Origin of the sequence: Sphingorhabdus sp. (genome assembly GCF_029865925.1) — a bacterium.
Taxonomy (GTDB): Bacteria; Pseudomonadota; Alphaproteobacteria; order Sphingomonadales; family Sphingomonadaceae; genus Sphingorhabdus_B.
The window spans coordinates 1-57,671 of sequence record NZ_JARXAI010000027.1 but is presented as its reverse complement, the minus strand read 5'-3'; the positions used below and the strand labels follow the sequence as shown (position 1 = coordinate 57,671).

General features: G+C 53.9%; 54 protein-coding genes, 1 tRNA gene, 1 other RNA gene and 1 pseudogene (1 of these 57 running past the window's edge). 16 read left to right on the top strand and 41 right to left on the bottom strand.

From position 1 onward, the window contains the following. Positions 1-1,490, bottom strand: partial view of an MFS transporter gene (locus tag QE270_RS02855; RefSeq protein ID WP_300034864.1) — the 5' portion only. 67 nt of this gene lie to the left of the window's left edge; 1,490 of the gene's 1,557 nt are visible here — the first part of the coding sequence; the start codon lies at positions 1,488-1,490; the stop codon falls past the left edge of the window. Positions 1,491-1,581: 91 nt separating this feature from the next. Between QE270_RS02855 and QE270_RS02850 the strand changes: the two genes are divergently transcribed. The 7 genes and pseudogenes from QE270_RS02850 (at position 1,582) to cysK (ending at position 9,871) form a co-directional block, all read left to right on the top strand. Next, positions 1,582-2,427 carry a pseudouridine synthase gene (locus tag QE270_RS02850; RefSeq protein ID WP_300034862.1) on the top strand — a complete coding sequence of 282 codons (846 nt, stop codon included), beginning with the start codon at positions 1,582-1,584 and terminating at the stop codon, positions 2,425-2,427. Continuing rightward, on the top strand, positions 2,427-2,975 hold the full coding sequence (gene rsmD, locus QE270_RS02845) for a 16S rRNA (guanine(966)-N(2))-methyltransferase RsmD (RefSeq protein WP_300034860.1): 549 nt from the start codon (positions 2,427-2,429) through the stop codon (positions 2,973-2,975). The genes QE270_RS02850 and rsmD overlap by 1 nt, the downstream gene beginning before the upstream one ends. 90 nt (positions 2,976-3,065) lie before the next feature. Continuing rightward, positions 3,066-5,369: pseudogene (locus QE270_RS02840) on the top strand (UvrD-helicase domain-containing protein). Positions 5,370-5,429: 60 nt separating this feature from the next. Continuing rightward, positions 5,430-6,320: an alpha/beta hydrolase gene (locus tag QE270_RS02835; RefSeq protein WP_300034858.1), complete on the top strand. Its 891-nt coding sequence runs from the start codon at positions 5,430-5,432 to the stop codon at positions 6,318-6,320. 73 nt (positions 6,321-6,393) lie between these two features. Further along, positions 6,394-7,539 carry an aspartyl/asparaginyl beta-hydroxylase domain-containing protein gene (locus QE270_RS02830; RefSeq protein WP_300034856.1) on the top strand — a complete coding sequence of 382 codons (1,146 nt, stop codon included), beginning with the start codon at positions 6,394-6,396 and terminating at the stop codon, positions 7,537-7,539. An 86-nt stretch (positions 7,540-7,625) separates the two neighbouring features. Next, positions 7,626-8,954, top strand: coding sequence for an MFS transporter (locus tag QE270_RS02825; RefSeq protein WP_300034853.1), 1,329 nt, complete (start codon positions 7,626-7,628; stop codon positions 8,952-8,954). After that, positions 8,951-9,871: a cysteine synthase A gene (cysK, locus tag QE270_RS02820; RefSeq protein ID WP_300034850.1), complete on the top strand. Its 921-nt coding sequence runs from the start codon at positions 8,951-8,953 to the stop codon at positions 9,869-9,871. Before QE270_RS02825 ends, cysK begins: the two co-directional genes overlap by 4 nt. Positions 9,872-9,929: 58 nt before the next feature. Here cysK and QE270_RS02815 read toward each other — a convergent pair whose 3' ends face one another. The 3 genes from QE270_RS02815 to QE270_RS02805 all read right to left on the bottom strand — a co-directional run bounded on the left by QE270_RS02815 (position 9,930) and on the right by QE270_RS02805 (position 13,126). Then, complete coding sequence (locus tag QE270_RS02815) at positions 9,930-11,729, bottom strand: acyl-CoA dehydrogenase C-terminal domain-containing protein (protein WP_300034847.1); 1,800 nt, start codon at positions 11,727-11,729, stop codon at positions 9,930-9,932. A 34-nt stretch (positions 11,730-11,763) separates the two neighbouring features. Continuing rightward, complete coding sequence (locus QE270_RS02810; RefSeq protein WP_300034844.1) at positions 11,764-12,216, bottom strand: MerR family DNA-binding transcriptional regulator; 453 nt, start codon at positions 12,214-12,216, stop codon at positions 11,764-11,766. 94 nt (positions 12,217-12,310) lie between these two features. After that, positions 12,311-13,126, bottom strand: coding sequence for a L,D-transpeptidase family protein (locus tag QE270_RS02805; RefSeq protein ID WP_300034842.1), 816 nt, complete (start codon positions 13,124-13,126; stop codon positions 12,311-12,313). 246 nt (positions 13,127-13,372) lie between these two features. Here QE270_RS02805 and QE270_RS02800 point away from each other — a divergent pair, with 246 nt between their 5' ends. Beyond that, the gene (locus QE270_RS02800) at positions 13,373-13,960 is read left to right on the top strand and encodes a murein L,D-transpeptidase catalytic domain family protein (RefSeq protein ID WP_300034839.1); all 588 of its coding nucleotides are present in this window, start codon (positions 13,373-13,375) and stop codon (positions 13,958-13,960) included. 2 nt (positions 13,961-13,962) lie between these two features. On the opposite strand, the gene QE270_RS02795 is transcribed toward QE270_RS02800, so the two are convergent. Both QE270_RS02795 and serB read right to left on the bottom strand, forming a co-directional pair. Then, complete coding sequence (locus tag QE270_RS02795; protein WP_300034836.1) at positions 13,963-14,502, bottom strand: superoxide dismutase family protein; 540 nt, start codon at positions 14,500-14,502, stop codon at positions 13,963-13,965. Between the two features lie 73 nt (positions 14,503-14,575). Then, positions 14,576-15,466, bottom strand: coding sequence for a phosphoserine phosphatase SerB (gene serB, locus QE270_RS02790; protein ID WP_300034833.1), 891 nt, complete (start codon positions 15,464-15,466; stop codon positions 14,576-14,578). On the opposite strand from serB, the gene miaA reads away from it, so the two are divergent. The 5 genes from miaA (at position 15,459) to QE270_RS02765 (ending at position 20,499) form a co-directional block, all read left to right on the top strand. Then, positions 15,459-16,385, top strand: a complete 927-nt coding sequence (gene miaA / locus QE270_RS02785; protein ID WP_300034830.1) for a tRNA (adenosine(37)-N6)-dimethylallyltransferase MiaA — start codon at positions 15,459-15,461, stop codon at positions 16,383-16,385. The two genes, serB and miaA, sit on opposite strands and share 8 nt — an antisense overlap. A 101-nt stretch (positions 16,386-16,486) precedes the next feature. Further along, positions 16,487-18,229 carry an acetolactate synthase 3 large subunit gene (locus QE270_RS02780; protein ID WP_300034827.1) on the top strand — a complete coding sequence of 581 codons (1,743 nt, stop codon included), beginning with the start codon at positions 16,487-16,489 and terminating at the stop codon, positions 18,227-18,229. After that, positions 18,229-18,744 (top strand): acetolactate synthase small subunit, encoded by a 516-nt coding sequence (gene ilvN / locus QE270_RS02775; protein WP_300034824.1) that lies wholly within the window; start codon positions 18,229-18,231, stop codon positions 18,742-18,744. The genes QE270_RS02780 and ilvN overlap by 1 nt, the downstream gene beginning before the upstream one ends. A 27-nt stretch (positions 18,745-18,771) precedes the next feature. Then, positions 18,772-19,791: a ketol-acid reductoisomerase gene (ilvC, locus tag QE270_RS02770; RefSeq protein ID WP_300034821.1), complete on the top strand. Its 1,020-nt coding sequence runs from the start codon at positions 18,772-18,774 to the stop codon at positions 19,789-19,791. Positions 19,792-19,869: 78 nt separating this feature from the next. Continuing rightward, the gene (locus QE270_RS02765) at positions 19,870-20,499 is read left to right on the top strand and encodes a YceI family protein (RefSeq protein ID WP_300034818.1); all 630 of its coding nucleotides are present in this window, start codon (positions 19,870-19,872) and stop codon (positions 20,497-20,499) included. Between the two features lie 135 nt (positions 20,500-20,634). On the opposite strand, the gene QE270_RS02760 is transcribed toward QE270_RS02765, so the two are convergent. The 24 genes from QE270_RS02760 to rpsB all read right to left on the bottom strand — a co-directional run bounded on the left by QE270_RS02760 (position 20,635) and on the right by rpsB (position 43,473). Next, positions 20,635-21,606 carry a nitronate monooxygenase family protein gene (locus tag QE270_RS02760; RefSeq protein ID WP_300034815.1) on the bottom strand — a complete coding sequence of 324 codons (972 nt, stop codon included), beginning with the start codon at positions 21,604-21,606 and terminating at the stop codon, positions 20,635-20,637. Positions 21,607-21,867: 261 nt separating this feature from the next. After that, the gene (leuA, locus tag QE270_RS02755) at positions 21,868-23,538 is read right to left on the bottom strand and encodes a 2-isopropylmalate synthase (RefSeq protein WP_300034812.1); all 1,671 of its coding nucleotides are present in this window, start codon (positions 23,536-23,538) and stop codon (positions 21,868-21,870) included. 263 nt (positions 23,539-23,801) lie between these two features. After that, positions 23,802-25,739, bottom strand: a complete 1,938-nt coding sequence (locus QE270_RS02750; protein ID WP_300034809.1) for a potassium transporter Kup — start codon at positions 25,737-25,739, stop codon at positions 23,802-23,804. A gap of 128 nt (positions 25,740-25,867) precedes the next feature. Then, positions 25,868-26,524, bottom strand: a complete 657-nt coding sequence (locus tag QE270_RS02745) for a hypothetical protein (protein ID WP_300034806.1) — start codon at positions 26,522-26,524, stop codon at positions 25,868-25,870. Then, complete coding sequence (locus QE270_RS02740) at positions 26,521-26,922, bottom strand: cytochrome c-type biogenesis protein (protein WP_300034803.1); 402 nt, start codon at positions 26,920-26,922, stop codon at positions 26,521-26,523. Before QE270_RS02740 ends, QE270_RS02745 begins: the two co-directional genes overlap by 4 nt. Continuing rightward, a complete protein-coding gene (locus QE270_RS02735) occupies positions 26,919-27,449 on the bottom strand; it encodes a redoxin domain-containing protein (protein ID WP_300034800.1) in 531 nt (176 codons plus the stop codon). Before QE270_RS02735 ends, QE270_RS02740 begins: the two co-directional genes overlap by 4 nt. Beyond that, positions 27,446-29,377, bottom strand: coding sequence for a heme lyase CcmF/NrfE family subunit (locus QE270_RS02730; RefSeq protein WP_300034797.1), 1,932 nt, complete (start codon positions 29,375-29,377; stop codon positions 27,446-27,448). The genes QE270_RS02735 and QE270_RS02730 overlap by 4 nt, the downstream gene beginning before the upstream one ends. A gap of 27 nt (positions 29,378-29,404) precedes the next feature. Then, entirely contained in the window at positions 29,405-29,854 is a 450-nt protein-coding gene (gene ccmE, locus QE270_RS02725) for a cytochrome c maturation protein CcmE (RefSeq protein ID WP_300034794.1), read from the bottom strand. Then, a complete protein-coding gene (gene ccmD / locus QE270_RS02720) occupies positions 29,851-29,982 on the bottom strand; it encodes a heme exporter protein CcmD (protein ID WP_300034791.1) in 132 nt (43 codons plus the stop codon). Before ccmD ends, ccmE begins: the two co-directional genes overlap by 4 nt. Beyond that, positions 29,982-30,698 carry a heme ABC transporter permease CcmC gene (gene ccmC / locus QE270_RS02715; RefSeq protein WP_300034788.1) on the bottom strand — a complete coding sequence of 239 codons (717 nt, stop codon included), beginning with the start codon at positions 30,696-30,698 and terminating at the stop codon, positions 29,982-29,984. The genes ccmD and ccmC overlap by 1 nt, the downstream gene beginning before the upstream one ends. A gap of 52 nt (positions 30,699-30,750) precedes the next feature. Beyond that, a complete protein-coding gene (locus QE270_RS02710; protein ID WP_300034882.1) occupies positions 30,751-31,782 on the bottom strand; it encodes an amino acid dehydrogenase in 1,032 nt (343 codons plus the stop codon). Positions 31,783-31,893: 111 nt separating this feature from the next. Beyond that, positions 31,894-31,970 (bottom strand) — tRNA-His (locus tag QE270_RS02705). A gap of 85 nt (positions 31,971-32,055) precedes the next feature. Then, positions 32,056-32,283 (bottom strand): 50S ribosomal protein L31, encoded by a 228-nt coding sequence (rpmE, locus tag QE270_RS02700; protein WP_125230382.1) that lies wholly within the window; start codon positions 32,281-32,283, stop codon positions 32,056-32,058. A gap of 154 nt (positions 32,284-32,437) precedes the next feature. After that, positions 32,438-32,899, bottom strand: a complete 462-nt coding sequence (gene fabZ / locus QE270_RS02695) for a 3-hydroxyacyl-ACP dehydratase FabZ (RefSeq protein ID WP_300034782.1) — start codon at positions 32,897-32,899, stop codon at positions 32,438-32,440. Positions 32,900-32,904: 5 nt separating this feature from the next. Next, positions 32,905-33,597, bottom strand: a complete 693-nt coding sequence (locus tag QE270_RS02690) for an OmpH family outer membrane protein (RefSeq protein ID WP_300034779.1) — start codon at positions 33,595-33,597, stop codon at positions 32,905-32,907. Continuing rightward, positions 33,597-36,194 (bottom strand): outer membrane protein assembly factor BamA, encoded by a 2,598-nt coding sequence (gene bamA, locus QE270_RS02685; RefSeq protein ID WP_300034879.1) that lies wholly within the window; start codon positions 36,192-36,194, stop codon positions 33,597-33,599. The genes QE270_RS02690 and bamA overlap by 1 nt, the downstream gene beginning before the upstream one ends. Before the next feature lie 155 nt (positions 36,195-36,349). Further along, on the bottom strand, positions 36,350-37,471 hold the full coding sequence (rseP, locus tag QE270_RS02680; RefSeq protein WP_300034776.1) for an RIP metalloprotease RseP: 1,122 nt from the start codon (positions 37,469-37,471) through the stop codon (positions 36,350-36,352). Then, a complete protein-coding gene (locus QE270_RS02675; RefSeq protein ID WP_300034773.1) occupies positions 37,461-38,627 on the bottom strand; it encodes a 1-deoxy-D-xylulose-5-phosphate reductoisomerase in 1,167 nt (388 codons plus the stop codon). The genes rseP and QE270_RS02675 overlap by 11 nt, the downstream gene beginning before the upstream one ends. 3 nt (positions 38,628-38,630) lie before the next feature. After that, positions 38,631-39,368, bottom strand: a complete 738-nt coding sequence (locus tag QE270_RS02670; protein WP_300034770.1) for a phosphatidate cytidylyltransferase — start codon at positions 39,366-39,368, stop codon at positions 38,631-38,633. Next, positions 39,365-40,084, bottom strand: a complete 720-nt coding sequence (gene uppS, locus QE270_RS02665) for a polyprenyl diphosphate synthase (protein ID WP_300034767.1) — start codon at positions 40,082-40,084, stop codon at positions 39,365-39,367. The genes QE270_RS02670 and uppS overlap by 4 nt, the downstream gene beginning before the upstream one ends. Before the next feature lie 51 nt (positions 40,085-40,135). Beyond that, positions 40,136-40,693: a ribosome recycling factor gene (gene frr, locus QE270_RS02660; RefSeq protein WP_300034765.1), complete on the bottom strand. Its 558-nt coding sequence runs from the start codon at positions 40,691-40,693 to the stop codon at positions 40,136-40,138. A 3-nt stretch (positions 40,694-40,696) separates the two neighbouring features. Continuing rightward, the gene (gene pyrH, locus QE270_RS02655; protein WP_300034762.1) at positions 40,697-41,422 is read right to left on the bottom strand and encodes a UMP kinase; all 726 of its coding nucleotides are present in this window, start codon (positions 41,420-41,422) and stop codon (positions 40,697-40,699) included. A 102-nt stretch (positions 41,423-41,524) separates the two neighbouring features. Continuing rightward, entirely contained in the window at positions 41,525-42,451 is a 927-nt protein-coding gene (gene tsf / locus QE270_RS02650; RefSeq protein ID WP_300034759.1) for a translation elongation factor Ts, read from the bottom strand. A gap of 149 nt (positions 42,452-42,600) precedes the next feature. Then, positions 42,601-43,473 carry a 30S ribosomal protein S2 gene (rpsB, locus tag QE270_RS02645; RefSeq protein ID WP_295499373.1) on the bottom strand — a complete coding sequence of 291 codons (873 nt, stop codon included), beginning with the start codon at positions 43,471-43,473 and terminating at the stop codon, positions 42,601-42,603. 233 nt (positions 43,474-43,706) lie between these two features. On the opposite strand from rpsB, the gene QE270_RS02640 reads away from it, so the two are divergent. Together QE270_RS02640 and QE270_RS02635 are read left to right on the top strand one after the other, a co-directional pair. Further along, positions 43,707-44,123: a hypothetical protein gene (locus tag QE270_RS02640; protein WP_300034756.1), complete on the top strand. Its 417-nt coding sequence runs from the start codon at positions 43,707-43,709 to the stop codon at positions 44,121-44,123. Between the two features lie 193 nt (positions 44,124-44,316). Next, the gene (locus QE270_RS02635; protein ID WP_300034753.1) at positions 44,317-44,556 is read left to right on the top strand and encodes a hypothetical protein; all 240 of its coding nucleotides are present in this window, start codon (positions 44,317-44,319) and stop codon (positions 44,554-44,556) included. Between the two features lie 187 nt (positions 44,557-44,743). Here the strand turns inward: QE270_RS02635 and QE270_RS02630 are convergent, their stop codons facing one another. The 5 genes from QE270_RS02630 to ffs form a co-directional block, all read right to left on the bottom strand. Beyond that, positions 44,744-45,016 carry an HU family DNA-binding protein gene (locus QE270_RS02630; protein ID WP_295499364.1) on the bottom strand — a complete coding sequence of 91 codons (273 nt, stop codon included), beginning with the start codon at positions 45,014-45,016 and terminating at the stop codon, positions 44,744-44,746. 189 nt (positions 45,017-45,205) lie between these two features. Beyond that, entirely contained in the window at positions 45,206-47,605 is a 2,400-nt protein-coding gene (gene lon / locus QE270_RS02625; RefSeq protein ID WP_300034750.1) for an endopeptidase La, read from the bottom strand. Between the two features lie 155 nt (positions 47,606-47,760). Beyond that, entirely contained in the window at positions 47,761-48,096 is a 336-nt protein-coding gene (locus QE270_RS02620) for a YbaB/EbfC family nucleoid-associated protein (RefSeq protein ID WP_300034747.1), read from the bottom strand. Further along, the gene (locus QE270_RS02615; RefSeq protein WP_300034743.1) at positions 48,093-49,826 is read right to left on the bottom strand and encodes a DNA polymerase III subunit gamma/tau; all 1,734 of its coding nucleotides are present in this window, start codon (positions 49,824-49,826) and stop codon (positions 48,093-48,095) included. The genes QE270_RS02620 and QE270_RS02615 overlap by 4 nt, the downstream gene beginning before the upstream one ends. A gap of 61 nt (positions 49,827-49,887) precedes the next feature. Further along, positions 49,888-49,982: signal recognition particle sRNA small type (ffs, locus tag QE270_RS02610), an RNA gene on the bottom strand. Positions 49,983-50,132: 150 nt separating this feature from the next. On the opposite strand from ffs, the gene QE270_RS02605 reads away from it, so the two are divergent. Further along, positions 50,133-50,459, top strand: a complete 327-nt coding sequence (locus tag QE270_RS02605; RefSeq protein ID WP_300034740.1) for a PilZ domain-containing protein — start codon at positions 50,133-50,135, stop codon at positions 50,457-50,459. Between the two features lie 26 nt (positions 50,460-50,485). On the opposite strand, the gene QE270_RS02600 is transcribed toward QE270_RS02605, so the two are convergent. The 6 genes from QE270_RS02600 to QE270_RS02575 all read right to left on the bottom strand — a co-directional run bounded on the left by QE270_RS02600 (position 50,486) and on the right by QE270_RS02575 (position 57,524). Next, on the bottom strand, positions 50,486-51,889 hold the full coding sequence (locus tag QE270_RS02600; RefSeq protein WP_300034737.1) for a glutamine synthetase family protein: 1,404 nt from the start codon (positions 51,887-51,889) through the stop codon (positions 50,486-50,488). Between the two features lie 28 nt (positions 51,890-51,917). Next, positions 51,918-53,261, bottom strand: a complete 1,344-nt coding sequence (locus tag QE270_RS02595; protein ID WP_300034735.1) for an aspartate aminotransferase family protein — start codon at positions 53,259-53,261, stop codon at positions 51,918-51,920. Then, a complete protein-coding gene (locus QE270_RS02590) occupies positions 53,258-54,463 on the bottom strand; it encodes an FAD-binding oxidoreductase (protein WP_300034733.1) in 1,206 nt (401 codons plus the stop codon). Before QE270_RS02590 ends, QE270_RS02595 begins: the two co-directional genes overlap by 4 nt. Positions 54,464-54,531: 68 nt before the next feature. After that, complete coding sequence (locus tag QE270_RS02585; RefSeq protein ID WP_300034730.1) at positions 54,532-55,878, bottom strand: glutamine synthetase family protein; 1,347 nt, start codon at positions 55,876-55,878, stop codon at positions 54,532-54,534. A gap of 121 nt (positions 55,879-55,999) precedes the next feature. After that, entirely contained in the window at positions 56,000-56,713 is a 714-nt protein-coding gene (locus QE270_RS02580) for a TorF family putative porin (protein ID WP_300034727.1), read from the bottom strand. 340 nt (positions 56,714-57,053) lie between these two features. Then, positions 57,054-57,524 (bottom strand): Lrp/AsnC family transcriptional regulator, encoded by a 471-nt coding sequence (locus tag QE270_RS02575; protein WP_300034724.1) that lies wholly within the window; start codon positions 57,522-57,524, stop codon positions 57,054-57,056. Positions 57,525-57,671: the final 147 nt, after the last annotated feature.

Here is a 57,671-nt window from a genome sequence, read left to right as displayed (position 1 = left end):
GCCAATGTGAGATTGGTTGCAAACTCAAGCGGTTGCGAGAGTAATAGCCCGATAAGTCCCGCCACAATCAACAAAAAGCCAAGAATACGTAAGGGGCCGACAGGTTCCTTCAGCGCCTTTTCGTTGATGGCTTCAACTTGGTGGATGCCTTGGACGACATAGCCTTTACTCCACAGCATCCAGAGCAATACCATGCCCGGGATTGCTGCCGCGACGGTGAAGCCCCAAAAGCCAACCCATCCCACATTTTCCGCTACGATGCCTGCTGGCCCCGCCATGAACGTGCGGCCAACGCCAGCGAACGATGAAAGCAGTGCGAATTGCGTCGCCGTGTACGCAATACTTGAGAGCCCAGACAAATAGGTAGCAAACACTGTCAGACCAACGCCGCTGGTCAAATTCTCGGTACAAATAGCGGCGACCATCATCCAGTAACTGTTGCCTGTGGCAGCCAAGATCATGAACATGACGTTGGAGAACATCATTAACAATCCGGAGATCAGCAATGCACGCCCCATACCGAGCCACAGGATGAAAGGAGCGCCTAAGGCAGAGCCAATAATTAACGCGCCAAAGCCCCATAATTTGTTCGCCGAAATATAGTCCAGATCGGAAAAGCCTAGGTCGACGATCATCGGGCTTAACATCGCCTGCCCCATGGCATCGCCAACCTTGTAGACAAGTACGAAGCCAAGGATTAGGAAAGCGCCATGTCGTGTCAAAAATTCCCGGAATGGGTTGACCACTGCCTCAGTCAGCCACTGCTTTGGTTTCATGCCCTCTACATGTGCGAAGCGATCAGCAAACTTGCCCGGGCCAGCCCATAACGCGCCAATAATCGCAGGAATGATGCAGAATGCGGTCAGGCCATAGGCCGTTGACCAGCCAAGCCCTAGCCCCTCTTGCGAGGCGAAATAGATTGTCCCTGCACCCGCGATCAGATTACCTGTGCGATAGCCAAATTGGTTTGTCGCGGTGCCGTGGGCGAATTCTTCATCTTCCAATATTTCAATGCGATAGGCATCAATGACAATGTCTTGCGTCGCCGACAGAAACGCGGTGATGAGCGCCCATATAGCGAACTCTCCCATGTCACCAGGCTGCGGATTGCTCGCGCCCAATTGCCAGATCGAGACGAAGAGCAAGGCCTGCACACAGAACAACCAGCTGCGCCGTTGGCCCAACAGCTTGGTGAGAAAAGGCAGATGCAACTTGTCGACCAACGGGGCCCAGAGAAACTTAATGGTATATGGAATACCCAATGCGACCGCAAAACCGATCGTGGCAGTGTCGATACCAACTTTAGCCAGCCAGAATGTCATGGTTGCTACCAGCAACGTCAGGGGAAAGCCGCTGGAAATTCCGAGCAGGAAGGTTATAACGGGGTTTTTGCGCAGATAGGGCCGGAATGTAGGGATGGTTAGGGCAATCAATGGCAGGGCAAGCAAGATGCCCGCAAAAATGATAAAACGCATTAAATCGACTGACATGCGGCCCCCTCCGAATACATTGCGACGATGACTAACGGCATTTTCCTGAATGGCCAGTGACTTTTGAAGCAATATGCGTCAAAGGCGCGACATGGTTAAACCTCCGTCAAAAGCACCTGCCCGTCCTACCAAGCCACCGCGTCTGCGTTGGGACAGCAAACCGTCGCGTAAACCCAACCCAAATGCCGGCCCGAGCAAGGGCGCATTAGAACGCAAGGACGGTGAAGAACGCATCGCAAAACTGCTGGCCCGCGCTGGTGTGGCTTCGCGTAGAGAAATCGAGCGTATGATTGCCGATGGCCGAGTAACGCTGAACAATGAAAAGGTGGAAACGCCCGCAACTTTGCTGAAATCGCTGAACGGGGTCGCTGTGGATGGCAAGGCCGTGGGTCAGCCCGCGCCAACCCAGCTTTACATGTTCCACAAACCTGAAGGCTGCCTAACCGCTGAGCGCGATTTTAGTGGGCGCAAGACCATCTATGATGTTTTGCCCAAGGACTTGCCGCGCCTGATGCCCATCGGTCGGCTCGATTTAAACACCGAAGGCTTGTTATTGCTAACCAATGATGGCGAATTCAAACGCCAGATGGAATTGCCATCGACCGGCGTTGAACGCACCTACCGCGCGCGCTGCTTTGGTGATGTCAGTCAGGAACAGCTAGAAGAACTCATTCACGGCATCGAGATTGAGGGCGTCAAATATGGCAAAATCGATGCCAATCTGGAACGCCGCACTGGCCGCAATGGCTGGGTCGAAATGACGCTGACCGAAGGCAAGAACCGCGAAGTCCGCCGCGTTCTTGAACATTTGGGGCTTGAGGTCAGCCGCCTTATCCGCACGCGTTATGGCCCATTCGTGCTGGGCGAGCTTGCACCCGGCACGGTTGGCGAAGTGCGCCGTGTGGACCTGATAGAATTTCGAAAGACGCTGAAATAATGCGTATCATTTCCGGCCAGTGGCGCTCGCGGCCGTTGATCGCGCCAAAAGGCGACACGACCCGTCCAACCGCAGACCGCACGCGCGAGACATTGTTTTCGATGCTGACGAGCCGGCTAGGGTCTTTTGAAGATTTGCGGGTTCTTGACCTTTTTGCAGGATCTGGCGCGCTTGGGCTTGAGGCATTGTCGCGTGGTTCCGGGCATTGCACCTTTGTCGAGCAGGACGCGCTTGCGCTAGATGCACTTCAAACAAACATCTCGAAATTAGGTGCTAAGGATCAAAGCGACGTGCGCAAATCATCCGTGTTGTCACTGGGCACCGCCATCAAGCCTGCCGACATTGTTCTAATGGACCCGCCTTATTTAAGCGGCGCAGGCTCCGTGGCGCTCGACAAGCTTGTCCGCTTTGGCTGGTTTGCGCCATCCGCATGGATCAGCGTCGAAACCAGCATCAAGGAAGATGTTGAGGTGAAAGGTTTCACAGTCGACACCGTCCGTAATGTTGGCAAGGCGCGGCTAACACTTTTACGTCCCGAAGGAATTTAGCCGCGCGCCTGCTTTGCGGCATGTAATAGTTCCGCCAACACGCCGAACAGCGCTTGCGGTTCATCGCGCCGTTCCCTAACTGTTCGCCTTATGTCAGATATTCAGGTCCAAAACGATCCGTCCGAAACGGAACCGCCATGGCTGCGCGGGTTGAACGCGCCCCAACGTGAAGCCGTGCTTACCACAGAGGGGCCGGTTCTGCTGCTAGCAGGCGCAGGCACTGGAAAAACTGCCGCGCTAACGGCACGGATGGCGCAGATTTTATACACGCGCAAAGCATGGCCATCGGAAATCCTCGCGGTCACCTTCACCAACAAAGCCGCACGCGAGATGCGCGAACGTATTGGTGCAATGGTCGGATCAGCCGTTGAAGGGATGCCTTGGCTCGGCACGTTCCATAGCATTGGTGCAAAGCTGCTTCGCCGCCATGCTGAAGTCATTGGATTACAGAGTAATTTTACGATCATCGATACTGACGACCAGATTAGGCTTTTAAAACAGCTTATCCAATCCGAGGATCTAGACGAAAAACGCTTTCCCGCGCGCGGGTTGGCGGGTCTGCTCGACAAATGGAAAAACGCGGGCAAATAGCCTGCAGATTTAGACGCCGCAGATAATGAAGCCTTTGCCAATGGCAAGGGAAAGCATATGTACGCGCTGTATCAGGCACGCCTGCTTGCATTGAACGCCTGCGACTTTGGCGATTTGTTGTTGCATGGCCTAAACCTGCTTAAAAACAACCGCGACATCCTCGAAAAATATCAGGCGCAGTTCAAATATATCCTTGTTGACGAATATCAGGATACGAACGCGGTCCAATATCTGTGGCTGCGGTTGCTGGCGCAGAAGCGCAAAAACATATGCTGCGTTGGCGATGATGACCAAAGCATTTATTCATGGCGCGGGGCGGAGGTTGCAAACATCCTTCGCTTTGAAAAGGATTTCCCGGGCGCAAAGACGATTAAGCTTGAGCAGAATTATCGCAGTACGCCGCATATTCTTGCCGCAGCATCAGGGCTGATTGATGCCAACAGCGCACGGTTGGGCAAGACATTGTGGACCGAGTTGGATGACGGTGAAAAAGTCCGGATCATCGGCGTTTGGGATGGTCCCGAAGAGGCTCGCCGGGTCGGTGAGGAAATCGAGGCCGTGCAGTATAAGGGCGAAACGCTTGACAGTATCGCTATCCTCGTCCGCGCGCAGCATCAGACGCGTGAATTTGAAGACCGCTTCATACAAATCGGCGTTAACTACCGGATAGTTGGTGGCTTTCGCTTTTATGAGCGCGCCGAAATTCGCGACGCCATCGCTTATTTGCGTATCGTCAATCAGCCCGCCGACGACCTCGCGTTCGAACGGATCGTAAACGTGCCCAAGCGCGGCGTTGGCGATAAAGCGGTGGAGAAAATACACATTATCGCACGTGCAGAACGTGCGCCATTGTCGGTAGCTGCGGCGCGTCTTGTTGGGACGGATGAACTTACCGGCAAGGCACGCAAGTCGTTGGCCGATCTGGTGGTCGACATTGCCCGCTGGCGTGATGAGGCCGCAACGATGTCGCCTGCCAATCTGACACGCCTGATATTGGATGAAAGCGGCTACACCGCCGTCTTGCAAGCTGAACGCAGCGTTGAGGCATCTGGCCGCCTTGAAAACCTAAGCGAACTTGCCCGCGCGATGGAAGAATATGAAACTTTGGGCGAGTTTTTGGAGCATGTCAGCCTCGTCATGGACAATGACCGCGGCGACACTGGGGCAAGCGTCACGATCATGACCATTCACGCCGCCAAGGGCCTCGAATATGACAATGTTTTCCTAGTCGGGTGGGAGGAAGGCATTTTCCCGTCGCAGCGCGCATTGGATGAAGGCGGCCTTGCCTCGTTGGAGGAAGAGCGCCGCCTCGCTTATGTCGCAATAACCCGCGCCAAACGTAAATGCACTATCATCCATGCCGCCAACCGCCGGATTTATGGCCAATGGACAAGCAGCATTCCGAGCCGATTCATTGAGGAACTGCCGCTTGACCATATTGAAGCAGAACAGAGCATGACAGGCGGCGCATCATTATGGCGTGCAAACTGGAGCGAGCAATCGGACCCGTTCGCGCATTTGGCAGCCGCCAACCAAGGCCGGAGCAACGCGCGTGGCCCCGGTTGGCAAAGGGCTGCAACGTCGGGCGGTTTCAACCCCCGCCCCCAGCGCATTGCCGAAAACACCCGCAGCGCCGTCAGCCTGGGCAACAAGGGTCGAAGTGACCTCAGCATTGGTCTTCGCGTGTTCCATGAAAAATTCGGCTATGGCGCGATTGCATTGATAGAGGGCAACAAGCTGGAGATCGACTTTGAGCAAGCTGGGCGTAAGCGCGTCATGGATAGCTTTGTAAGCCTAAGCTGACGGAACGTTCGCGCTTTGGAATTGTTTCCTGTGTAGATTTCATACCATAGGAGACTACACATGCCCATGATCGAAACCCGCGACGGCACGTGGCTTTATGTAAAGGATTGGGGCAAGGGCAATCCGGTTATCCTGATCCACGGCTGGCCGCTTTCCTCCGATAGCTGGGACCCAATAGCCGAGGCGCTCGCCAATGCCGGGCACCGCGTGATTTCCTATGACAGGCGCGGCTTTGGCAGGTCGGAACAGGCATGGGACGGCTATGATTATGACAGCCTTACGGATGACCTTGCTGACGTCATGAAAGCAACTGGTGCTGCCGAAAATGTGACCTTAATTGGATTTTCCATGGGTGGCGGTGAAGTGGCGCGATACATGTCACGTTATGATGGCGCAGGCATTGTCCGCGCGATATTAGTATCCTCTGTGGTCCCTTATCTGTTGCAGGCAGAAGACAATCCCGAAGGCGTGCCGCAAGAGACATTCGAACAGATGACTCAGGATATGATCGCTGACCGGCCGGCATTCATGCGGACATTTCTACACGACTTTTTCGGTATCAGTTGGCTGACAAGGCCAGTCAGCAGCGCCACTATGGATTGGGCATGGAATATGACCATGCAAGCAGGGCTTCGTCCTACGCTAAAAACGGCAGAGGCATTCTCATCGACGGATTTCCGCAAGGACCTGCCCGCGTTTAAGGTGCCGACTTTGATTATCCACGGCACCGCAGATTCGACCGTGCCCATCGATCCCACCGCACGCATGGCGGCCGCGCTGATTAAAGACGTCCGCCTGGTTGGATATACGGGCTCTCCGCATGGCATATTCGAAACCGACCGCGATCGGCTAATCTCAGACATGATGGCGTTTCTTAATGGTGAGGAACCACGGTCGCAGGACCCGGAAAACTTCGTCATCAATCCCGCATTACCGATGGGTGGATACTAAATGACAGCTGCCAACATCAGGCAAGCAAAAGGATAGTCTGGTAAAGTGTCACGCTTTCGGCTTATGATTAAGCATGGATGCGGCGGCTGCAAATATCATCAATAATGCCAGAGTGGCGCTTCAGCGACGTGAAGGTGGACATGCAAGACGCTTGTTAGCAGAGCTTGCCGACAGCGATACGCCATGGTTGCTGCTGGCCCAAGCATGCAACCTAGATGGTGATGTTGCAGCAGAAGAGATAGCACTCAACCGCCAACTTGAGCTCGAGCCGCGTAATTTACCAGCTCTAATCCTATCCGGCGAGTTAAAGGCGCGTGCGGGCGATGACCGCGCAGCTAATGCATTTTTTCAAGCAGCTCTCAATCAAGCCGCAGCAACACCAAACTTGTCCGCGGCTTTGCACGCCATGCTCGATCGCGCCCGCCAATTTGTAGACCAAGTGCGGGTCAAGTTTGAGCAACATTTGTTGGAAGGGTTAAATCAGGCTGGTCTTACCCGTGACGGCAGGGTTGGTTCTGCAGTAGATATGCTCCTCGGCCGGAAACAGCTATATCTGCAGCAGCCTTCTAGCTTTTACTTTCCCGGTTTGCCGCAGCGCCAATTTTACGAACGAGATGAATTTTCTTGGCTGGCCGAAGTCGAACAGGCTGTGCCTGAAATGCAGGTTGAGCTTCGCACGATATTGGCGGAAGGCCAAGATTTTGCGCCTTATGTAGAATCTTCAAGCGAACGGCCAAGGGCGGCCAACCCGCTCATCAATGATCCAAGCTGGGGCGCGTATTACTTCTGGCGCAATGGCAAAATCGTGCCGGAAAATGCAACGCGCTGTCCCGTGACGATAAAAGCTTTGGAGCATGCGCCAATGCCGCTGATCGATGAACGGTCACCAGTTGCCTTATGGTCGCTGCTAAAGCCGGGCACACATATCCAGCCCCATCATGGCATGTTGAATACGCGGTTGATTTGCCACATCCCACTTATTGTCCCTAAAGATTGCGCCATTCGCGTCGGCAATGAAACACGTGCGTGGCGTGAGGGCGAAGCGCTCATTTTCGATGATAGCTTTGAGCATGAGGCATGGAACAAAAGCGGCGATACGCGAGTCATTTTGCTATTCGAAATATGGCGTCCAGAGATATCGCTGGAGGAACGCGCGGCACTGACTAAGATATTCGAAACGATCAACGATTATCAGGGCGTTCCAGAAGATGCAGGTTAGTCATCACAGACAATAACAGTTATCTTAGTATGCGAATGCACGTCCCTGCATTGCACTTGAGTGCGCAAGCCGATAGGCCTTAGGCCATGTCCGACAGTAAACCAGAAATACATCCGCTTAAAATCGCCGACTTCCGCTTTTATTGGATGGCGCGTTTTATGGCGGTGCTTGCGACCATGGGAATGGTCGTCGTCATTGGCTATCAGGCCTATGACATTGCACGCAGCGATTATGGCATGTCTATTCGGGAGGCATCGCTGCAGCTTGGTCTGCTTGGCTTTGTTCAGTTCGTGCCATTAGCGCTGCTAACGCCTGTTGCCGGATGGGCGGCAGACCGTTGGGAACGGCGCACCGTTGCGCGGCTTGCCAACAGCATCGACATGCTGGTTGCGCTGTCTTTAGGCTGGTTCACCTATATCGACGGCCTCACTTTGCCTTTGCTGTTTTTCTTCGGCGCATTGCATGGCGTGGCGCGTGTATTTGTCGGGCCATCCATGTCGGCCATTGGTCCAAATATCGTGCCGGCGGCATCCCTGCCCCGCGCGATTGCTCTAAGCTCCATCGCTTGGCAGATAGGGTCGGTCATTGGCCCTGCGGCGGGCGGCTTGATGTTCGCGGCAAGCCCGTCGCTACCTTATTGGGCGTCGGCTGTGCTTATGCTTATGGCGACCATTAGCCTCAGCTTTGTGCGGCCAGTATATCCGCCGCCAATGGAAAAAAAGATCCACCCGATCCGCCAAATGGTTGACGGCATGCGCTACACATGGTCGGAACGCTTTTTGCTGGGCGCGATCACGCTTGACCTGTTTGCAGTATTGCTCGCAGGGGCAACCGCAATGCTCCCTGTCTATGCGCGCGACATATTGATGGTTGGGCCTGATGGCCTTGGACAGTTGCGGGCCGCACCAGCGGTTGGCGCTTCGATCGTCGCTTTGATGCTTACCTTCCGGCCACTCCGCCACAATGTTGGAGCCAAGATGCTCTGGGCAGTTGTGGTGTTCGGCCTTGCTACAATAGGCTTCGGCCTTAGCCACGAAATCGGCAACCATGTGTTTGGCGATGCGCGCATTGGTTTCCTTAACATGGGCGCTGGCATGGCTGTGGCTTTGGTAATGCTGATAGTGCTTGGCGCGTCGGACATGCTGTCGGTCTATGTCCGCTCGTCCTTAGTGCAGCTGAATACCCCCGACGACATGCGCGGACGGGTCAGTTCGGTATCCGGCCTCGCCATTTCCGCCTCCAACGAATTGGGTGAATTGCAATCAGGATTGGCAGCAGCAGTGCTTGGTCCTGTCGGGGCGGTTGTATTTGGCGGCTTCGGTGCCATATTTGTTACAGCCATTTGGGCGGGGCTGTTCCCCGAGCTCAAAAACGCGCGTACATTCGAACCGCAATATAGAGGAAAAAGTCCATGAAAGCCCAATCGATCCTCGAAACCATCGGCAACAGCCCGCATATCCGCATGGCACGTATGTTTCCGCATGCTGAGGTATGGATTAAATCGGAACGATCAAACCCCGGCGGGTCGATTAAAGACCGTATTGGCCTTGCTATGATTGAAGCGGCCGAAAAAGACGGCACACTAAAGCCTGGCGGTACGATCATTGAACCCACATCTGGGAACACAGGCGTTGGCCTTGCTATGGTTGCAGCAGTTAAAGGCTATAAGCTTATCCTTGTCATGCCAGAATCCATGTCGTTGGAACGTCGCCGCTTGATGCTAGCATATGGGGCTTCTTTTGACCTTACACCGCGTGAAAAGGGCATGAAGGGCGCGATTGAACGTGCGCTTGAATTGGTGTCCCAGACTGCGAACTCTTGGATGCCGCAACAGTTTGAAAATCCCGCCAATATCGACATCCATACCCGCACGACTGCGTTGGAGATATTAGAGGATTTTGCAGATTCTCCCATCGACGCCATGATCACAGGAGTTGGGACAGGTGGCCACATTACAGGTTGTGCGGAGGTCCTGAAGAAGGCGTGGCCCAACTTGAAAGTGTTTGCGGTTGAACCAACGCTGTCCCCCGTGATCAGCGGTGGCCAGCCTGGCCCACATGCAATTCAAGGAATTGGCGCTGGTTTCATTCCGGCCAACTTGCACACTTCGTTACTCGACGGTGTCATTCAAGTTGATCCAGATGTTGCCAAGGAAACCGCGCGCCGTGCCGCACGCGAAGAAGGTATGTTGGTTGGTATTTCATCCGGCGCGACGCTTGCCGCGATTGCGCAGAAGCTTCCAGATCTGCCCGCGGGAAGCCGCGTGCTTGGTTTCAATTATGATACTGGCGAACGCTATCTTTCGGTTCCGGACTTTCTGCCGGTCGAATAAACAAAAATGCCGGGACCCATCATCCCGGCATTTTGTCACCTAGCAAGGTTTGCCGTGGTTAGGCGGCCGCAAACATTTCCGGTGTTAGCGCCATGATAGCCTCGCTTCCCGCTTCAATCTTGCGGCGCAGCGAACCGCAATCCGGCAGGTAGCGCTCGGCGAAGTAGCGCGCGGTCACAAGCTTCGTTTCATAGAATGCCGCGTTGCCCGCCCCTGCATCCAATGCTTTTTGTGCACTTTGCGCCATACGCAGCCATTGCAAGCTAAGCGCAACTATGCCCATGATATGCATATAATGATGCGCGCCAGCGCCAATGTTATTCGGGTTTGCCATGCCATTTTGCATGAACCACATGGTTGACGCCTTCAAATCGCTACCGGCTTTTTCAAGACGGGTGGCCAGATCGGCAAGTGGGCCGGATTTCGCCGTGGCGCATTCTTCATCCACAATCTTGAAAAGCGCCTGAATAGCACGGCCACCATTTTGCGCGAGTTTCCGGCCGACCAAGTCCATCGCCTGCACGCCATTGGTGCCTTCGTAGATCATCGCGATGCGGGCATCGCGGACATATTGTTCCATGCCCCATTCGGCAATATAGCCGTGGCCGCCATATACCTGCTGTGCATTGGTTGCGACTTCATAACCCTTGTCGGTGCCATAGCCCTTAATGACCGGCGTCAGGAGGGACAGCAGATCGTCGGCCATCTGGCGTTCTTCTTCAGTTTGCGCGTGGTGCAGCAAATCAGCCTGTAACGCACCCCATAAGCACAAGGCGCGCATACCCTCGGTAAATGCCTTTGCATCCATCAACATGCGGCGCACGTCGGGGTGAACGAAAAGCGTGTCGGCCTTTTGCTCAAGGTCTTGCGGGCCAGTCAGCGCGCGCCCCTGACGGCGGTCTTGCGCATAATGCACTGCGTTCTGGTAAGCGACCTCAGCAACGCCAAGGCCTTGCTGCCCCACGCCAAGCCGCGCGATGTTCATCATGATAAACATGGCGGCGAGGCCCTTATTTTCGTCACCAACAAGAAAGCCGGTAGCATCGTCATAATTCATGACGCAGGTCGCGTTTCCGTGAATCCCCATCTTATGTTCAATGGAACCACAAGACAGCGTGTTGCGCGCACCGAGCGAACCATCATCATTCACCAGGAATTTGGGCACGATGAACAGCGATATGCCTTTCACACTATCCGGTGCGCCAGGGGTTTTGGCCAACACGAGATGAACGATGTTTTCGGTCAAGTCATGCTCGCCAGAAGAGATAAAGATTTTGGTGCCCGAAATCGCATAGCTGCCATTGGCATTCGGCACGGCCTTAGTGCGGATAAGGCCAAGATCGGTTCCACAATGCGGCTCGGTCAGGTTCATTGTTCCGCCCCATTTGCCCGAAATCATATTCGGCGCATATTTGGCCTTCTGTTCGTCGCTGCCCTTCACCAAAATTGCGGACACTGCACCTTGAGTTAAGCCAGGATACATCGCGAACGCCATGTTGGAGCTTGCCATCAACTCCTCAAACGCCATGGAGACGATGTGCGGCATGCCCTGCCCGCCGAACTCTATCGGCCCCGACAATGTGCCCCAGCCACCTTCACAAAAGAGCTTATAGGCTTCTTTGAACCCATCTGGCGTGGTGACGCTACCGTCTTCATGCCGGGTGCAGCCCTGCAAGTCGCCAACTTGGTTTAACGGAAAAAGCACCCCCTGTACGAACTTCGCGCCTTCGGTCAGGATTGCGTCGACCATATCGGCGCTTGCGTTTTCAAAACCTGGCAGATTGGCAAAGCGCTCTACACCCAATACTTCGTTGAGAATGAACTGCATATCGCGAACTGGGGCGGTGTAGGTTGGCATTTTCGATCCTTCAGGTTTGCAGTGCGTTTTTCGGTTAGGCTGCTGCAGATTTTTCCGCGGCCTCGACCTTTTCCACAGTTGAAACAAATTCAGTGAGCTCTTTGATCGCGCTTTCAATATCGTCGCGCTGCGCCTTCAAAAGATTAATCCGGTCCCGGCATTTTTCAATGGTCACCCGGCGCTGCATATTGCGGCCGTCATTCAGGTCGTACAGATCGATCATCTCGCGAATTTCTGCAAGGCTGAAACCAACACGCTTTGCCCGCAATATCCACGCTAACCGGGCCCGATCACGCGTCGAGTATATTCGGGCCAAACCCATACGTTCGGGGGAAATCAGCCCCTGATCTTCGTAAAAACGCAACGCTCGCGCCGTTACCTCAAATTCGAGGGATAGGTCGGATATCGTGAACGAATCCCGATTGAATGCATCCGGCGTATCGATCGTCGCATCAGCCCGTCTTTCGTCATGCGTAAAAGATTCCATGGCGCCTTCCCTCTTCATTGCACTAACGTCACTAGTTTACGTTAGCGTAAACGTCAATCGTGGAAGTGACGGCTTTTTGCGCGTTAACGAAGCATCAGGCGGATGGTGCCGGTGGGTAATTGTCGATAGCCTTCGACACCGGGGCTTCTTGCGTACTCGTGGTCTCCACGGGCGGCACAGTTGGTGCCAATGTTGGATCAACGACAGGCTTTGGCTCTGGCCTTTTTACGGGCGTTGAAGTGTCTTGGAGAACGAATACTTCTTGGTTTATTCGCGTCACGCCAAATAAGGCCTTCGCAAATGGGAGCGGCAATCGGATGCATCCATGCGACGCAGGATAGCCCGGCAAATATCCGCCGTGCATTGCAATGCCATCCCATGTCAGTCGCTGCATGAAGGGCATTGGTGCATCGCTGTAGAGATTAGATTTATGATCGACGTTTTTCTGCAGTATATTGAAAAAACCGGTCGGCGTTTCCTTGCCCTTCTTGCCTGAAGAAATGGTACTGAAACCAATTAACTTGTCGTTCTGGAAAACATAAATGCGTTGAATATCAAGGACAATGACAATTTTCATCGGCCCCTCGTAAACAGCCTGCGTCACCCAAACAAACTGTCCGGGTTTCAGCGCATCCACTGCCCCCTTCTTTCGCGGCTTTGGCGTTGGCTTGGTTGGAGCGGGCTTGGATGGAGGGGGCGTGGATGACACTTGCTCTGGCGGTGATGTTTGCGAGGCTGGAACCGAATCAAGCGGACTGGCGGCAACCGTGTCTCTGTTTTGCTCTGGTTGGGTTCGCGAGGGCTCGACCTGTACCGTCTGTTGCGTCGCTAAAACAGCTGCGGGCGCTAAAAGAACTAGGGCAAGCGCAAAAATACTGCGTAATGAGCGAATGTCCGCGCCAAACTTCATGAAACTACCCCTGGACCATCAAATATTTACAACTTACGCAGCGGCACTGGATATACCAGTAGCAAAACTCATTTAAACATTCGATGCCAAAATCGCCGCTGTGGACGAAATAATTCGCGTGTTGTAATGCGGTTAACTGTCCTTGTTTTGCGTCCAAATGCTACTGTCGCCCTTTTTATGTAAATTTTTGTGCCCTATCTGATTGGAATGGAAATCAGACGTAGGCAATTTATTCATTCCGCAATAATGGGAGCAAGTTTGCTCGCTGTCCCGTCCAGGGCCTCAGATATTCTGTTCGTACCGGGCACCGGTCACGCTATCGCAGGCCCCTCGCCGCTGCTGCTTAACAAGGCAAAGACGGCATTGGCAACGCACGCGTCTCATATTCGCAACCATGACCTTTTGGCGATTGCCGACTTTTCAAAACCCTCGCGCGATCCGCGCTTTTATGTGGTTGATCTCCGCAATGGCCAATCGACACCCTATCTGGTTGCCCATGGTAAAGGTTCAGACGCAAATCACAGCGGTTGGGTGCAAAATTTTTCGAACGTAAATGGCTCAGAAGCAACTTCTGCTGGCAGCTACCTTGTCGGCGAAACCTATTTTGGCCAGCATGGTGAGTCCCGTCGTTTAGTTGGGCTGGACCCCGAAAATGACCAAGCAGAGGCGCGTGCGATTGTGATTCATCCGGCATGGTATGTGAACCAGTCGCTTATCCAAGACCAAGGTAAAATCGGGCGTAGTCAGGGGTGCTTTGCTTTTGCCAAAGAAGATATTAGTGCCGTCTTGGAGCGTGTGCCGGCCGGTTGCCTTTTATACGCCGACAAGGTGTAGCGTCAGCCCCGGTTGCCAGATTTAAACACTCCGCAGAGTATGCGCTTGCCGCTATTGCCGCTTGGGTCGGTTTTATAATCATCGGCTTTTTCATGAATAACCAACGCCCCACCATCTGCGTACAATAAACCAGAGGGTCCTGAAAGCATGAAATCCGCAAGTTTATACTCAAGCGTGACCTTGCGGTCGGCAGCAGCTTCAACATTTGGCAGATCACCATCATGCGCGCCCATCGGGTTATCGCGCCCATGCTGCTTCATATTGGGGTTCCAATGCGGACCAGCGCTTGTGAAGTCAGGTGCTTCGCATTTTCCTACCGCATGAAGGTGCATGCCATACGTCCCAGCCGCTGGCACCTCTGCAGTCAGGCTTAGGAAGGCGCCGTCGCTGCGTTGCGAAATCGTAGCCACGCCTGCCCAACTCCCGTCGGCGCGCGCAAGATCGGCCGATATAACTTCCGAGACCTCAACCGATTTTGCAGATTGTATGGTCGTGCAACTGGCAAGAACAGGAATGATAAAGATCGGCAAATAATCGCGCATGATGAACTCCGTTTATTGGACGAGATGCCTCAACATAACATCAACGGGGTAACACTCAATTTGTTTCATGGGGTCAGAGAAGCCATTCATTGGGAGCAACCCCTTGCGCAAACAGCAATGCTGTCAGATCATTGTGCCGTACCGAAAAATTCGCAGCTTTCGCGAGTTGAGGCCGTGGATGATATCCTATGCCAAGTCCATCGCCCGCCACAGCGGCGGCAATCATTGGCAGGTCATTCGCACCGTCACCCACTGCAATCGTAGCCTCCAGGGGTATTCCTTGACTGACTGCAGCCGAATGCAAGACTGCCTTTTTAACGGCAGCATCGACGATATCACCCTTTAGCCCCCCGGTGAGGCGCCCTTCCTTAATTTCAAGCACATTGGCATGCACCTCGGTAAAACCAAGCAACTCCGCGACTGGCCCTGTAAAGCTGGTAAAGCCACCGGAAACCAAAACCGCATGCGCGCCCCAACCCGTCATCGTTCGCACAAGAATTTCGGCGCCAGGCATAGGCCGAACGCGTTCACGCAGGCATTGCGCGATCATATTCTCGTCCAGCCCCGCCAGTAAGGCGACCCGCGCTTTCAATGCCTCAGCAAAATCGAGCTCTCCCGCCATAGCGCGCTCGGTAATCGCAGCAATCTGCGGCTTAATGCCTGCGAAGTCTGCAAGTTCATCGATGCATTCGACGGTAATCATGGTGCTGTCCATATCCGACACCAAAAGCATTTTGCGCCGGTTGTGCTCCCCCTGAACGACTATGTCACAGCGGTCCTCCAATACACACACGGCCTCACGGGCGCTGGCGATATTGCCGTCAAAAGCTATATCGACAGCCTTCCCGTCCGACAGCCAGCTTACAGCGCCCGGCACGCAACCAACGGCAGCCAAACGATCATTGACCTCGGAAATTATTCCGCCTTCTAATGTATCTGCTGCTATTAGGGTACAAATGGACATTTCGAATCCTCAGAATAAGGTCGCGCTTATTGCGGGTCCAACGGCGAGCGGCAAGACGGCATTAGCGCTGCATTTGGCCAAATCGGGCAATTTCATAGTTATCAACGCCGATAGTGCGCAAGTTTATTCCGACTTACCGATCTTGAGCGCGCAACCAACGGTGGAAGAGCAACGCAGCGTGCCGCATCACTTATTTGGTTATCTTGACGGCGTCACGCCTTGCTCAGCTGCACGCTGGGCAGCAGATGCCAAGGGCGTCATCGCCCACGCCCATGCGACAGGCAAAACGCCGATATTGGTTGGCGGCAGCGGGCTGTATATCCGAACCTTACTTGACGGCATTGCCCCCATTCCAGAAGTCACCCTCGAATTGCGCACACAGATACGCGCGATGCCAGTCGAACAAGCCTATGCTGCGCTTCAACATTATGATGCGCCCATCGCAGCAAGCCTAGCGCCAAGCGATATCAGCCGCATCACGCGCGCGCTTGAGGTCGTGCAGAGCACCGGACGCAGCATCTCCGAGTGGCGCCAGGCCAAGACCGGGGGAATAGGTGATAGCATCACCCTGCGCCCCGTGCTTCTCCTTCCGCCGCGTGACTGGCTGTACAAGCGCTGCGATACGCGTTTTGAGATGATGATGGAGCGCGGCGCGGTGGCCGAGGTCGAAGCACTGCTTTTGCGCAATCTACCGCAAGACGCGCCCGTCATGCGCGCAATCGGCGTACCCGAGATTTCAGCGTATCTCAATGGCACCTTGCACCACGACGAAGCCATTGCGCGTGGAAAAATTGCGACGCGGCAATATGCCAAGCGGCAGTTCACATGGTTTCGAAACCAAGCGCCGATCGCATGGCCGCGGATAGAATTAGAGATAAATGACTCAAATGCTGGTAATTTTGAAATAATATTTCAATGAATGTATTTGACAAGCCATTTTCTAATCACTAGCTAGCCCGCTCTTGCTTACCCTATTGCAGTGCAGCATAGGCGGGCGGCTTTATAAATAAGGATTCACCAGTGCCCGAAAAATCCGGTGCAGAAATATTGATCGACACCCTGATAGAACAGGGCGTCGACACCGTGTTCGGTTACCCCGGTGGCGCAGTGCTGCCCATTTACGACGCGTTGTTTCAGCAAACAAAAATTCGGCACGTTCTCGTCAGGCATGAGGCTGGTGCTGCACACGCAGCCGAGGGCTATGCGCGATCCACTGGAAAACCAGGTGTCGTTCTGGTCACATCCGGTCCCGGCGCGACCAATGCCGTGACGGGCATTGCCGATGCGTTTATGGATTCCATCCCGCTTATCGTCCTAACAGGTCAGGTTGCGACGAACCTAATCGGCTCGGATGCGTTTCAAGAAGCCGATACAATTGGCATAACGCGCCATTGTTCAAAGCATAACTATCTTGTGAAAGACCCCGCCGAGCTTGCGACCGTCGTACGTGAGGCTTTTACGATCGCGACAAAAGGTCGTCCGGGACCAGTCGTCATTGACATCCCAAAGAATGTTCAAGTTGCAACCGCTGCAACCGACGTAAAGCGCTTGGCTCGAACACGTTTCACCTTTGCTGGTGAGGCCGACTACACCGAAATCAACCGCGCGGTGGAGTTGATCGCCAACGCAAAAGCGCCGATATTGTACACAGGCGGCGGCATCATCAATTCCGGTCCTGCCGCAAGTGAAGCGCTGCGTGAACTGGCCGAACTCACCGGAGCGCCCGTCACATCGACGCTCATGGGGCTTGGCGCTTATCCCGCTTCAGGTGAGGCATGGCTTGGCATGCTGGGTATGCACGGCACTTACGAGGCCAATATGGCGATGAACCAATGCGACGTCATGGTCTGCCTCGGCGCACGCTTTGACGACCGCGTTACTGGCCGCTTAGATGCATTCTCGCCCGACAGTATCAAAATCCACGTCGATATCGACCGAAGTTCAATGAACAAGACGGTCCGCGTCGACCTACCTATTGTCGCAGACGTTGGTACGGCTATGCGTCAGATGATTGATGTATGGAAAGGCCGCAAATATAAAAAGCACCCTCTTGATCAGTGGTGGTCACGGATTGCAGGCTGGAGAGCAGTCGACTGCCTAAGCTACCCCGGCAGCACACAGGAAATCATGCCGCAATACGCGATTGAGCGCCTGTTTGAGGCAACGAAGGACAAGGCACCGATCATCACGACCGAGGTTGGTCAGCATCAAATGTGGGCTGCGCAGCATTTCCATTTTGACGCACCAAATAAGTGGCTGACAAGCGGTGGACTTGGCACCATGGGCTATGGTTTACCCGCTGCCATCGGCGCGCAAATGGGGGATCCGAATGCCCTGGTGATCGATATTGCCGGTGAAGCATCGATCCAGATGAACATTCAGGAAATGGCGACGGCGACTCAGTATCGCTTGCCTGTGAAGGTCTTCATTCTGAACAACGAATGGATGGGAATGGTCCGCCAGTGGCAAGAACTGACGTATGAAAGCCGCTATTCCGAAAGCTATTCCGACAGCCTACCCGATTTCGTGGCACTCGCCGAAGCTTATGGCTGGAAAGGCATTCGTTGCGATGACCCGGCAAAGCTTGATGACGCCATCGCCGAAATGCTTGCCTATGATGGACCGGTGATGTTCGACTGCCGCGTGCACAAAACTTCAAACTGTTTCCCGATGATCCCGTCAGGCGCTGCGCACACCGATATGATCCTAAGCGCGGATCAGGTATCGGGCACCATGGACGACGAAGCAAAGGCGCTCGTATAATGCATATTAAGCAGGAACTCACCGAGCGGCATGTACTGACGCTGACTGTGGACAACGAAGCGGGCACGCTCGCGCGTATCGCCGGCATGTTTACGTCGCGTGGTTACAATATCGACAGTCTCACCGTGGCCGATATCAGCGAAGACCATACCACTAGTCGGATCACAATTGTGACTAAAGGCCCGCCGCCGGTGATTGACCAGATTATCGCGCAATGCGAACGGCTCATTCCGGTACACAAGGTTACCGATTTGACCGAAGCGGGCCCACATGTTGAGCGCGAACTCGCATTGGTCAAGGTCAGCAGCGTTGGTGACCAAAGGGTGGAGGCCATGCGCCTTGCCGATATTTACCGCGCACGTGTTATCGATGCGACCATCAATAGCTTCATTTTTGAAATTACCGGCGGACCGGAAAAGATCGACACTTTTGTAGCGCTCATGCGCGAAGTCGGCCTTGTCGAAGTAGGCCGGACCGGAATTGTCGGCCTCATGCGCGGGGCCGACGCGAGTTAAGACATTCATCGAAAAAGGGACGAACGAATGAAAGTATATTATGACGCAGATTGCGACTTGGGCCTTATCAAAGACAAAAAGGTCGCAATTGTAGGCTATGGTAGCCAAGGCCACGCCCATGCGCAAAACTTGCGCGACAGCGGCGTAGCAGACGTTGCTATCGCACTGCGTGCAGGTTCAGCCACCGCCAAAAAGGCGGAAGCTGCCGGTTTCAAGGTATTGGCAAATGCCGACGCTGCGGCGTGGGCAGATATCCTCATGGTGCTGGCACCTGATGAGCATCAAGCCGCCATTTATGCGGATGATCTGCACGCAAATATGAAACCTGGCGCGGCGCTCGCTTTCGCCCATGGCCTGAACATTCATTTCGGCCTAATTGAGCCGCGCACCGACATTGACGTGATCATGATTGCGCCAAAAGGCCCCGGCCACACTGTACGCAGCGAGTATCAAAAGGGTGGCGGCGTGCCGTGCCTGATCGCAGTTGCGCAAGATTCAAGCGGCAATGCCCATGACATCGCACTTGCTTACGCCAGCGGCGTTGGCGGCGGTCGCAGTGGCATCATCGAAACCAATTTCCGCGAAGAGTGCGAAACCGACCTTTTCGGCGAACAGGCCGTGTTGTGCGGTGGCATCACCCACCTCATCCAAGCTGGCTTCGAAACACTGACCGAGGCAGGCTATGCGCCGGAAATGGCGTATTTCGAATGTTTGCATGAAACCAAGCTAATCGTCGACCTTCTGTATGAAGGCGGCATCGCCAATATGCGCTATTCGATCTCTAACACCGCAGAATATGGTGACATCACGACTGGTCCCCGGATCATCACCGACGAAACGAAAGCCGAAATGAAGCGCGTGCTCGCTGACATCCAGTCAGGCCGTTTCGTGAAGAATTTCGTGCTAGATAACCGCGCAGGCCAGCCAGAATTAAAGGCAGCCCGCAAGGCAGCGGCGGCGCATCCCATTGAAGCAACCGGCGCGCAATTGCGCGCAATGATGCCTTGGATCGCAAAAAACAAGTTGGTGGATCAGGCGAAGAACTGAACCCTTTTTCCCGACTTGACAGTTTTAGGGGAGGCATCGACATTGATGCCTCCCTTTTTTCATGTCTGGAGCAGACCCATGCGTAAGCTTTTATGTGCCCTCCCCCTCTTATTTTCTGTGCCTTTGATCGCGCAAAGCGCCCCGCAAATGCCCGGAACGATGGACGTTGCCCGCGTTACCGCTGGAACCTACAACACCGACCCCAGCCATACGCTTATTGGTTGGCGGGTAAGCCATTTTGGCTTCAACGATTATTTCGGTATTTTCGGCGGCGCCACAGGAACTCTGATACTTGATCCAGCCAAGCTGAACGAAGCTAAAGTCGACATCACTATTCCAGTTAGTAAGGTTACCACCGCAAGCGCAGGGCTAACGGGCCATCTGCTGCGCGCTGGCAAGGACGGTGGCAAAGCCGACTTTTTTGGCCCTGCCCCAACCGATGCGAAGTTCGTATCAACGAGCGTCGTCGCCAATGGCATAACCGCCAAAATCAACGGCAATCTGACACTGAACGGCGTCACCAAGCCAGTGGTGCTAGACACCAAATTTTCTGGTGCTGGCAACAACCCATTTAACCGGAAGGCTACTGTCGGCTTTCACGCAACGTCCGTCATCAAGCGCAGCGAATTTGGCATCGGCTATGCCGTTCCAATGATTTCGGATGACGTCACATTAGACATCAGCGTAGCGTTTGAAAAGGCCAGCTAAGCCGTAAAATAATCTCACGCAAAGGCGCGAATACAAGAAGATAAAAAACTTCTCAGCTCCTTTGTGCCTTTGCGGCTTTGCGGCTTTGCGTGATAAAATGTTATATATCGCTAAATGGCGCGTGACGCCCTTGGACTACCCCAAAAAACGCGCATCAAGGCTGGCCTTCGCCGCGCGATATTCTGCCTCAAGCTGGTCAACAAATTCGGCAACGGTTTTTACAGCTTTGACTGCGCCAATGCCTTGGCCCGAACCCCAAATATCCTTCCATGCCTTTGCTTCGCTGTTACCGCCTGAGCCAAAGTCCATCGTCGAAATGTCGCCCTTGGGCAAATTATTGGGGTCCATCCCTGCCCGCTCAATCGACTGGCGCAGATAATTACCGCTGACGCCAGTGAAGAGATCAGAGTAAACGATGTCTGCCGCCTTCGCCTCGACGATGTTTTCCTTGTAACCGTCGACTGCATTGGCTTCTTTGGTCGCGATGAACGCGCTGCCGATATAGCCGAAGTCGGCGCCCATGGCCTGCGCCGCGAGTACAGATGCACCGTGCGCGATTGAGCCTGACAGAGCCACAGGACCATCAAACCACTCGCGAATTTCGCGCATCAACGCAAATGGGGAGGTCACGCCCGCATGGCCTCCGGCGCCAGCCGCAACTGGGATCAGGCCATCGGCACCCTTTTCAATCGCCTTATGGGCGAAACGGTCGTTGATCACGTCATGCAGGACGATCCCGCCCCACGAATGGACGGCATCGTTCAATTCCACCTGAGCGCCCAGTGACGTGATCGTAAGCGGCACCTGCCATTTCGCACAGGTTGCGATGTCTTCTTGCAGGCGGTTATTCGATTTATGTACAATCTGGTTGACCGCATATGGCGCTGCCGGACGATCTGGATTGTCGCGGTTATGTGCTGCCAGTTCTTCGGTAATCTGATGCAGCCATTCGTCCAACTGGCTTGCAGGGCGCGCATTGAGCGCCGGAAACGACCCGACGACACCCGCCTTACATTGCGCGATAACCAGTTCTGGCCCAGACACGATGAACAGCGGTGATCCGATCACTGGAAGCCGAAGATTATCAAAAATTGCCGGAAGTGCCATGCGTCGAATCCCTTGTTAATTCATGTGTTACCGATGGATTAGCCACAGCATGTCGCGGCTGTCAAACCCACCTTTTTCAACGGGCTATTCCGTAAGGTAAGGCGCTCCAAACCGCGCGATTCTTCCCGCCCAATCCGCTGCATAACTTCAGATGAAAGGCCTTTGGCGGTTCACAGCTACGGTCAGGGACATTCCATGGCCTGAAGGCAAAGGCCGCTGGAGCGTCCCCAGCGCACCTGCCAGCCTCCGGCCGCGAGTGCCCTAAGCCCCGTTAGCAGCGCTTAGAATGGCTCTGACGGACGCGGTGGCCACGTCCTGACTGATGCCGACGCCAAATAATATCGGACCGTCTCCAACGCGGCATTCGACATAAGCGGCCGCGCGGGCATCGGTACCATGGCCAATGGCGTGCTCGTTATAGTCGATGATGTTTAGCGGACCGCCCAGCGCGTGTTCCAATGCGTTGGCAAGGCTGGAAATTAGACCGTTGCCACGGCCGCTGACGCTTTGTTCAACGCCATCTATGCGGATGGTACCTGCAAATATGCGCTCGTCCTTTTGCCGCTGGCTTTGGGTTTCGTGGAAATCGATTAATCGGAACCGGCCATCACCCTTTAGATAATAGCGCTTTTCAAACGCCTGCCAAATGTCACTGCTGGTCAGTTCACGCCCGTTTGTGTCGGACAATGTCTGCACGGTGGTCGAAAAATTCGCCTGCATACGTTTGGGCAGCTTTAAACCTTGGTCCTGCTCAATCACCCAAGCCACGCCGCCCTTGCCGCTTTGCGAATTCACGCGGATCACGGCTTCATAACTGCGGCCCAAATCGGCAGGATCAATGGGGAGATAGGGCACGCGCCAAATTTCGTCATTCTGCCGTTCCTGCGCCGCGAAACCTTTTTTAATCGCGTCCTGATGCGATCCTGAAAAGGCGGTGAATACCAATTCGCCAGCGTAGGGATGCCGCGGGTGAACGGGCAACTGGTTGCAATATTCAACCGTCTGAATGACCTCATCAATGTCGCTAAAATCAAGGCCGGGGTGCAGCCCTTGGGTATACATGTTCAGCGCCAGCGTCACCAAATCGACATTGCCGGTGCGCTCGCCATTGCCGAACAGGCAACCTTCGATGCGGTCCGCGCCTGCCAGCAAGCCCAATTCGGCAGCTGCTATACCGCTACCCCGGTCATTGTGGGGATGCAGGCTGATGACAACATGATCCCGCGCGCTGATATTGCGGCACATCCATTCAATTTGATCGGCGTAGACATTGGGCATGGCGGCCTCAATCGTCGCTGGCAGATTCAGGATCAGTGGCTTTGCCGCCGTGGGTTGCAGCACGTCCATCACCGCTTCGCACACCTCAAGGCTGAATTCGAGCTCCGCGGTCGAGAATGTTTCGGGGCTATATTCAAAATGCCAGTCGGTTTGCGGATATTTCGCGGCTTGCTCTTTAAGGATATTTGCGCCTTCAATGGCGATTGCCTTCACGCCCGCTTTGTCGAGGTTGAAGACAATATCGCGCCACGCCGGGCTGACAGCATTGTAGAGATGGACGATTGCCCGCGGCGCGCCGGCCATGCTCTCAAACGTTTTTTCAATCAGGTCACGCCGGGACTGCGTCAGGCTTTGAATCGTAACGTCATCGGGAATGCGTCCGCTGTCGACGAGCCCGCGAATAAAATCAAAATCTGTGGCGCCCGAACTTGGGAAACCAACCTCAATCTCTTTTACACCGACCTTCAGCAACAGGTCAAAAAAGCGTTTCTTCTTCTCTGCGCCCATGGGGTCAATGAGCGCTTGGTTTCCATCACGCAGGTCAGTGGAAAGCCAGCGCGGCGCGCGGTCGATGGTCCGCGTCGGCCATATGCGGTCGGGCAGATCAATTTGGGGGAAGGGTCGGTATTTACGCGATGGATCGGAAAGCATCATGATGTTTGGCAACTTCGCTGAAACGCCCAGCTTGAGGGCTAAATTTTGCGGTGGTAAAGCCCTTAGGCGGGTTGCCGAACATGGTCAGCAAAACAGGCACGCCTAAGGGCGTGTAAGTCGTAGTAGGAGAGGCGAAAGAGGGTTGCGCGTTTTCATGTCAGGTTGGCGATAGCCATATCGAGCAACATTCGTCCAGTCTTAAAATGCGTTAGGGTTATTTTGTTACGAAAATGGCAGGCACGCAAACCATGAACTAAGGCAGGTCAGATTTCAACCTGGCTGCCAAGTTCAACCACGCGATTGCTTGGCAATTTGAAAAATTCCATCGCATTAGCGGCATTCCGCAGCATCCATGCAAACACCTTTTCCCGCCAAATCGCCATGCCAGGGATTTTGGACGCAATCAGCGTTTGGCGCGACAAGAAGAAACTGGTGTTCATCATATCAAATTTAGGTCCGCACAAATCGACCAAGTCAAGCGTCGCCGGAACGTTTGTTTCTTCCAGAAAGCCAAAGCGCATTTTCACGCGGTAAAAGCCCTCACCCAAATCTTTACAGACGATGCGCTCGCCCGAACGAACAAAGGGCACGTCTTCAATTTGCACGGTCAGAACAATCACGCGCTCATGCAGGATACGGTTGTGCTTGATATTATGAAGTAGCGCCGATGGTACACCACTTGCGGCCGAAGCCATAAAAATCGCCGTGCCGGGAACACGTGTCGCGCTGTTGGCGGCAGATTTGATGAAAATTTCCATCGGCATGGAGCTTTCCGCCATACGTTCACGCATCAATGCACGACCGCGCGACCATGTCGTCAGCAGTGTGAAGATTACTAAACCAATCAGCAAGGGAACCCACCCGCCAGACGGGACCTTCAATAAATTCGCCCCGAAATAGCCAAAGTCCACAATGAAGAAGAGCCCCAGGATAGGAAGCGCCTTCCACTTTGGCCACTTCCACAATGACAGCAGGACAACAGCGATCAAGCAGGTGTCAATGAACATAGCGCCCGTAACCGCGATACCGTAAGCCGCTGCGAGGTTTGATGATGACTGGAAGAATAGCACCAGCAACAATACCATGATGGCAAGGCCCCAGTTGATGGCCGGAATATAGATTTGCCCTGCGGCTTTTTCGCTTGTGTGCTGAATACTCAGACGCGGCATGAAGCCGAGTTGTATTGCCTGCTGCGTCAAAGAGAAAGCGCCAGAGATAACAGCTTGGCTGGCGATGACCGCTGCCATAATCGTAAGAATGATGACCGGCGTGCTGATCATGTCGGGCACCATTAGAAAAAACGGATCGCGGATGGCCAACTGCGCTTCTTGTGGCGTCATGGACAAAATCATCGCCCCTTGCCCCATGTAATTCAACATCAAGGCTGGCAACACGAAGAACAGCCAGCTGAACTTGATCGGCCGACGGCCAAAGTGTCCCATATCGGCATAAAGCGCCTCCGCGCCTGTCACAGCAAGGACGACGGTACCCATCGCGACAAATGCGCGAAAGCCGTCATTGTAGAAGAAATAAAATGTATTCAGCGGGTTCAAAACATCCAGAATTATCATCGGCATTTTGGTAAGATGCATGACACCCAACCCCGCAAGCGTGGCAAAATACACAAGCATGATTGGCCCAAACCAAGCCCCGACCTTGGCCGTGCCGCGCGACTGGAACGCAAATAACGCGCCAATAATCACGACCGATATAGGTAATATCCAAGGGCTAAAGCCCAAGCTTACATATTTGAGACCTTCGGCTGCAGAGAGGATGGACATGGCAGGCGTAATCATGGAGTCGCCATAAAATAGCGCGGTTGCAAACACCCCAAGCATTACAAAAGGCGCGGTCCATTTTGCCCCAGCGGTCTGACGATTGATCAGCGCAAGCAAAGCAAGGCTTCCGCCCTCCCCCTTGTTGTCCGCCTTCATGATTGTGAAAACATATTTTAAGGTCACAACAATCATCATCGACCAGAAAACGAGACTTAGAACACCTTTGATATGCATCGGGTCAGGCGCAATAGGATGATGACCGGCAAACGTCTCGCGGAAGGCGTAGATCGGGCTAGTACCGATGTCACCAAATACGACGCCAACCGTGCCCGCACATAACGCCAGCAGCGAACCTTTGGGGGCATGGCTATCGTTATGATTTTGTTCGCTGTCACCAAAATCGTCTGCTTGCGGTCCAACCATCTTGTTTCCCCGGCTTCAACCCCAACTGCCACATTAAAAGTGGACGGGCCGCGCGCATTAGCATGCCGCCTTACCCTTCACAACAAAGCAATATTGAACAAATTTTTTGGAGAGAATAATATTTTCAGTTACTTAGAAGGTATATCTACTTTTACCTGTGCTGTTTGCGCTTGCAGCGCCTTGGCGGCCTGCAATTGCGACTCAAGGACGCCTTTCCATTTCGCATTTGGTGTCGCGAGTGAAAGAGTTTTTTCCCACAGGAGGATCGCACCATCAAGGTCACCGCTAAGCATGCGGGCAAGACCCACAAAATAATATGGTGCGGGGTAATTCGGCCGAATGGAGCGCGCTTTATCGAAGGCCAATTCCGCCGGTGCTGACAACTGCCCATCGCTCGCCAGCATCAATTGCAGCCCAAGGGCAGACCAAAGATCCGCATTTTTTGGGTCACTACGCAGGCCGGACTGAATATAGGAAGCCGCTAAAGCATACTCCCCTTGCTTGGCAAAGGAATCAGCGGTGATTAGCCAGCGTTTCGCCCCACCGAAGTTTTGGTCCATGTCGGCGCGTATATCGACAAGCTGAGTAGCAGCAACTGCATTCCCCTCTAGCGGCTTGGCCGGTGAAGATGGCGCTGATGGACGGCCTTGCAGGGCGTAACCAGTCATGCCCAATAAGACCGCAGCTGCGCCAATTTGCCACAGCCCCTTTGACGCACGTAAAAACCAAGCAAGCGCCAACAGGCTGAAAACCGACAATAGGCCAAGTGCCACCCAACCGTTCATGTACGCCTCCAAAACAGCCCACGCGCTACCCAAAGCGATGCAAGCAGCAAGATAATTGGTGTAAGCCAGAGAAGAAGCCCTGCGCCCTTGAAATCGGGTTCGAAGCTAACCCATTCGCCATAACGTTGTATCATCCAGTTCCGAACTGCCTCGGACTTTTGTCCAGCGGCAATTTGCTGACGCACTTCGGCACGCATGGTTCCTGCCATGCTCGCGTCGCTATCGGCAATGGATTGACCTTGGCATTGAATACAGCGCAAACTGTGCATCAGGCGGGTTGCCTCAGCTTCTTTCGCTGGATCGGAAAGCTGACGGTTTGCCAAGGCGGGCGTTGGCCCGCTTCCTTGGGCAAAAACGGGCGCAGCTAACATCAGTAAAATAGGAACGAATACTCTCATTTCGTCGCCTTCAGTTTTTCGATGAGCATCGGCACATGTTCTACCCGGATATCGCCGATATGCTGGAACAATATTGTGCCATCGGCACCGATTACATAAGTTTCAGGCACACCAGACGACCCGAGTTTAAGCTGAACCGCCATTTCGCTGTCCGATCCAATGCGGCGATACGGATTGCCAAATTCGTCCAGAAAAGCAGCAACATCTTCTGGACGATCGCGAATAGCGATCCCGTCAATCTCGACGCCAGCTGCTTTCAATTCCTCAAGCTGCGGCGCTTCGGCTTTGCAAGGGATGCACCAGCTAGCAAAAATGTTAAGCAGCCGGGGGCTCCCATCACCCATATCTTTGTTTGATAATGGGAAAACACCCTGTGTTGCCGGAGGCAATGCAAATTCAGGAAGCTTTTGTCCGATCATAGCCGAATGGACTTGCTCGTCTTTCGGCACGGCCAGGCCATAAATGGCAAGCCCGCCAATGCATGCGGTGGCAACAAGCGGCGCCCATAAAAGCCAAGGGCGGTTCATTCGGTTTGCCATTTGTTTATAGCTGAATTCTTGGTGCGACGGACCATGCGGCCCAAAAGCGCGATTGCCCCGCCGAGAGCAATCAATATTGCGCCACCCCAGATAAATGTAACAAAGGGCTTCCACCATAAGCGCACTTGCCAACGGCCATCCCCCTCTTGGTCGGGCTGCGCAATGACGACATATAATTGACCATTCCACCGCGTCAGCAACGCCGCTTCGCTTGTCTGCATTGGAGGCTTAAAGAATTGCCGTGATTGAGGATGAAGCGGGAATTCATTGCCATTTTTGGCGGCTATCATTTCACCTTCAACAGCAACCCAATTGTCCCCTACGACGGGATTGACATCGTTAAGCTTAACCTCCCAGCCAGCGACCTTGGCGCTTTCGCCAGGTGCAAGCGCGGTAAGAGTTTCAGATGAAAAGCCTGATTCCGCCGCCATGCCAAAGACACTAACGGCTAAACCAAAATGCGCGATGACCATGCCGAATACCGGGATAGGCGTGCGGAGCAGCTTGCGCCCCCTAAGTGGCATCCATGCTGCCACTGCAAGGGCCAAGGACAATGCGATACCCAAAAGCGGAAATATCCCTATTTGTGGCGCAAATTTCCATATCGCAAGGCAACTCAACAACAAAATCGCCGCTGCACCGATAAGCCAATATTTTAGACGGCCGAGATCATCGCGGCGCCAACGCAACAGGGGCCCCACCAACAAAGCGAGCATCAAAAGAACCGCAATTGGAACCGTCGCTTTGTTAAAATATGGAGGCCCAACCGATATCTTGTCACCCAATGCCTCTGCCGCAATCGGGTAAAGCGTGCCAATCAAAATGACTGCCAGAATGACGCTTAGGAATATATTATTTGCAACAATCCCGCCTTCTCGGCTGAGCAGTTGGAACGGCTCACCTTGCTTGACTGTCCCAATACGTAAAGCAAAAATGACGAAGGCAAGGCCTGTGTACATAAGCATTAACGCGAGAATGAACGAACCACGTTCCGGGTCGACAGCAAAGGCATGAACGCTCGTCAATATCCCTGAACGCACAAGGAACGTGCCCGCCATCGACATGGCAAAGGCCACCAGCGCAAGCATGATGGTCCAAGCACGTAACGCATTGCGCGTAGCAAGAACGCTGACCGAATGCAGTAGAGCAGTCGCTGCAAGCCATGGCATGAGCGACGCGTTTTCAACGGGATCCCAAAACCACCAGCCACCCCAGCCCAATTCATAATATGCCCAGTAACTGCCTGCAGCTATACCGATTGTCAGGAAAATCCAAGCGCCCAACACCCACGGCCGCATAGCGCGGGCGAAGGCTGGCCCGACCTGATTGGTGAGCAATGCGCCAACGGCGAAAGAGAATGCGATCGAAAGGCCAACATAACCAAAGTATAAAGTCGGCGGGTGGAACGCGAGGCCAACGTCCTGAAGTAATGGGTTGAGGCCAGCACCCTCGATAGGCGCAGGAACCATTCGCTCAAACGGGTTTGAAGAAAACAGCAAAAATGCGAAAAAGCCGAGCGCGAGAAAACCTTGCACCGCCAACGTGGCAGACAGTGTCTTTACCTCAATACGCTTTTCCAGAAATGCAATCGCAGCGCCTGAAACAGACAATATCGTTACCCATAAAAGCATCGAGCCTTCATGGTTACCCCAAGTGCCAGCGAGTTTGAAAATGAGTGGCTTATCAATATGGCTGTTGTTTGCGACCAAAAGCACTGACAGATCACTGATATAAAACAGCCACATGAGCGCAAAGAACGCAAAGGTACACAAGGCACCCTGCATATACGCAGCAGGTTTTATGAGCGGCACCAGTTGCCCAGCCCCATCGCGTAACAACGTTAACCCCGCAATGAACTGAAGAAGCGCCATCGACGCCGCCAGCCAAATAGCCGCTAATCCGGCTTCTGCAATCATGTGAAAGCCCTCATTTCGTCAATATCCTCATGGTACAAGTGTGTCCTTCGTTTTTGCGGCCGCACTCATATCTATGTCAGCCAATTCTCTCGGCACGTAGTTTTCATCATGCTTGGCAAGCAAGCTATCGGCGACAAAGACGCGGTCAGGTCCAAGTCGACCGTCTGCAACGACGCCAGACCCTTCACCAAACAGGTCAGGCGTAATCCCGCGATAAGCGACCTTCTGACTGCGTCTCTGGTCCCGAACCGTGAACGTTATAGATACGCCATCCCCGCCACGCACGATGGATCCTTTTTGTACCATGCCGCCTAACCTGATGGCTTTTCCGGGTTCGACATTGGCTGCCACCAACGTTGTAGGGGTATAAAAATAGGATGCCTCTTCGCGTAAGGCAGATGCGGCGATCAGGCCAGCGCCAACCAGAGCAGCAACAGCAATAATTGCCAACAGCAACCGCTGATGCTTTGGCTTCATGGCCGATCCTTTAACTCGGCAGCCGACGCCTCTGCGCGGCGCATCGATATGTAGCTGGAGATAACAAGCCAGGTCAGACCGACCCCGGCGATGACGTAGGATGCGATGATGAATGGAGCGTGGGGCATCAGCTCTCCGCCATCCTGCGCATCCGCGCCTCAATCCGCATTTCCGCAAGAGCAGCGCGCATCCGCATCAACACCAGTGCGCCGAACAATAGACTGAAACCGGCAACGGCTACAAACAAGGGCACCAAATAGGCCGAGTCAATCGATGATCCACCCAAGGTGATACTTGCCTTTTGGTGCTGGCTTTCCCACCAGATGACCGAGCGGTTGATGATGGGGATGTTGATTGCGCCAATGATACCGAAAACTGCGGCAACGCGACTGGTATCGCCTTTGTTGCTCGACGCATTGGATAACGCAATATACCCGAGATATAAAAAGAAGAGCACAAGCATTGATGTCAGCCGGCCATCCCAAACCCACCAAGTTCCCCAAGTGGGTCGCCCCCATATCGACCCCGTAATGAGGCAAATCGCCGCAAAGGTCGCTCCGGGAACCGCGATTGCACGCGCAGACACGCCCGCCAGCGGGTGACGCCATACCAATTGCACAATGCTCGCAATGGCAATGCCAGTCCATCCCCCCATACCGAGCCAAGCGGCAGGGACATGAACAAAGATGATCTTGACTGTGTCGCCCATCAACCGTTCAGTCGGCGTGAAGAATAGCCCCCAAATACAGGCAGCAAGCGTCAGGATAAGCCCGAGCCAGAACAAAGCCGGGGTAAGTGGCCTTGCGATGCGCAAAAAACGGGCAGGATTGGCGAAACGGTGCATATCTGGAGTGGGTCTCTAGCACTGCAAAAACGTTAGGCCAACGAATTTAGCATCACCTACCGATAAGTTTTTGCGCCATATCGTCTGCCACTTCAGCTGGTGTTTTACCGCCCGAAGCGCTTTCAGCCCAGATAGCCGCCAACCGCTCAGGAATGGTGTTAATGCGGCGGTTGATTTCTGCATCGTCGGCATTTTCAATGTGACGCAAAACGTTGATAATGCCGCCAGCGTTGACGACATAATCAGGGGCATACAATATACTTCGATCGGCCAGCATGCGTCCCTCACGCCCCGTCGCAAGCTGATTATTTGCGCCACCGGCAACCGCACGCACTCTTAACGCAGACACGCTCGCTTCAGTCAGTATCGCACCCAAAGCGCAAGGGCTGAAGATATCCGCTTCGACATTCATGATGTCAGTTGCAGCTACGCTGTTTCCGCCCAGCTCAACCGCAAGGTCAGCGGCACGCTTTGCATCTACGTCAGCCAGCGTAAGCTTAGCTCCATGATCTGCAAGATAACGGGCAAGACCGCCACCAACACTGCCCACGCCCTGGATAGCGACGTGAACGCCCAACATGTCATCCGTGCCAAGCACATGTTTGGCTGCGGCCTGAACCCCTAAAAACACGCCACGTGCTGTGTAAGGACCGGGATCACCGCCTTGCCCAGGCAAGCCAGCGACGTGCGAGGTGACCTTTGAAAGTGAGACCATATCCTCTTCAGACATGCCGACATCCTGAGCAGTGATGTATTTGCCGCCCAGTGAATCCACCGCGTGGGCAAATGCATCAAGCATATCTTGTGGCTTGGTCCGCGCAGGGTTGGCAAGAATGACCGCCTTGCCGCCGCCTGCAGATAGCCCCGCCATCGCATTTTTGTAGCTCATTCCGCGCGATAGGCGCAGCGCATCAGTGACCGCAGCTTGCGGCTCGGCATAATGCCAAAAGCGCGTTCCACCTGCTGCAGGCCCCAAATGGGTCGAATGCACAGCGATTATTGCCTTAAGACCGGTGGCGCGGTCATCGAACACATGAACGGCTTCGTGCGAGTCAAAATCAAGCAAGTCCCAGATAGCGGGCATCATGCATTCCCCTGTGCGAAAATGCCGCATTGCGGCTTCGAAATCAAATTACGAGAACGTGTAATAATATTACGCGCCTGAAATGTCATCCAGAATATGGAGGGAGATAAATGGGGCGACCGAGGGGTCTTGAACCCCCGACCTCTGGTACCACAAACCAGCGCTCTAACCAACTGAGCTACGATCGCCATAGCGTCACTGAGGCAGACGCGCTCCTATTCTTTAGGCTTAGAATTACCCTATGCCGGGCGTCAACCCGGCACATGAATATTCTTACTTTTTGAGGCTGAGGCCGCCAAAACGCTTGTTAAACTGGGCAACGCGGCCACCAGTGTCAAGCATACGGCCTGATCCACCGGTCCATGCTGGATGCGAGGTTGGATCGATATCCAATGCCAACGTGTCGCCTTCCTTGCCCCACGTGGAGCGCGTTTCGAAGACAGTTCCGTCGGTCATCTGCACCTTGATCATGTGATAATCGGGGTGAATGTCGGCTTTCATACATAATTCCTTTGCTCAGCCAACGGTTTCCGACCGGGGGCCCTAAATTCGGAAGCGACGCGCATAGCGGGCACGCTTAAAGAAGGCAAGAACTGACTGTTAAAAATAACCGCAGCCCTCAGGCCAAGTTACGCTTTGGGCTAGGCCCTGCCGTTTAAGCAGGCGGCTCAGCAATCATCGCCATAAACTCGGCTTCAGCAGCGACTTGGTCGCCAACCATAGCACGCCCGGCAAATTTGCAGACGCGCGCGCGCTTTTGGACAAACGTGACATGAAGATGTAAAAGACAGCCAGGTTCGACGGGCGCACGGAACTTGGCATTGTCAATCGACATGAAATACACAAGCTTGCCTGAACCTATAAGACCAAGGCTTTCCATCGCCAAAACACCAGCTGCTTGGGCAAGTGCTTCAACAATCATCACGCCGGGCATGATAGGCCTTCCAGGAAAATGTCCCTGAAAGAACCCTTCATTCATAGTCACGGCCTTGACGGCGCAAATACGCTCGTCGGGAACGAGCTCTTCTACCCGATCGACTAAGAGCATGGGGTAGCGGTGCGGAAGCACCGCCATCACCCTGCGGACGTCGTAATTGCTGTAATCGTCCCCCGACATGCAGATTAACGGCTGTCGGGTTGTGCAGCAGCAGATGCCGGTGACTGAGCAGCGGCGGCCTGCGCTTGTGCTTGTTGTGACGCGTTGTTAATCAACTGCTGGATTTGCTGGTACAGCGTACCAATCTGGCGCGAAGGACGCCAACCGGCTGGCGGTGTGATCGTGACGGCAGGCAATAGCTTATCGAGTTCAGCAGTAATTGCAGTCGTGACGTCAACCGATTCTGGCGCCCAAACAAATGCGTCCGGAGCGAGGATGACGTTGATGCGCTTGGCCGTGATAACAGCCTGCTGTGCCGCTTCATATTTCAGAGCAATCTGCTCGATGGAATATAGCTGTGCAAGGATAACCGGATCCTGAAGCGCGCTCATTTCCTTTTGCTTCGCGTCAATCTGCGCAAGCAGCGGGTTTTTTGCCTTAATCGCAACATCGAGCTCAGCCTGTGTCAGTTCTTTGTTCTTGTCGGTATCAAGCTGCGCATTCAGGTTGTTGATTTCTTGACGCTTTGTTTGAAGCTGCTGCGATACGGCCGCATATTGCGTGCCGATCTGCTGATACGCAGCGCCCAGCGCCTTTGAACGCAAGATAGCGACTGCCGTGTCTGACGTTGCGATACCCGATACCTGAGCAGATGCTGGTGCAGTGATAACAACTGCCGACAAAAGAGCGGCCTCAAGGGCGGTTTTACGAATGTTCATTAGAATTGAGTCCCTACGTTGAAAGTAAATGATTTGGTGTCGTCGCCCGGCTGCTTTAGCAGAACCCGCGCGAGGTCTATCCTGAATGGACCAAATGGTGAGTTCCAGTTTACGCCAAATCCAACCGACAGGCGCGGTTTCCATGTGTCGCCGAGGAATTCTTCTTTGAACCGGAACGCCGCGACCCGTGCAGAGCCATCGCCATTAACTGCGGTGGTAGACGTCTGAAGTGCCCCAGCACTATCGACAAAATAATATAGCAGTCCGCCTTGTGTGCCATCTGCCAACACTTCGCGTTGCTGCACGCTCTGCAGGACTGGCCGCGTAACGTCAAACACGGATCCGACATCGATAAACAGAGACGGACGCAGGCCCAACTCCTTAGCGCCGCTACCCAATGGGATCTGCAATTCTCCACGCCCCATATAATAGAAGCGGCCCCCAATGGCATCGTCTTGGATCTGGTTGCGGTCAGTAATCGGGTTATTAACCGCGACGCCGTTCACAATCTTGCCTTCCTGAAAAATACGTTGAACGCGCGGTCCTACACCGCGAATATCGAAACCACGCATTTGCGGCTCACCCAAGTAGAAGCGATCCGTTAAACGGACATCGTCGATCCCCGAAAGCCCACGGTTTTCCAAAGGATGGATATACCCGCTCTCAAACGACAAGCCGAAAACGAAATTACCAAACGGCTTCCAATATTTGTCAGCGTTAATTCGGGTTTTGATATATTTGACGCTACCGCCAAGCCCTGCGAAATCCTGGCTGATACCCAAGCTTTGGCCACGGGTTGGACGGATCCGGTTATCCCGGTCATCATATAACAATGTGTAGCCCAGCGACGACGTCATGCGCTTACCTATGGCATCACAGAGAAAGCGCCCTGCGAGGATAGGGTCACAGGTCGGCGGATTTCCGGAAAAAAATGTGTTTTCATCAAGCGTAACATCGTCTTGGCTTAATCCGTACCGTGCCTGAAAATAAATATATTCGTTGACCGGCACGCCAAGACGCAACTGGAAGCCTGTTGTTGCCTGCTGGTAGGTCGTGTTGCGCTGGTTATTAAAGAAGTTAAAGCTGTTTAAATCACGGCGGAATATGTCGCCTGAAATCGCCATCGAACGGTCAAACAGATACGGCTCCGTAAATCCAATTTCTGCTGATTTCGAATAAGACGAATAGGAAATGTTGGTTCGTAATTCTTGGCCAAGGCCGCGAAAGTTGCGCTGGCGGATTGACCCTTGAAAGATGAAGTTTTCAATCGAGGAGAAGCCGGCTGATAGTGACAGCTCCCCAGTCGCTTTTTCTTCGATATTGGTGGTTAGAACGATACGGTCAGGCGCACTGCCCTGCGCCTGTTCGACTTCCAGATCTTCCTGAAAATAGCCAAGCGACTTGATGCGCTCCGCAGTCCGCTTCACCTGAATGCTGTTAAAGCCGTCGCCTTCGTTCAGGCGGAATTCCCGGCGAACGACCTTGTCTTGGGTCAGCGTGTTGCCGTTAATGTCGACGCGCTCGACGAAAACGCGCGGTGATTCCGCAACATTAAACGTAATGCCCATCGTCAACGTCTCTTTGTCCCGCTGGAAGTCCGGGTTCACATCGGCAAAGGCATAACCAAATAAACCAGCCGTTTCGGATAGGCTCTCTACCGTGTCTTCAACCATTTTAGCATTGTAGTAATCGCCTTTTTTCATGCGCAACGTGGCTGTTAGACGGCCTGAGTCGAAATCGCGGATCTGGCTTTCTACTCTCACATCGCCGAATTTATAGCGGCTACCTTCTTCAACCACATAGGTGATGATGAAGTCTTGCTTATCAGGGGTGAGTTCGGCCACCGCCGAAACAACGCGGAAATCGGCATAGCCCTGGGTCAGGTAAAATTGGCGCAATTTCTGCTGATCAAACGCCAAGCGGTCTGGATCGTAGCTGGTGCCTGAGCTGAAGAAGCGGTAAAAACGCGCTTGCTTCGTGACCATTTCGCCGCGCAACTGGCCGTCGGAGAACTTGTCGTTGCCGATGATATTGATCTGTTGAACCTTCGACTTTGGCCCTTCGGTAATTTCAAACACGATATCAACGCGGTTTTGGTCAAGCTGAACCAGCTTTGGTTCAACAACCGCAGCAAAGCGCCCTTGACGCTTATATAACTCGACAATGCGTGCAACGTCAGCCCGTACCTTAGACCGCGAATAAATCTGACGAGGCGCAAGCTTTATCTCAGGTTCAATCTTGTCATTCTTGATGCGCTTATTGCCTTCAAGAATGATGCGGTTCACGACTGGATTTTCTCGCACTTCGATGACAACCGCGCCGGAATTGTTGCGCACGGAGACATCGGCGAACAATTCGGTCGCGTAGAGGTCCTTAAGCGCTTGGTCGGCAGATACCTGAGTCCATTGTTGGCCGGTGCGTAACCGGATGTAAGACCGCACAGTATCCGCTTCGAGTCGCTGCGTTCCGACAACAGTGATGGATTGGATAATCTCGGCAAGTGCCGCTGCCTCAGGCTGGGCAACTGGTATCGCGGGTGCAGCTTGCGCAAAAGCCGGTGTCATGCTGCCCGTCGCCGCAAGCGCAGTCGAACCCATCAAAAATACGCCAAAGCTTTTGAAGTTGCCGAGAGGTCTACTTTCCATTGTCATCCGATCTGATGTCCGGCCGCCACCGGTCGTTGGCAAACTGCCGCTAAAATATTTTTGCGTCCCTGCCCGATGCAGCGCGCGCAATCAAGTATGCAATGCCCTCAACTGCTACCGAAAAGACCGAAAGACGTGAGGTCGTTGAATGTTACCATTAACATGAACGCTGCCAGCATCGCAAATCCTGCACGGAAAGCCCACTCCTGCACTTGCGGTGTGGCTGGTCGCCTCCGCACTGCCTCAATACCGTAAAGCAACAAATGCCCTCCATCGAGCATGGGGATTGGCAGTAGATTGATGAACCCCAAGTTAATCGAAATCAAAGCGGCTAGGCTTATAAACGTCAATATGCCCAAGCTCATGGCCTCGCCAGAAACTTTGGCGATTTTCAAGGGACCGCCAAGTTCGGAAATGGGCCGACGACCAGAGATTATCTGCCCAAGACCAATGACCTGTTGGCGCAGAATATTGCCTGTTTGCTTCACGGCTGCCCAAGGCGCCTCAAGCAGGCCTACTTCGCGCGTTTCCGAATTGCTTGCACCAATGCCAATGCGACCAATCCGATATTCATTACCGAACCTGTCCACTTCAGTGACCGCAGCTACGGTAGCTTGCTTTTCAAACCGCGCACCGTTTCGCTCGATTTCCATGACTATTTTTTCGCCTGGAATCATAACGACCTCGCGGGCCATCGCATCGAAAGTTTCGATAGTTCGGCCATTCAACGTCAGGATCCGATCGCCGATCTGAATTCCAGCCGCCGCAGCCGCACTCCTCGGTTGAACGACATCGACGACTGGCGGCGTTACTGATTTACCAAATGCAAGCAGGAAGCCCATGGCGATAAGGATTGCGAGAAGAAAATTAACTGCAGGCCCAGCTGCTACGATCAGAGCACGTTGCCACAATGTTTTCGATTGGAACGTCTGATTGCGCTCATGCTCCGGCAATTGCTTCCAGCTTTCGTCTGCTTGGCTTGCAGGATTCATGTCACCCGCAAACTGGACAAAGCCCCCCAATGGCAACAGGCCAACGCGCCATAACGTACCGCGCTTGTCTACGCGCCCCCAAATCTGCGGTCCAAAACCGATCGAGAATTTCTCGGCCTTCACCCCAAACCAACGACCCACGGCATAATGACCCAGTTCGTGCACCACGACAAGAGAACCAATCAGCGCGAGAAACGCGAAAAGGGTAAGAATAATGTTGGGGGATTCAGCGGCCACGGGTTAGTTTCTCCAATTCGTTCTGCGCGTAACTGCGGGCGCCTGCATCAATGCTGAACAGGTCATCCAAATTGATAGGTGCTGCGGGCGCATAAGTCGTCAGGGTTTCTTCGACTAGGGATGCAATTTCCAGGAACCTCATCTTGCCGTCCAAAAAGGCCGCCACTGCAACCTCGTTCGCTGCGTTTAAGATAGCAGGCTTTGCACCGCCTTCGGTAATAGCTGCGCGCGCAAGCCGAAGCGCGGGGAAGCGGACCACATCAGGCTGCTCGAACGTAAGCTGGCCAATTGCAGCAAGATCAAGCGGCTTGCACATCGTGGCAATACGCTCTGGCCAAGCAAGAGTGCTTGCAATGGGAATGCGCATATCGGGCGATCCCAACTGTGCCAGCGTTGAACAATCGACATATTCAACCATCGAATGGATCACCGATTGCTGATGGACGAGGATATCAAGCTTATCCAGACCAACCGGAAAAAGGTGAAACGCCTCAATCAATTCAAGGCCCTTGTTCATCATTGTTGCGGAATCGATGCTGATTTTTGCACCCATGTCCCAATTGGGATGCGCAACGGCTTGCGCTGGCGTAACATTCCGCATTTCCTCAAGCGAGAAGGCACGGAAGGGTCCGCCGCTTGCGGTCAGGGTGATCTTACGCACTTGGTCAATTTTGCCGCCAGCGAGGCATTGGAATATGGCGTTATGCTCGCTATCGACGGGGAGTAGTACCGCACTCGATTGGCGCACCGCTGCCATCATCAAAGCGCCAGCGGAAACCAGCGCCTCCTTATTGGCCAAAGCGACCGTCTTCCCAGCCTCGATTGCAGCCATCGTAGAGGGTAATCCAGCGCAGCCTACTATAGAGGCCATCGTCCAGTCCACATCGCGCCTAGCGGCCTCTACAAGCGCTTCTGGACCCGCTGCGGCTTCAATGTTTGTCCCCGCCAAAGCGTCCTTGAGTTCAGTATAAGCCGATTCATCGGCAACAACGGCAAGCTCGGCTTTAAATTCGCGCGCCAATTGCGCGATAGCGGCGGCATTGCCGTTGGCGGTCAATGCGACCACGCGGTAATCGCCGCGATGCTGACGAATGAGGTCCAATGTCGACAATCCGACCGAACCTGTTGCGCCAAAGATGGAAACGCTGCGTGTCATGGATTAGCCTGCCGTCGCGCTTTGGAACAGCATGATCACGCCAGCAGCAAAAGCGACAGCGATAAGGCCGTCGGTCCGGTCAAATAACCCGCCATGACCGGGTATCAGCCACCCCGAATCTTTGACCCTTGCCCGACGCTTCATCCAACTTTCAAAAAAGTCACCAATTTGCGCGACCACCGCGAGCGCGGCCCCCGTCAGCAATAGACGGAACCAGCCATATGCAAGATAGATATCGCCATTACCGGCATTACCGCCCCTGAAGGCGTAGATGCCTGCTTGAATAAAAACCATCATAAGGCCCGCGCCAATCATTCCGCCGATAAGGCCTGACCAAGTTTTGGATGGACTAATATGTGGCGCGATTTTGGGGCCGCCAAGGCTTCGTCCCGCGAAATACGAACCGACATCCGTGCCGATTACGCCGGCGATGAGCATGATTGCCGGCGTCATGCCGAAGAAAGGCGAGCTGAACAGCATCAGTGTCAAACATGCAAGGCCAACATAGGTCAGACCGACCAATAGCCACAATATCTGCGCCTGCCGACTTTGCGCGAAGCCAAACACCAATTTGGTAAATTCAAAAAATACACCAAGGCCTATAGCGATAACGAGGCCCATAAAGGCATAGCCGCCCAGCCAAATCGCAGCGATCGCGACCGACATCATAGCAACGCTGGACAATGTCCGTATGCCTAAGTCCGAACGCGGTTTAAGGGGCGGCGCAACCTTATCGTTCATCGACCACCATAGCGACGTTCACGCCGGGCGAATTCGTTCAGCGCAGCGGCAAGTTCATCCTTGCTGAAATCGGGCCACAAGGTCTCAGTGAACCAGAATTCGGCATAAGCTGCCTGCCACAACATAAAATTAGAAAGACGCTGCTCGCCAGACGTTCGGATAAGCAAATCCAGCGGCGGCAAGCCAGCGGTGTCCAGATTGGCCTCAATACTGGACGCGCTTATCTCGCCTTGCGCGGCGGCGGCGCGTGCAGCGCGGACCATCTCGTCCTGCGATCCATAATTTAACGCTACCGCCAATGTCGTGCGGCTGTTCTTCGACGTCCGTGCAATCGATTCCTCAAGCATTTCCACAATATCAGGTGATAATGATTTGTAATCGCCAATAATTTTTAATCGGACGTCATTTTCTGCAAATGTATCAAGGTCGGATTTGATGAAATCGCGCATTAGCGCCATCAGATCGTTTATCTCTTCCGCGGGCCGTTTCCAATTCTCGCTAGAGAAGGCATAAAGGCTAAGTGTTTCTAGGCCAAGCTCGCCCGCTGCACGCATAATATTACGGACAGTCTCAACGCCGCGCTTGTGCCCCATTGCGCGGGGCAACATGCGCTTCTTAGCCCAGCGACCATTGCCATCCATGATGATAGCAACGTGCCGCGGCATTTCGCCTGTGCCGGCTGCGATGCGGACGGGTTGCGAATCGACGTGCGCCATTACGTATCTAAACGCGCTCGAAGCGAATGGAAGGGAAGTTTGTATCCGGCCTCACTGGCTCAGGATTTCCTTTTCCTTATGCGCTGCTGCTTCGTCGACCGCTTTGATCATCTCGTCGGTCATTTTCTGGACTGCAGTCTCCAACCGCTTGCGATCGTCCTCGCTGATTTCTTTCTTGTTCTCGTCAATTTTTAGACCGTCATTTGCGTCGCGACGCACGTTGCGGATCGCGATTTTGGCTTTCTCGGCATATTGGCCAGCCAGCTTTGCCAGTTCTTTACGGCGTTCCTCGGTGAGGTCGGGAATAGGCAAGCGCAAAGTCTGCCCATCGGTAATCGGGTTTAAACCAAGGCCAGCCGAACGAATGGCTTTTTCCACTGGCGTCACGTTTGAGCGGTCCCATACCTGAACCGACAGCAAACGTGGTTCAGGCGCGCTGACGGTAGCGACCTGGCTCAACGGCATGTGCGATCCGTAAACTTCGACGACTACGGGGTCGAGTAAAGTCACGTTGGCGCGGCCGGTACGCAGCCCGGAAAGGTCGCTTTTAAATGAATCGACAGCGCCCTTCATACGGCGCTCAACGTCGGTTTTGTCATATTGCGGCATGGATTAGTTTCCTTCGCTTGTTACCACAGTTGAAGTGCCGCTTCCGTCGAGCACCTTCAATATATTGCCCCGTTCGCGGATAGAGAACACCACGATAGGAATGTTGTTGTCACGGCATAACGACACAGCGCTTGCGTCCATAACCTTAAGATTATCTGCTAAGACGCGGTCATAACTTAATGTTTCATAACGCTTTGCTGTCGAAACTTTTTTGGGATCGGCATCATATACACCATCAACCGAGGTGCCCTTGAACAACGCGTCGCATTGCATTTCGGCAGCGCGCAAAGCAGCACCGCTATCCGTAGTAAAGAACGGTGCGCCAACGCCTGCGGCAAAAATAACTATCCGGCCCTTTTCCAAATGCCGCTCGGCACGGCGCCGGATGACGGGTTCGCAGACCTTGTCCATTTCAATGGCAGACTGCACGCGGGTCGGCACGCCGAGCTGTTCAAGCGCGTTTTGCATGGCGAGCGCATTCATGACGGTCGCGAGCATGCCCATATAGTCGGCCTGCGCCCTGTCCATGCCCTTTGCGGCACCAGAAATACCCCGGAAGATGTTACCCCCGCCGATTACAAGGCACAGTTGCAATCCAGTATCCTGCGCAGCTTTTACCTCTTCGGCAACGCGCGCCACAGTAACGGGATCAATGCCATAGGCTTGATCCCCCATAAGCACTTCGCCCGATAGTTTAAGCAGAATGCGACGATATCCGTGCGCGCTCATAATATCCCTCACCCTGATACGATTATGGCGCCCAGCTATAGGAGCCGTGCGCCACATCGCCAAGTGCTTATCCCCGCCTTTTGGCAGGGAAGCCAAGAATATTTATGCGCCGACCGCAGCAGCCACTTCAGCTGCAAAGTCAGACACTTCCTTTTCAATGCCTTCGCCAAGCTGGAAGCGGACATAATCCTTCAGCACGATTGGCTTACCAGCTTCTTTGCCAGCGGCCACGACAACATCCGAAATTGGGGTCTTGCCGTCCATAACGAATGGCTGGCTCAACAAGGCGTTTTCCTTGGCGAACTTCTTCACGGCGCCTTCAACCATCTTTTCGACGATATCCGCTGGCTTGCCGCTTTCCGATGCCTTTTCACGCGCAATACCGCGCTCACGCTCAAGCGTTTCGGCATCAAGGCCAGATTCGTCAAGCGACAGCGGGAATGCAGCAGCGATGTGCATCGCCAGTTGTTTGCCGAGGCCATCAAGCGTCGCAGCGTCTGCATCGCTCTCAAGCGCAACAAGAACGCCGATGCCACCCATGCCAGGCGCCGCAGCGTTGTGGACATAAGAAACAACACGGCCATTATTGACCGAAAGCGACTTTACGCGGCGAATAACCTGATTTTCACCGATGGTGGCGATGTTGTTGGTCAATCGTTCCTGAACGGTTTCGCTTCCGCCATAAGGCGCGGACAAAACGGATTCAGAATCGTTGGCGCTTAGGTTCAAGGCAACTTGGCTGACAGCAGCGACGAATTCTTGGAACTGTTCGTTTTTGGCAACGAAATCTGTCTGGCTGTTAACTTCGATAGCAGTACCCTTGGTGCCCTCCACAGCAACGCCGACAAGACCTTCCGCCGCGGTGCGGCTCGATTTCTTGGCAGCAGTAGCAAGGCCCTTGGCGCGCAGCAAATCAACTGCGGCTTCGATATTGCCGTTGGTTTCTTCAAGCGCCTTTTTGGCGTCCATCATGCCAGCACCGGAAAGCTCACGCAGTTCCTTGACGGCTGAAGCGGTAATTGCAGACATAAGAGTGTCCTTTCGAAAGGTACGGAGGCCAATACAGCCTCATTGAAGTTCGTCATCCCCGTAAAAGCGAAGATCTAACACCAGCGCTAACTTCACAAGCAAACGACAAGTGTCGGTCCCCCGCATAAGCGGGGGTGACGACAATTTGGTTACGCTTCGGCGGCAGGCGCTTCGGCAGGAGCAACTTCAGCAGCGGGCGCTGTTTCTTCAGCTACTGGCGCTGTTTCTTCAGCTACTGGGGCTGCTTCTTCAGTCGCTGGCGCAGTTTCTTCTGCCAAAGCAGGTTCAGCCGCTGGCTCAACTTCCGCTCCAAGGTCAATGCCCTTGGCAACCTTGGCGTTTACATTGCCCTTGGTTGCCGCAGTAGCCACCGCGTCGCAATACAAACGAATGGCGCGTGCAGCGTCATCATTTGCAGGAACCGGGAATGCAATGCCGTCAGGCGATACGTTTGAATCGAGGATCGCGATCACTGGAATACCAAGAACATTGGCTTCCTTGATGGCGAGTTCTTCCTTGTTGGCGTCGATGACGAACATAACGTCAGGAATGCCACCCATGTCGCGGATACCGCCAAGGCTCATTTCAAGCTTATCGCGCTCGCGGGTCATCTGAAGAATTTCCTTCTTCGTGAAACCGTGCGTATCGCCCGAAAGCTGCTCTTCAAGCGTCTTGAGCTTCTTGATCGAGTTCGAAATGGTCTTCCAGTTGGTGAGCATACCGCCCAACCAGCGATGGTTGACGAAATGCTGACCCGATGCGCGTGCCGCATCGGCAATTGGGCCTTGCGCCTGGCGCTTCGTGCCAACGAACAGAACCTTGCCTCCAGACGAAACGCTCTGTGCAACGAAATCTAGAGCACGTGCGAACAATGGCACGGACTGCGACAGATCGAGAATGTGGATGCCGTTGCGCGCGCCGAAGATATACGGCTTCATACGCGGATTCCAACGGTGTGTTTGGTGGCCGAAATGGGCCCCAGCTTCAAGCAAATGCTGCATGGTTACGACAGGTGCCGCCATGGTACTTCTCCTTCCGGTTGAGCCTCTGGGAAACTAGAACTTCACTTTTGCCTGAAAGACAAAGATCAGCACCGGTATGTGCGTTTCCCATGTGGAATGACGGCCTCGTTATAGTTGTAGACAGGATTCGTCAAGCACCAACAGACTCACCAGATTGCGCAATTTGGTGTAGTCGCTTTAACAATCGGTTCAGAACGCACCGCATAGCGAGACATTATGGGCAGGAAGACAAGTTGAAAACACGTTGGGCAGTTACTGCTTCAATCGCGCTGCTCGCGATATCCTCGCCGGCGCTCGCCGAAGATCAATCGCTTGGCGACGCACAGCAGTCTGCGCCTCCCGAGCGCATCTCCTTTCTTGTTACCTTCGGCACGGAAAAATGTCCTGAAGCAGTCGGCGACGAAATCATGGTCTGTGCGGTCCAGCCGGAGGGTGACCGGTACCGGATTCCTAAACCGGTTCGCGCGAATAGCGAATCGCCAGTAGCAGGCGGAAGCTGGACCTCCGCCGCTGAGAGCCTTGACGGCTATGGGCGCGCCGTTTTGCCAAACAGCTGTTCTGTCAATGGAAGCAACGGCTTCACAGGATGCATGCAACAGGCACTTCAAAAATGGCATGCAGAGCGCCGCGGAACACGCAGCGAACCGTAATTTCGCAGGCCAGTGAACTTTTTGCGGCCGAACAAGTTATCCACAGGTAATCCGCAAAGTTACCCAGCCATGTTCCACGCGCGAAATGCCGCTTGACATGTTGGAACAAATAGTGAACAAAGACGTATATCCTGTGTTTAGCCGAATCAAACTTCCCCACTTATTTAGGGTGGGAACGCAAAGGACCAGTGCCATGACTATCATCGCTACCCTTCTTTTCGTGATCGTGCTGAGTGCATCATTTGGCGTCATCTTGCTGTCTATCCGCAATGCCATGCCGCGTATTCGCGAAGTGATTGATATGGAATTCGCCCCCTCACCGCAACGTGAGCGCCGGATAATATTGGGCGAAATGCGGCGTCTGGCGCCTGCCGAGATCATCCCCTTTCCCGCAATGTCGCGCGCCCATAACGCACCCCGTTTGGCTGCCTAAATATCGACTCCACAGGGTGGTCGGGTTTTAGGTAACCTAGCTACGTCCTTCGAAGACGTGGTTTGCCCTAACTAGGGTGATGCGCACAACTTGTTCGCCGCCGATCTTCTCTTGTGACCAATATGGGCATAAAAAAAGGGCGGGTGCTTTCGCCCCGCCCTCTGTAACCAATTTCTTGGTGCGTGTCTTAGTTGACAGCGTCCTTGAGAGCCTTGCCAGCTTTGAACTTTGGCTGAGTCGATGCCTTGATGGTCATTGGCTCACCGGTGCGTGGGTTACGTCCGGTCGATGCCTTACGCTTTGCAACGCCAAAGGTACCGAAACCAACGAGACGTACTTCGCCGCCGCTCTTCAGAGCGCCAGTGATTGCTTCAAATGTTGCTTCGACGGCCTTGCCGGCATCAGCCTTGGTCAAACCGCTAGCTTCGGCGACTGCACTGACGAGATCTTGCTTGTTCATGTGGGAACCCCCCTCTTAAAATTATATGAGACCCATTTAGCGATACAATGAGTCGCGGCCAAAGCCGGTGGAGCGATAATGAGCAGAATGTTAACGCTGTCAAAGGAAATATCGGCCCAAAACGGTCATTTTCTGTGAAAAAAGACGAGTCCTGCTTATTATACACTTATAATAGCAGGACATGCCGCCTCAATGTGTCACAGGCACCCCAATTTCACCGCCAGTTACAGCGGGTAACGCCGCTGCCAGATCATCCGCCTCGGTCCATTCCACGGCGACCAATGGGGATACTAAAGCACGCGCCAGAACCTGATCGACATGGCTCACCGGGATAATCTCAAGACCGTCCTTGATGTTTGCTGGAATGTCCGCAAGGTCCTTTTCATTCTCTTGGGGAATGAGCACGGTTTTAATCCCGCCGCGCAAAGCCGCCAGCAATTTCTCTTTCAATCCACCAATCGGCAACACACGTCCACGCAACGTAACTTCGCCAGTCATGGCAACATCGCGGTGCACCGCAATACCCGTCAGTGTCGACACGATGCACGTCACCATGCCTATGCCGGCCGATGGGCCATCCTTGGGCACTGCGCCTTCGGGAAGGTGAATGTGCACATCTTTGCGGGCAAACAGACTTGGTTTGATGCCGTAGCTCGGCGCGCGCGCCTTCACGTAGCTTAAGGCCGCCTGAATGGACTCGCTCATGACTTCGCCTAGCTTACCTGTCGTCTTAATATTCCCCTTACCAGGAACAGTGACAGCTTCGATGGTCAGCAACTCACCACCCACTTCAGTCCAAGCGAGACCCGTAACGGCACCGATCTGGTTTTCTTCCTCACCCATGTCATGGCGAAATTTACGAACGCCGGAGAAGTCGGCAAGATTTTCGGGCGTAATGACAATGCTCTTGTCTTTACCTTCCAAGATCCGACGCAACGATTTACGCGCAAGCTTCGCAATTTCACGCTCCAGCGTCCGAACGCCGGCCTCTCTTGTGTAATAGCGAATGACATCGCGCAGTGCATCGTCACTTATCGAAAACTCTTCAGGCTTAAGCCCGTGGGCCTCGATCTGCTTTTCCACCAAATGGCGCTTGGCAATCTCAAACTTCTCGTCCTCAGTGTAGCCTTCAAGACGGATGATTTCCATCCGGTCCAACAACGCCTGCGGTAAGTTCATGCTGTTTGCGGTTGTCACGAACATTACGTCCGACAAATCGAGATCGATTTCCAGATAATGGTCATTGAACTTGTTGTTCTGTTCAGGATCGAGAACCTCAAGCAAGGCCGACGCTGGATCGCCCCGGAAATCCTGTCCAAGCTTGTCGATTTCATCGAGCAAGAACAACGGGTTCATCGTCCCTGCCTTTTTCAAATTGGCCGCGACCTTGCCTGGCATTGAACCAATATAGGTACGACGGTGGCCTCGTATCTCGGCCTCGTCCCGCACGCCGCCCAAGGATTGGCGAATGAACTCACGACCCGTAGCCTTGGCAATCGATTTACCAAGGGAGGTCTTACCAACGCCCGGAGGGCCAACGAGGCACAATATTGGCCCCTTCAGCTTGTTCGTCCGCGCTTGCACCGCAAGATATTCGACAATCCGGTCCTTAACCTTTTCCAAGGCGAAGTGGTCGGCATCAAGAACGTCCTGCGCCTTGGCAATATCGCGCTTCAGCTTGGACTTTTTGCCCCATGGAATACCCAAGAGCGTATCAAGATAGTTGCGGATGACTGAGGCTTCTGCAGACATCGGCGCCATCCCGCGCAGCTTTTTCAGTTCCGCATTGGCTTTCGCTTTTGCTTCCTTGGAGAGCTTCATCGTGTCAATCTTGGTCTGAATTTCGGCAACCTCGTCACCGCCTTCGCCATCGTCATTGCCAAGCTCGCGCTGAATGGCTTTCATCTGCTCATTCAAATAATATTCGCGCTGCGTCTTTTCCATTTGCCGCTTCACACGGCCACGGATTTTCTTTTCGACCTGCAAAACGCCAAGCTCGCCTTCCATGAAGGCAAAGGCCATTTCAAGCCGACGCAGCGGGTTGGATTCAACCAACAACGACTGCTTATCCGAAACCTTCAATTGAATATTCGCCGCAACGGCGTCCGCAAGTGCTGACGGGGTGTCAATCTCGGTCAACTGAACAGCTGCCTCTGCGGGCATTTTCTTGTTCAGTTTCGAATAATTCTCGAACTGCTCGGTCACTGAACGCATCAGTGCGGTTGCCTCGGGACCATCCGCGCTTTGTTCTTCAACCAAGATGATGGTCGCTTCAACATAGTTGTCGCCACGCACGATCAAGTCGCGCAATTCAGCGCGTTGTTTGCCCTCAACCAACACGCGCACTGTGCCATCAGGCAACTTCAACAGCTGCATGATCGTGGCAGTCACGCCGATATTGTAAAGATCATCCTTGCCGGGATCATCCTCGGCAGGGTCAAGCTGCGCGACAAGAAAAATCTCTTTATTGGCTTTCATTGCCTGTTCCAAGGCAACAACCGATTTATCGCGCCCAACAAACAACGGCACAATCATGCCAGGAAAAACAACAATATCGCGCAGTGGCAATAATGGAAGGTTCAGATCCATAGATACTCCAATTGGCGGTCACCCAAAACGGCAACCTGCCTGTTCCAACCCAATATGAGGGCTTTGCGGACGCTTTCAATGCATGTGCACGGGTTAGGCACATTTAATTGGGGAAAAACCTTAATGGACCTCGGCCACTACAGCCATTCGCCTTATTAAAATGGCAATTTGAACCCTGGAGGCAGCGGTAATCCGCTAGACATCTTACCCATTTCCGCATTGCTGGCGGCATCAGCCTTGTCGCGGGCATCGTTGAATGCGGCTGTGATAAGGTCTTCCAACATGCCCTTGTCGGCTGGCACGATGAGGCTGTCATCGATTTCAACGTTCAATATCCGGCCTTTTGCAGTCGCCTTAACCTTCACCAGACCGCCTCCAGAAACGCCCTCAACCCGGATCGTATCCAGCGTTGCCTGCGCTTGTTCCATCTGTTGCTGGATATTCTGGGCAGCTTCTTGCGCAGCCTTAATCATCTCTTCCATGCTTTTCACGCGCTCTTACTCCATTTCATGCCATTATCGTCGCTGTCGAGCAGCTCCGCCTCGGGAAACGCAGCAAACGCCGCTTTGACCAAAGGTGACTCCATTATAATGCGTTTATCAGCCTCGGCGTCGGCTTGCTCCTGCTCCAACAGGCTTGGCTGGACATCACCTGGGCGTTCTTCTAAGTCCCAGCGCGTGCCCGTAACCTTCGCCAGAGCATCTCGAAGTTCCGAAACAAACGTCGGCGCAACGGGCCCCGCCAATTGAAACGCCAACATAGGCGGCGCATATTCGACCAGACGGACAACATCGCGTAACGTCATTTCAAGGCTTACAAACCCGTCACGCGCCAGACGATCCAAAAGCGCTTTAAAAGTCGCAGGCATAAATGACTGCACTGAAGCGGAGGCCGTGGCATCAGGCGCAGTGGGCGCAGAAGCAGGTATTGCCGTCGTGAACGCCCCCTCACCAATCATCTTGGCAAGCTCACTAGGGTCCGGCAGCGTTGCGGCATGGATCACGCGCAACAGGGCCATGTCAGCTGCACCTAGCGGGACAGATGCGCGCGCGACTTCCTCCTGCCCTTTTAACAACAATTGCCAAAGACGATGCAGAACTGGGAAGGATAAACGGTCGGCATGATCCTCAACCACAGCATTCGCTTCGGCATCCAGCGCTCCATCGCGTGGCGCGCCAACCTTCGCAAGCGTCAGCCTATGTACTTCGGACAATAATCCAGCAAACATCGCCAGCGGCTCAACACCAAGATTATATTGGTTCTTTGCCTCCGCCAGCATGGCCTGCGCATCGCCCATAAGGATTAGGCCAAAGAGACGGCGGATCGCGCCACGGTCGGACAGGCCCAACATGTCGCGCACCTGCGCCGCGGTGACTTTTCCATCACCCTCCATATCGGCATGGGCAATGGCTTGATCAAGAATTGACAGACCGTCGCGAACAGACCCCTCGGCGGCTTGCGCAATTAAAGTCAGCGCCTCGGTTTCAGCCTCTACGGCTTCCTTGGCGGAGATTTCAGCGAAATGCGCCGAAAGCTTTTCGGTGGGTATCCGTTTCAGATCAAAGCGCTGACACCGCGACAGGACTGTAATCGGAACCTTGTTGACTTCTGTCGTTGCGAACAGAAACTTTACATGCCCCGGCGGCTCTTCCAGCGTCTTGAGCAGCGCATTAAATGCGTTTCTGGACAGCATGTGGACTTCGTCGATAATGTAGATTTTGTAGCGTGCCGACACGGCGGAGTAACGCACAGCCTCAATAATCTCCCGCACATCGTCAACGCCGGTGTGGCTTGCGGCATCCATTTCGATGACGTCGATATGCCGACCCTCCGCGATTGCGACACAAGGCTCGCAAGCCCCGCACGGGTCAATAGTCGGGCCGCCCTGCCCGTCAATTCCAATGCAGTTCAACGCCTTGGCAATCAATCGCGCGGTTGACGTTTTCCCGACCCCGCGCACGCCAGTCATCAGGAATGCATGTGCAAGGCGGTCACGCTTTATGGCGTTACCCAAGGTTTGGACCATAGCGTCCTGCCCAATGAGTTCCGCAAATGTCTGTGGCCGATATTTGCGTGCCAAAACGCGGTATGCCGCGCCGCCAGTCGCCACGGGCGCGGCGGCGGGCTTAGCCAGTACAGGCAAATCCAGACCCAGCCCCAATGCATCATCAGGCATATCTGGGTCGCGTTCGGCGAATTCTGGGGTGTCGGAATCGGGCATTATCGTCATGTTAATGTGGTCATCGACCTTTGTCGAAGTCTTCTCAACCGAAACACGGGGAAAAGTAGGAGCCGAATGACCCGCAGCGAATTCGTTGTGGCTGCTTCCGTCAGGATCTGACCAGGTTGGCGAGTGCCACGTCCATCCGACTCCCACGCCGCATATGGCCGCGACGTTGCCGAAATGCAAGTGCAGGAACACAAAGCGATAAACGCCATTTTAACCGCAATGCGAAATATTAAATTCACCGTGATTCGTTAGCAACCATCCGTCACACAGGAATAAACGGTCATCAATAGCGCGTCATTGAGAACCATATCATATAAACGATACGAAGACGCAGCGCGCGAAGATCGCAGTGCCCCGCGCGTTTGCGTTAAAATCCCTGCTATCGTGCGTCCTTCGGGTTCATCGGGATACTCCGTGATTGTCCGAAATCTGTCGCTTTCCGGTGTCGCTTGCGAGGCGCTGACGGGGATGGCTGCGGGCACACAAGTGCGGCTAACTCTTCCCGGCCTTATGGCGGTTCAGGCCAAGGTCATTTGGAACGACGGTAATATTGTCGGGTGCGCATTCAGCACTATGCTGAACCCCGCCGCGCTTCAAAACATGTTAATGCGATTTCCTGCTTAGGCTTAGGCTTAGGCTTAGGCTTAGGCTTAAGCGTTACGCAAGTACCAGTCATAATCGATGCTCGGCACGTGGCCGAAATAGCGATCCTGTTCGACGCGCTTTACAATAGTAAACATGTCGACAAAACGGTCGCCGAGATATTCACGCATCAATTTGGAGCCGTGAAAGCGGTCAACCGCGGCAAACCAGTTGCTTGGCGGCTTGTCATCGCCTGATCCATCGCGGTCATAGCCATTGCCAACGACTGCCGGGCCTGGATCGATCTGATGCGTGATACCGTGGTGAATGCCAGACAATACGCCAGCAACCGCAAGATATGGGTTTGCATCCGCACCACAAGCGCGATGTTCCACATGGCGGCTTGATGCCGGCCCAGCGGGGATGCGGAAGGAAACGGTACGGTTGTTGACGCCCCATGTCGGTGCGACCGGCGCGTAGCTGTTCGCCTTAAACCGGCGGTAGCTATTGGCATGTGGCGCAAAGAGCGCGAAGCAGTCGCCAACACTCGCGATCATCCCACCAATGGCGTGACGCAACATTGCAGTGCCTTCCGGATTGTCTGAGGCAAATAGGTTGAGTCCTTCAGCATCGTTCATCGAGACGTGAATATGCATCCCTGAGCCGGCTTGTTCGGCAAATGGTTTCGCCATGAAAGTCGCCTCAAGACCGTGTGCTTGTGCCACTGCCTTGACCACACGCTTATACATGATGGCATCGTCGCATGCCCGCAGCACGTCGGGCTTGTAGCGCAAGGTCAACTCGCACTGACCGGGTGCAAATTCCGAAATCGCGGATTCAAGCGGCAGGCCTTGAATATCGCATGTTTCGTATAACTCGTCGAAGAAAGGACGAAAGTCGTCCAGTTCGCGCAAGCCATAGACTTCGACCATTTGTGGCGTTTCACTGCTATATTCTGGCCGCGCTGGGCGGATAGAACCATCACGCGCGCGCTTTGGATCCAACAAATAGAATTCTAGTTCAACCGCCAAGGCGGGCGTCAGCCCCATTTCGGCAAAACGGTCAACCACAAGACCAAGCACATGGCGCGGATCAAGATCATGTGGCTGGCCATCCAATTCATAAAAATCGACCATGAATTGTGCGGCATTGTCACCAGCCCAAGGCGTACGCACCAAAGTGCCAGGGATTGGCTTCATCGAACGGTCAGCGTCGCCATCTTCCCATACCAAGCCCGTTTCCTCGGTGTCTTGCCCAGTGATATCTACAACAGCAATGGAACCAGGGAAAAACCGTCCAATTTCATAGACTGACAAAACCTCATGCTGACGCAGACGTTTACCGCGGGGGACGCCGCCAAAATCGGTATAGATCATCTCAACGGAGTCGATGTCGGGATATGCCGCAAAAAAGGCCTCCGCTTCGCTCCGTGGCGCAATGATCGCTGATGATTTTGCCCGCTTGATTGTCATGATGATACTTTCGTAAGTCCTGATTTTCTTATGCTAATAGCTCAGTCAGCGCAGAGTTCAACTCTGCCGCAAGGCGGTCGACTTGCGCCGCTTGCGTCACCGGACTGACCAGCATCATATTGTGGAAAGGCGCAAGCAAGATACCGCGGTTGGCGAGATATAGATGGATAGTGCTTTCGAGTGCAGGGTCCATCACCGCCCGCGCTTCACTGCCATTGCGCGGCGGAATGGCGGAACAGACGAGTTCGATGCGCGCGCCAACATGGCTGACATGCCAATCGAGCGCATGGGTACCAATCACGCCATTGAGTTGCGCCACCAGCCTGTCTGCCATCGCGAGCATATGAGCATAAGCGTCGCGGGTGATGACCTGCCCCAACATAGCGTGCATGGCCGTAATCGCCAGCGCATTGGCCGATAAGGTCGTCCCAATTCCGCTATGCCCTGCTGGGCGTGACGCGTTCAGCGCCGCCATCCGTTTGGCGATCTCGTCCGTAAAGCCATATACAGCGCAAGGTACGCCGCCTCCGATAGATTTGCCGACCACCAATATGTCAGGCTTTGGGCCGTGCATATTGCTGTGCCCGCCATAGCCGGAGGAAATCGTGTGAGTTTCGTCAAGCACCAAGATTGTGCCGGTTTCATCACACAGCCTGCGCAATTCCCTCAGAAACCCCGGTGTATCGCGCACCATGCCGATATTGGTCATTAACGGTTCGGCCAATACGCAAGCAATGTCGCCACCGCGCAAAGCAGCGGCGAGCGCGTCCACATCGTTGAATTCGATTGCAACCGTCGTCGGCAGCAAATCTTGCACTTGGCCGATCAGGCTTGGTCGGTTGACCGCACGGCCATCGCGCAAGTCGACGAACACATCATCGACCGCGCCATGATAGCAGCCGTTGAAGATCAAAATCTTGTCGCGCCGAGTAATCCCGCGACACCAGCGAATAACGGCCCGGTTCGCTTCGCTTGCTGTAGTCGTCACTTGCCATTGTGGCAGTCCGAACATGCCGGCGAGCATAGACCCAAGCTCTGCACCCTTTGCGGTCGGCAACATATAGCTTAAGCCCTGCCCTGCCTGCACTGCTATAGCCTTGGCAAGCGGGGCGGGCGAGTGACCAAACATGCTCGCGGTATCGCCAAGACAGAAGTCATCAAAGACCTGCCCGTCGATACTCGTCAGGGTCGCTCCACAAGCCTCCTGAGCGACGATTGGGAACGGACTGGACCAATCGAGCATCCAATGGAAAGGGACGCCCTGAAACCATCCCTGGGCGCTTGTGGCGTGCGCCTTGGACTTTGGGTTTGCTGCAATGAAGCGCGCAATTTCGCGTTCGCGCATTGCTTCGATGGAAGCTCTTTCAATCACAAACGATCCATCAACGCCGAATAAAGCATCCCTGCAACATAGGTGGGTGTTCGCAGCAGCTTGCCACCCGGGAACGCTCGATGCGGGATTTTTTCAAAGAGGTTGAAATTGCGGCTATCGCCCTTCAACATTTCGGCCAAAACCTCACCTACAAGTGTCGTGAGCAACACACCCTGCCCCGAATAGCCATGCGCGAACAGCTTATTACCTTCACGACCAATGTGCGGCAGGCGGTTCACGGTGATTCCGACCGTACCGCCCCATGCATAATCGATACGCGTGTCCAACAATTGTGGGAACAGCTTCAGCATATAGGGTCGTACAAATGCAGCAATATCCTCCGGCGGCTTTGGCGTATATTTTTCGCCACCTGCAAAAAGCAGTCGGTTATCGGCAGACAAACGGAAATAGTTTAGGACGAACTTACTATCCGATACCGCTGCATTCGATGGAATAAGTGCACGCGCGCGCTCTTCACCCAGCGGCTCAGTCGCAATAATATAGTTCAATACCGGCATCGTATACCGACCCGCCTTGGGGGCCAGATCTCCAGTTTCTGCATCACAAGCCAGAAAGACATAGCGCGCTGTAACAGAACTAGAAATCGTGCGGACAACGACCTTTTCGCCTTCGGTGATTGAGGCAGCCCTGCTGCCTTCAAAAATTCTCGCCCCTGCACTCTTGGTTGCCCTCTTCAAACCGCGCGCATATTTTAAGGGATGAAGATGCCCCCCTTTGGGCACATAAACACCACCATGATATCCTGATACGTTTACATATCGATCGATATCTGTCGGCGCGACCAAGACTGCTTCGCCCACGCCAAGCAACCTGTCACTAAACGCCACCTCATTTTCCAAATAGGCAAAATCATTCTTCTTCGCAGCCAAATGGATATGACCATGCTGCAAATCGCAGTCGATATTATGGCGCTCAATCCGTGCGTGCACGCGATCCCGCGCCGACATTGCGAGGTGACAGAGTTGTTGCCCGACATCTTCACCAACCAGTTTGATCAGGTCCGTGGCAGCCATATTAAATCCGGGAATCATCTGCCCACCGTTTCGACCCGATGCTGCGAAGCCGATTTGCTCGCTCTCAAGTAAAACGACATCGAACCCCGCTTCAGCGCATGCCACCGCGGCTGATAAGCCAGTAAAGCCCCCACCGATGATGCAGATGTCGGCCTTTATGTCAGACATCAGCGGCGCATCGGCCGCGCATTCGCCTGCAGATGCTATATAATAACTATCATTTAAAGGATCGCGCATCAAACCCGCAGCAACAAATGCTCGCGCTCCCAGCTTGAGACGACGGACTGATAATTGAACAATTCATAGTCCTTAACGGCAAAGAAGATGTCAAAAAACTCTTCGCCAAGCAGATTGCGTACGGGCTTACAGGCGCTGAACCGGTCCAATGCGGCCTCCAACGTGCGGGGCAAAGTGCGCGCGCGGTTGTATGCGCTGCCGGTGATTGCCTTGGCTGGTACCATCCGTTCCACCATACCAATATAGCCGCATACCAAAGAAGCGGCCATCGCAAGATAGGGGTTGGAGTCCGCCCCCGGCAGACGGTTTTCGACGCGCCGGTTGGCCTTGTCCGAAATCGGCACGCGGAAACCGCAGCTTCGGTTGTCTTCGCCCCATTGGACGTTGATTGGCGCCGCGCTGTCGGGCCGCATCCGGCGGAAGCTATTCACATTGGGCGCCCAAAGCGGCGATATCTGCGGCATGAACTTTACAAGACCCGCTATATAACTGCGAAACAGCGCACTGTCCTTGCCATTGGCGTTGGAGAACAGGTTTCTGCCGGTTTCGGCATCAACCACCGACTGGTGAATATGCATTGCGCTGCCCGGCTGCCCGGCCATCGGGTTCGCCATGAAGGTCGCATAGACGCCATGCTGCTTCGCCACTGCGCGCACAGTGCGCTTAAAAAGAAACACTTGATCCGCCAGCTTCAGCGGGTCGCCATGGACAAAGTTCACTTCAAGCTGGGCCGCGCCCATTTCGTGGATCATCGTATCGATATCGAGGCCCATCAACTCACAATCATCATAGATGTGGTCAATGATATCCTCATATTCGTTCATCGCCTCCAGCCCATAAGGCTGGCTTGCCGTTTCCGCACGCCCGCTTGAGCCCGTTGGAGGCACCAACGGAAAGTCAGGATCCACATTTTGGCTGACAAGGTAAAATTCAACCTCAGGCGCCATAATCGGCTTCCACCCACGCTCCGCATACATGTTCAATACTTTTTTCAATATTGTACGCGGGGCAATTTCCACCTCGGTTCCGTCGCCATGCAAAACGTCAGCGATCACGAAAGCTGTCGGAGATTTGAAACCCGGGGCGACGCAAATCGTATCGGGGTCGGCAATCAGGATTTTGTCCGGGTCCTTGTCCCAAATGTCAGCAATGTCTTCGGGGTAATGGCCATCAATGGTACAGATAAAAACACTACCTGGGATGCGCAGCGATTTGTCACGGACCGACGATAGGAATTTTTTGGCCGGTAAAACCTTGCCCCGCTGCACCCCGTTTATGTCGGGCACAATGCACTCAACCTCATCGATTTTGTGCTCAGCGATCCAGTTCGCAAGATTGACGGACATTGTTTTTCACCAGTTTTTTGTAAGCCTGATAAGCGCATGCCGGACTTGAAAGGTCAAGCCCGGCATGTGTCTATACCAAATTGGGCCACGTTTTTGTCGACCCAAGACGCCTAATTTAGGTTCAGAAGCCGTAGCTTAGTGAAAACATTACGCCGGCTGCGCTGTCCTTAACCGCAAAGGTCGTCTTGCGGTTCGTGTCCACATAGGATGCACCAACGGTGAAGCCGGCGACAGCAGCGGTCAACCCAAGTGACCAATCCAACTTCTGGCTGCCCGCGCTGAACGCGCCGTCTTCAAGGCCAACAGATCCCACGATCGAAATCGGTGAATTTGGAATAGCAACGGCTGCGTTGGTGGCGACATAAATATTGTCGTTATTGCCCGTGTTATTCTGGCTTGGAACATAGCTTAGCTGCGCACCGACAGATGCGGGACCGACGGATGTACCGAGCTTTCCAGTGAACTCGACATAGTTGAAGCTTGATACACCAGGATAGACATAATAGGTCGCACCGATATCATAAGTCACAGCATCCCCGCCGGCAAAGCCAGCATACAAATCAACTTCGACATCATCGCCCGAGTTTTCTGCCAGGTTGGAACCCCAAACACCCGCATAGAGACCCGACTCATGCTTGACAGTCAGGTAAGGCTGGAACGCGAAATCCTTATCGGAAAGCGAGACGCCACGGAAACGATAGTCGGAAACGATAGCAGCGCCCCCGGTTACGGTGATTGGGCCCGCGGCCTCTTCCTGCGCGAATGCAGGCACTGACATGGTCAGAGCGCTCATGGCGACGCTGATGCTTGCTAGTTTCAAAATGGAATTACGCATAATATTACCCCTTCTTAGGTACATTTGAACCGAAGCCGAAAACCTACGCATTGCGCTGCTTTCGGCAGATACCGTTCTCATCCCGCTTAATCTGGTTGCCCGCGCAAAATTTCATTTATTTTTAATTGCGTTTTATTGTGCAGATGCACACAAACATCAAAGCGCGATCCGAGCAAGCATTTTTGTGTCAACGTCGCTGTGCTTTTCAAGCCATGTGACAAAACCGCCACAGTCTTGCGTCAGGTATGGATTAGCGATCTGCCAAAGCCCGCCTAGTTACGGAACGTCGCGCATGCCGTCCATAGGCCCTTTGCGTGCAGCACGGGCCAGCTTCGCACATTTATGGATGAAACAGGCGCGGCGGAACGGTGCGGTTCACTACCTCTCGCAACGCAAAGGCTGTTTCGATGCGAGCGACTCTGGGCAGACGCGCAATTTCCTGCCGATGGATTATTTCATAATCTTCAATGGAAGCTGCGCGCACCACCAACAAATAGTCATTTCGTCCGCTCATCAGGTGGCACCGAATGGTAGACGGGCTGTTCGCAACAGCGGCTTCAAACGCGGCCATTGCCTCTTCGCTTTGGCTATCTAGCGTGATCGTGACCATGACTGTCGCGGAAAGCCCGAGCTTGCGTAAATTCACGTCGGCGCGATAGCCACGCAATATGCCTTCGTCTTCCAAGGCTTTTTGCCGGCGCGCCGCGGCACTCGGTGATAGGCCTGCCGCTTCACCCAACTCCATCTGAGTCGCGCGGCCATTTGCTACTAAAGCGCCAATTAACTTACGGTCAGCTCGATCAAGTTGCATATTATCTCTATTTTTCTTTAAAAATACGACGAATATATGCACTAATCCGGTGAATAAGTCGAATCTTTGCGGAGAATCGACGGGGCGACAATGCTATTTTTGCGTTAGACATATTTTCTGGAGCAAAAATCATGCGTGTTGGTGACC

What these genes read in the sequence shown, in the direction of transcription:
- frr (WP_300034765.1), bottom strand. Translation starts at nt 40,693, where the DNA reads ATGCCGCAATATGACAAAACCGACGTTGAGCGCCGTATGAAGGGCGCT.
- QE270_RS02835 (WP_300034858.1), top strand. Translation starts at nt 5,430, where the DNA reads ATGCCCATGATCGAAACCCGCGACGGCACGTGGCTTTATGTAAAGGAT.
- QE270_RS02805 (WP_300034842.1), bottom strand. Translation starts at nt 13,126, where the DNA reads ATGAAGTTTGGCGCGGACATTCGCTCATTACGCAGTATTTTTGCGCTT.
- ilvC (WP_300034821.1), top strand. Translation starts at nt 18,772, where the DNA reads ATGAAAGTATATTATGACGCAGATTGCGACTTGGGCCTTATCAAAGAC.
- QE270_RS02810 (WP_300034844.1), bottom strand. Translation starts at nt 12,216, where the DNA reads ATGGAATCTTTTACGCATGACGAAAGACGGGCTGATGCGACGATCGAT.
- QE270_RS02580 (WP_300034727.1), bottom strand. Translation starts at nt 56,713, where the DNA reads ATGCGTAATTCCATTTTGAAACTAGCAAGCATCAGCGTCGCCATGAGC.
- QE270_RS02765 (WP_300034818.1), top strand. Translation starts at nt 19,870, where the DNA reads ATGCGTAAGCTTTTATGTGCCCTCCCCCTCTTATTTTCTGTGCCTTTG.
- QE270_RS02830 (WP_300034856.1), top strand. Translation starts at nt 6,394, where the DNA reads ATGGATGCGGCGGCTGCAAATATCATCAATAATGCCAGAGTGGCGCTT.
- QE270_RS02710 (WP_300034882.1), bottom strand. Translation starts at nt 31,782, where the DNA reads ATGCCCGCTATCTGGGACTTGCTTGATTTTGACTCGCACGAAGCCGTT.
- pyrH (WP_300034762.1), bottom strand. Translation starts at nt 41,422, where the DNA reads ATGAGCGCGCACGGATATCGTCGCATTCTGCTTAAACTATCGGGCGAA.
- lon (WP_300034750.1), bottom strand. Translation starts at nt 47,605, where the DNA reads ATGGATCTGAACCTTCCATTATTGCCACTGCGCGATATTGTTGTTTTT.
- QE270_RS02760 (WP_300034815.1), bottom strand. Translation starts at nt 21,606, where the DNA reads ATGGCACTTCCGGCAATTTTTGATAATCTTCGGCTTCCAGTGATCGGA.
- QE270_RS02675 (WP_300034773.1), bottom strand. Translation starts at nt 38,627, where the DNA reads ATGACACGCAGCGTTTCCATCTTTGGCGCAACAGGTTCGGTCGGATTG.
- QE270_RS02750 (WP_300034809.1), bottom strand. Translation starts at nt 25,739, where the DNA reads ATGGTTGGACCGCAAGCAGACGATTTTGGTGACAGCGAACAAAATCAT.
- QE270_RS02850 (WP_300034862.1), top strand. Translation starts at nt 1,582, where the DNA reads ATGGTTAAACCTCCGTCAAAAGCACCTGCCCGTCCTACCAAGCCACCG.
- QE270_RS02590 (WP_300034733.1), bottom strand. Translation starts at nt 54,463, where the DNA reads ATGTCTGACATAAAGGCCGACATCTGCATCATCGGTGGGGGCTTTACT.
- QE270_RS02815 (WP_300034847.1), bottom strand. Translation starts at nt 11,729, where the DNA reads ATGCCAACCTACACCGCCCCAGTTCGCGATATGCAGTTCATTCTCAAC.
- QE270_RS02690 (WP_300034779.1), bottom strand. Translation starts at nt 33,597, where the DNA reads ATGAACATTCGTAAAACCGCCCTTGAGGCCGCTCTTTTGTCGGCAGTT.
- bamA (WP_300034879.1), bottom strand. Translation starts at nt 36,194, where the DNA reads ATGGGTTCGACTGCGCTTGCGGCGACGGGCAGCATGACACCGGCTTTT.
- rpsB (WP_295499373.1), bottom strand. Translation starts at nt 43,473, where the DNA reads ATGGCGGCACCTGTCGTAACCATGCAGCATTTGCTTGAAGCTGGGGCC.
- QE270_RS02585 (WP_300034730.1), bottom strand. Translation starts at nt 55,878, where the DNA reads ATGTCCGTCAATCTTGCGAACTGGATCGCTGAGCACAAAATCGATGAG.
- QE270_RS02825 (WP_300034853.1), top strand. Translation starts at nt 7,626, where the DNA reads ATGTCCGACAGTAAACCAGAAATACATCCGCTTAAAATCGCCGACTTC.
- rpmE (WP_125230382.1), bottom strand. Translation starts at nt 32,283, where the DNA reads ATGAAAGCCGACATTCACCCCGATTATCACATGATCAAGGTGCAGATG.
- QE270_RS02730 (WP_300034797.1), bottom strand. Translation starts at nt 29,377, where the DNA reads ATGATTGCAGAAGCCGGATTAGCGGCTATTTGGCTGGCGGCGTCGATG.
- QE270_RS02740 (WP_300034803.1), bottom strand. Translation starts at nt 26,922, where the DNA reads ATGAGAGTATTCGTTCCTATTTTACTGATGTTAGCTGCGCCCGTTTTT.
- miaA (WP_300034830.1), top strand. Translation starts at nt 15,459, where the DNA reads ATGGACATTTCGAATCCTCAGAATAAGGTCGCGCTTATTGCGGGTCCA.
- QE270_RS02735 (WP_300034800.1), bottom strand. Translation starts at nt 27,449, where the DNA reads ATGAACCGCCCTTGGCTTTTATGGGCGCCGCTTGTTGCCACCGCATGC.
- QE270_RS02800 (WP_300034839.1), top strand. Translation starts at nt 13,373, where the DNA reads ATGGGAGCAAGTTTGCTCGCTGTCCCGTCCAGGGCCTCAGATATTCTG.
- ccmC (WP_300034788.1), bottom strand. Translation starts at nt 30,698, where the DNA reads ATGCACCGTTTCGCCAATCCTGCCCGTTTTTTGCGCATCGCAAGGCCA.
- tsf (WP_300034759.1), bottom strand. Translation starts at nt 42,451, where the DNA reads ATGTCTGCAATTACCGCTTCAGCCGTCAAGGAACTGCGTGAGCTTTCC.
- fabZ (WP_300034782.1), bottom strand. Translation starts at nt 32,899, where the DNA reads ATGTCGGGGGACGATTACAGCAATTACGACGTCCGCAGGGTGATGGCG.
- serB (WP_300034833.1), bottom strand. Translation starts at nt 15,466, where the DNA reads ATGTCCATTTGTACCCTAATAGCAGCAGATACATTAGAAGGCGGAATA.
- QE270_RS02615 (WP_300034743.1), bottom strand. Translation starts at nt 49,826, where the DNA reads ATGCCCGATTCCGACACCCCAGAATTCGCCGAACGCGACCCAGATATG.
- QE270_RS02635 (WP_300034753.1), top strand. Translation starts at nt 44,317, where the DNA reads ATGACTATCATCGCTACCCTTCTTTTCGTGATCGTGCTGAGTGCATCA.
- QE270_RS02575 (WP_300034724.1), bottom strand. Translation starts at nt 57,524, where the DNA reads ATGCAACTTGATCGAGCTGACCGTAAGTTAATTGGCGCTTTAGTAGCA.
- ccmD (WP_300034791.1), bottom strand. Translation starts at nt 29,982, where the DNA reads ATGCCCCACGCTCCATTCATCATCGCATCCTACGTCATCGCCGGGGTC.
- QE270_RS02745 (WP_300034806.1), bottom strand. Translation starts at nt 26,524, where the DNA reads ATGAACGGTTGGGTGGCACTTGGCCTATTGTCGGTTTTCAGCCTGTTG.
- QE270_RS02670 (WP_300034770.1), bottom strand. Translation starts at nt 39,368, where the DNA reads ATGAACGATAAGGTTGCGCCGCCCCTTAAACCGCGTTCGGACTTAGGC.
- QE270_RS02795 (WP_300034836.1), bottom strand. Translation starts at nt 14,502, where the DNA reads ATGCGCGATTATTTGCCGATCTTTATCATTCCTGTTCTTGCCAGTTGC.
- ccmE (WP_300034794.1), bottom strand. Translation starts at nt 29,854, where the DNA reads ATGAAGCCAAAGCATCAGCGGTTGCTGTTGGCAATTATTGCTGTTGCT.
- cysK (WP_300034850.1), top strand. Translation starts at nt 8,951, where the DNA reads ATGAAAGCCCAATCGATCCTCGAAACCATCGGCAACAGCCCGCATATC.
- QE270_RS02600 (WP_300034737.1), bottom strand. Translation starts at nt 51,889, where the DNA reads ATGACAATCAAGCGGGCAAAATCATCAGCGATCATTGCGCCACGGAGC.
- QE270_RS02630 (WP_295499364.1), bottom strand. Translation starts at nt 45,016, where the DNA reads ATGAACAAGCAAGATCTCGTCAGTGCAGTCGCCGAAGCTAGCGGTTTG.
- uppS (WP_300034767.1), bottom strand. Translation starts at nt 40,084, where the DNA reads ATGGCGCACGTCGATTCGCAACCCGTCCGCATCGCAGCCGGCACAGGC.
- leuA (WP_300034812.1), bottom strand. Translation starts at nt 23,538, where the DNA reads ATGATGCTTTCCGATCCATCGCGTAAATACCGACCCTTCCCCCAAATT.
- rsmD (WP_300034860.1), top strand. Translation starts at nt 2,427, where the DNA reads ATGCGTATCATTTCCGGCCAGTGGCGCTCGCGGCCGTTGATCGCGCCA.
- ilvN (WP_300034824.1), top strand. Translation starts at nt 18,229, where the DNA reads ATGCATATTAAGCAGGAACTCACCGAGCGGCATGTACTGACGCTGACT.